Origin of the sequence: Rhodococcus sp. 27YEA6 (genome assembly GCF_044908235.1) — a bacterium.
Taxonomy (GTDB): domain Bacteria; phylum Actinomycetota; class Actinomycetes; order Mycobacteriales; family Mycobacteriaceae; genus Rhodococcus_F; species Rhodococcus_F qingshengii.
The window spans coordinates 230,687-288,357 of sequence record NZ_JBIYCY010000005.1 but is presented as its reverse complement, the minus strand read 5'-3'; the positions used below and the strand labels follow the sequence as shown (position 1 = coordinate 288,357).

General features: G+C 63.5%; 41 protein-coding genes (2 of these 41 running past the window's edge). 18 read left to right on the top strand and 23 right to left on the bottom strand.

Annotated features, from left to right (window positions below; genetic code table 11):
- Positions 1–1,162, top strand: the 3' portion of a protein-coding gene (locus ABH939_RS16160; protein ID WP_003944901.1) for a phosphoglycerate kinase. It extends 50 nt beyond the left edge of the window; 1,162 of the gene's 1,212 nt are visible here — the last part of the coding sequence; the start codon falls outside the window, past its left edge; the stop codon is at positions 1,160–1,162.
- 6 nt (positions 1,163–1,168) lie between these two features.
- A complete protein-coding gene (tpiA, locus tag ABH939_RS16155) occupies positions 1,169–1,954 on the top strand; it encodes a triose-phosphate isomerase (protein ID WP_042919821.1) in 786 nt (261 codons plus the stop codon).
- 89 nt (positions 1,955–2,043) lie between these two features.
- Here the strand turns inward: tpiA and ABH939_RS16150 are convergent, their stop codons facing one another.
- Positions 2,044–2,829: a tyrosine-protein phosphatase gene (locus ABH939_RS16150; protein ID WP_269609242.1), complete on the bottom strand. Its 786-nt coding sequence runs from the start codon at positions 2,827–2,829 to the stop codon at positions 2,044–2,046.
- Between the two features lie 209 nt (positions 2,830–3,038).
- On the opposite strand from ABH939_RS16150, the gene secG reads away from it, so the two are divergent.
- The 3 genes from secG to ABH939_RS16135 all read left to right on the top strand — a co-directional run bounded on the left by secG (position 3,039) and on the right by ABH939_RS16135 (position 7,040).
- Positions 3,039–3,272: a preprotein translocase subunit SecG gene (secG, locus tag ABH939_RS16145; protein ID WP_003944946.1), complete on the top strand. Its 234-nt coding sequence runs from the start codon at positions 3,039–3,041 to the stop codon at positions 3,270–3,272.
- Between the two features lie 103 nt (positions 3,273–3,375).
- Positions 3,376–6,150 carry a phosphoenolpyruvate carboxylase gene (gene ppc, locus ABH939_RS16140; protein WP_404649807.1) on the top strand — a complete coding sequence of 925 codons (2,775 nt, stop codon included), beginning with the start codon at positions 3,376–3,378 and terminating at the stop codon, positions 6,148–6,150.
- A 104-nt stretch (positions 6,151–6,254) separates the two neighbouring features.
- Positions 6,255–7,040, top strand: coding sequence for an oxidoreductase (locus ABH939_RS16135; protein WP_404649806.1), 786 nt, complete (start codon positions 6,255–6,257; stop codon positions 7,038–7,040).
- On the opposite strand, the gene ABH939_RS16130 is transcribed toward ABH939_RS16135, so the two are convergent.
- The 11 genes from ABH939_RS16130 to tkt form a co-directional block, all read right to left on the bottom strand.
- The gene (locus ABH939_RS16130) at positions 7,027–7,539 is read right to left on the bottom strand and encodes a hypothetical protein (RefSeq protein WP_225320373.1); all 513 of its coding nucleotides are present in this window, start codon (positions 7,537–7,539) and stop codon (positions 7,027–7,029) included. The two genes, ABH939_RS16135 and ABH939_RS16130, sit on opposite strands and share 14 nt — an antisense overlap.
- Before the next feature lie 172 nt (positions 7,540–7,711).
- On the bottom strand, positions 7,712–7,960 hold the full coding sequence (locus ABH939_RS16125; protein WP_202426844.1) for a hypothetical protein: 249 nt from the start codon (positions 7,958–7,960) through the stop codon (positions 7,712–7,714).
- 134 nt (positions 7,961–8,094) lie between these two features.
- Positions 8,095–8,415, bottom strand: a complete 321-nt coding sequence (locus tag ABH939_RS16120; RefSeq protein WP_003944891.1) for a TfoX/Sxy family protein — start codon at positions 8,413–8,415, stop codon at positions 8,095–8,097.
- 27 nt (positions 8,416–8,442) lie between these two features.
- Positions 8,443–9,165, bottom strand: coding sequence for an AAA family ATPase (locus tag ABH939_RS16115; protein WP_075833137.1), 723 nt, complete (start codon positions 9,163–9,165; stop codon positions 8,443–8,445).
- Positions 9,166–9,198: 33 nt separating this feature from the next.
- The gene (locus ABH939_RS16110; protein ID WP_075833138.1) at positions 9,199–9,543 is read right to left on the bottom strand and encodes an iron chaperone; all 345 of its coding nucleotides are present in this window, start codon (positions 9,541–9,543) and stop codon (positions 9,199–9,201) included.
- 25 nt (positions 9,544–9,568) lie between these two features.
- Complete coding sequence (locus ABH939_RS16105) at positions 9,569–10,489, bottom strand: SDR family oxidoreductase (RefSeq protein WP_404649805.1); 921 nt, start codon at positions 10,487–10,489, stop codon at positions 9,569–9,571.
- 324 nt (positions 10,490–10,813) lie between these two features.
- Positions 10,814–11,554: a 6-phosphogluconolactonase gene (pgl, locus tag ABH939_RS16100; RefSeq protein WP_030536405.1), complete on the bottom strand. Its 741-nt coding sequence runs from the start codon at positions 11,552–11,554 to the stop codon at positions 10,814–10,816.
- On the bottom strand, positions 11,547–12,455 hold the full coding sequence (opcA, locus tag ABH939_RS16095) for a glucose-6-phosphate dehydrogenase assembly protein OpcA (protein ID WP_003944921.1): 909 nt from the start codon (positions 12,453–12,455) through the stop codon (positions 11,547–11,549). Before opcA ends, pgl begins: the two co-directional genes overlap by 8 nt.
- Entirely contained in the window at positions 12,455–13,999 is a 1,545-nt protein-coding gene (gene zwf, locus ABH939_RS16090) for a glucose-6-phosphate dehydrogenase (RefSeq protein WP_003944956.1), read from the bottom strand. Before zwf ends, opcA begins: the two co-directional genes overlap by 1 nt.
- A 4-nt stretch (positions 14,000–14,003) precedes the next feature.
- Positions 14,004–15,128 (bottom strand): transaldolase, encoded by a 1,125-nt coding sequence (gene tal / locus ABH939_RS16085; protein ID WP_039972890.1) that lies wholly within the window; start codon positions 15,126–15,128, stop codon positions 14,004–14,006.
- Positions 15,129–15,133: 5 nt separating this feature from the next.
- Positions 15,134–17,236, bottom strand: a complete 2,103-nt coding sequence (tkt, locus tag ABH939_RS16080) for a transketolase (RefSeq protein ID WP_003944976.1) — start codon at positions 17,234–17,236, stop codon at positions 15,134–15,136.
- A gap of 201 nt (positions 17,237–17,437) precedes the next feature.
- Between tkt and ABH939_RS16075 the strand changes: the two genes are divergently transcribed.
- Positions 17,438–18,421 carry a heme o synthase gene (locus ABH939_RS16075; RefSeq protein WP_003944994.1) on the top strand — a complete coding sequence of 328 codons (984 nt, stop codon included), beginning with the start codon at positions 17,438–17,440 and terminating at the stop codon, positions 18,419–18,421.
- 56 nt (positions 18,422–18,477) lie between these two features.
- Here ABH939_RS16075 and ABH939_RS16070 read toward each other — a convergent pair whose 3' ends face one another.
- Entirely contained in the window at positions 18,478–19,443 is a 966-nt protein-coding gene (locus ABH939_RS16070) for a quinone oxidoreductase (protein WP_166502278.1), read from the bottom strand.
- 83 nt (positions 19,444–19,526) lie between these two features.
- Here ABH939_RS16070 and ABH939_RS16065 point away from each other — a divergent pair, with 83 nt between their 5' ends.
- On the top strand, positions 19,527–19,889 hold the full coding sequence (locus tag ABH939_RS16065) for a hypothetical protein (RefSeq protein WP_003945032.1): 363 nt from the start codon (positions 19,527–19,529) through the stop codon (positions 19,887–19,889).
- A 63-nt stretch (positions 19,890–19,952) separates the two neighbouring features.
- On the opposite strand, the gene ABH939_RS16060 is transcribed toward ABH939_RS16065, so the two are convergent.
- The 5 genes from ABH939_RS16060 to mptB form a co-directional block, all read right to left on the bottom strand.
- A complete protein-coding gene (locus ABH939_RS16060) occupies positions 19,953–20,927 on the bottom strand; it encodes a heme A synthase (RefSeq protein WP_021332987.1) in 975 nt (324 codons plus the stop codon).
- A gap of 124 nt (positions 20,928–21,051) precedes the next feature.
- On the bottom strand, positions 21,052–22,446 hold the full coding sequence (locus ABH939_RS16055) for a hypothetical protein (RefSeq protein WP_202426869.1): 1,395 nt from the start codon (positions 22,444–22,446) through the stop codon (positions 21,052–21,054).
- 47 nt (positions 22,447–22,493) lie between these two features.
- Positions 22,494–23,330, bottom strand: a complete 837-nt coding sequence (locus tag ABH939_RS16050) for an ABC transporter permease (RefSeq protein WP_390890726.1) — start codon at positions 23,328–23,330, stop codon at positions 22,494–22,496.
- Between the two features lie 14 nt (positions 23,331–23,344).
- On the bottom strand, positions 23,345–24,286 hold the full coding sequence (locus ABH939_RS16045; protein WP_007727917.1) for an ABC transporter ATP-binding protein: 942 nt from the start codon (positions 24,284–24,286) through the stop codon (positions 23,345–23,347).
- Positions 24,283–26,037: a polyprenol phosphomannose-dependent alpha 1,6 mannosyltransferase MptB gene (gene mptB / locus ABH939_RS16040; protein WP_166502279.1), complete on the bottom strand. Its 1,755-nt coding sequence runs from the start codon at positions 26,035–26,037 to the stop codon at positions 24,283–24,285. Before mptB ends, ABH939_RS16045 begins: the two co-directional genes overlap by 4 nt.
- A 130-nt stretch (positions 26,038–26,167) precedes the next feature.
- Here mptB and ABH939_RS16035 point away from each other — a divergent pair, with 130 nt between their 5' ends.
- From ABH939_RS16035 to ABH939_RS16000, 8 genes are all read left to right on the top strand, one after another.
- A complete protein-coding gene (locus ABH939_RS16035) occupies positions 26,168–26,914 on the top strand; it encodes a metalloregulator ArsR/SmtB family transcription factor (RefSeq protein WP_269455348.1) in 747 nt (248 codons plus the stop codon).
- Positions 26,915–27,069: 155 nt separating this feature from the next.
- Positions 27,070–28,530, top strand: a complete 1,461-nt coding sequence (sufB, locus tag ABH939_RS16030; RefSeq protein ID WP_166502280.1) for a Fe-S cluster assembly protein SufB — start codon at positions 27,070–27,072, stop codon at positions 28,528–28,530.
- Positions 28,530–29,750, top strand: a complete 1,221-nt coding sequence (gene sufD / locus ABH939_RS16025) for a Fe-S cluster assembly protein SufD (RefSeq protein ID WP_042919809.1) — start codon at positions 28,530–28,532, stop codon at positions 29,748–29,750. The genes sufB and sufD overlap by 1 nt, the downstream gene beginning before the upstream one ends.
- Before the next feature lie 61 nt (positions 29,751–29,811).
- Complete coding sequence (sufC, locus tag ABH939_RS16020) at positions 29,812–30,618, top strand: Fe-S cluster assembly ATPase SufC (RefSeq protein ID WP_003944795.1); 807 nt, start codon at positions 29,812–29,814, stop codon at positions 30,616–30,618.
- A 5-nt stretch (positions 30,619–30,623) separates the two neighbouring features.
- Positions 30,624–31,889: a cysteine desulfurase gene (locus ABH939_RS16015; protein ID WP_003944865.1), complete on the top strand. Its 1,266-nt coding sequence runs from the start codon at positions 30,624–30,626 to the stop codon at positions 31,887–31,889.
- Between the two features lie 3 nt (positions 31,890–31,892).
- On the top strand, positions 31,893–32,396 hold the full coding sequence (gene sufU / locus ABH939_RS16010) for a Fe-S cluster assembly sulfur transfer protein SufU (RefSeq protein ID WP_003944894.1): 504 nt from the start codon (positions 31,893–31,895) through the stop codon (positions 32,394–32,396).
- Entirely contained in the window at positions 32,393–32,815 is a 423-nt protein-coding gene (locus ABH939_RS16005) for a metal-sulfur cluster assembly factor (RefSeq protein ID WP_003944963.1), read from the top strand. Before sufU ends, ABH939_RS16005 begins: the two co-directional genes overlap by 4 nt.
- A gap of 339 nt (positions 32,816–33,154) precedes the next feature.
- Positions 33,155–47,440, top strand: a complete 14,286-nt coding sequence (locus ABH939_RS16000; protein WP_404649804.1) for an amino acid adenylation domain-containing protein — start codon at positions 33,155–33,157, stop codon at positions 47,438–47,440.
- A gap of 1 nt (position 47,441) precedes the next feature.
- Here ABH939_RS16000 and ABH939_RS15995 read toward each other — a convergent pair whose 3' ends face one another.
- On the bottom strand, positions 47,442–48,290 hold the full coding sequence (locus ABH939_RS15995) for a Ku protein (protein ID WP_020907736.1): 849 nt from the start codon (positions 48,288–48,290) through the stop codon (positions 47,442–47,444).
- Between the two features lie 140 nt (positions 48,291–48,430).
- Between ABH939_RS15995 and ABH939_RS15990 the strand changes: the two genes are divergently transcribed.
- On the top strand, positions 48,431–49,402 hold the full coding sequence (locus ABH939_RS15990; RefSeq protein WP_058038776.1) for an alpha/beta hydrolase family protein: 972 nt from the start codon (positions 48,431–48,433) through the stop codon (positions 49,400–49,402).
- Between the two features lie 14 nt (positions 49,403–49,416).
- Here ABH939_RS15990 and ABH939_RS15985 read toward each other — a convergent pair whose 3' ends face one another.
- Positions 49,417–50,547, bottom strand: a complete 1,131-nt coding sequence (locus tag ABH939_RS15985; RefSeq protein ID WP_404649803.1) for a lycopene cyclase family protein — start codon at positions 50,545–50,547, stop codon at positions 49,417–49,419.
- A gap of 10 nt (positions 50,548–50,557) precedes the next feature.
- Positions 50,558–51,343: an SDR family oxidoreductase gene (locus ABH939_RS15980; RefSeq protein ID WP_007727887.1), complete on the bottom strand. Its 786-nt coding sequence runs from the start codon at positions 51,341–51,343 to the stop codon at positions 50,558–50,560.
- A gap of 129 nt (positions 51,344–51,472) precedes the next feature.
- On the opposite strand from ABH939_RS15980, the gene ABH939_RS15975 reads away from it, so the two are divergent.
- Entirely contained in the window at positions 51,473–53,104 is a 1,632-nt protein-coding gene (locus tag ABH939_RS15975; RefSeq protein WP_003944932.1) for an ABC-F family ATP-binding cassette domain-containing protein, read from the top strand.
- 60 nt (positions 53,105–53,164) lie between these two features.
- Here the strand turns inward: ABH939_RS15975 and ABH939_RS15970 are convergent, their stop codons facing one another.
- Complete coding sequence (locus ABH939_RS15970) at positions 53,165–53,731, bottom strand: TetR/AcrR family transcriptional regulator (protein WP_003944970.1); 567 nt, start codon at positions 53,729–53,731, stop codon at positions 53,165–53,167.
- A 180-nt stretch (positions 53,732–53,911) separates the two neighbouring features.
- Positions 53,912–56,713, bottom strand: a complete 2,802-nt coding sequence (acnA, locus tag ABH939_RS15965; protein ID WP_007727883.1) for an aconitate hydratase AcnA — start codon at positions 56,711–56,713, stop codon at positions 53,912–53,914.
- Positions 56,714–57,169: 456 nt separating this feature from the next.
- On the opposite strand from acnA, the gene ABH939_RS15960 reads away from it, so the two are divergent.
- A protein-coding gene (locus ABH939_RS15960) for a DUF6676 family protein (protein WP_404649802.1) crosses the window boundary here: on the top strand, positions 57,170–57,671 show its 5' portion. It continues 89 nt past the right edge of the window; 502 of the gene's 591 nt are visible here — the first part of the coding sequence; it begins with the start codon at positions 57,170–57,172; its stop codon lies off the right edge, out of view.

The window sequence follows — 57,671 nt, the reverse complement described above, 5'->3', positions numbered from 1 at the left end:
CACCGTACTGGTGCGTTCCGATCTCAACGTCCCGTTGGATGGCGGAGAAATCACGGACCCGGGTCGCATCGTCGCGTCCGCTCCCACCCTGCGGGCACTTGCCGAGGGTGGAGCGAAGGTCATCGTGACCGCGCACCTCGGGCGCCCCGACGGTCAGCCCGATCCCAAGTTCTCCCTCGCACCGGTTGCCGCGAAGTTGGCCGAAATCCTCGGTCGCAACGTGCAACTCGCCGGTGACGTCGTGGGACAGGACGCGCTGGCTCGTTCCGAAGGACTCACCGATGGTGACGTCCTGATGCTCGAGAACATCCGTTTCGACCCTCGCGAGACCAGCAAGGACGAAGCCGAGCGGGTCAAGCTCGCCAAGGCTCTCGTCGAGCTGGTCGGTGACGACGGCGCATTCGTCTCCGACGGATTCGGTGTTGTTCACCGTAAGCAGGCGTCGGTCTTCGACGTCGCGAAGCTGCTCCCGCATTACGCCGGATACCTGGTCGGCGCCGAGGTCGAGGTGCTCGCCAAGCTCACGCAGGACGCAGCGCGTCCGTACGCGGTGGTGCTCGGTGGCTCCAAGGTCTCGGACAAGCTGGCCGTCATCGAGGCACTGGCGCCGAAGGTCGACACTCTGGTGATCGGCGGCGGAATGTTCTACACGTTCCTCGCGGCTCAGGGTGTGTCCGTGGGCAATTCGCTGTGTGAAGAGTCCATGATCGAGACCTGCAAGGATCTCCTCGACCGGTACGCCGACGTCATCCACATCCCTCAGGATGTTGTCGTCGCGGACTCCTTCTCGGCCGATGCCGAGTCGAAGATCGTTCCGTTCGACAAGATTCCCGACGGCTGGATGGGTCTGGACATCGGACCGGAGTCGGTCAAGCGCTTTGCCGCGATCCTGACCGGCGCCAAGACGGTGTTCTGGAACGGCCCGATGGGCGTGTTCGAGTTCCCGAAGTTCGAGGCAGGCACCCGCGGTGTCGCCGAGGCAATTGTGGAGGCAACCGAGAAGGGCGCCTTCAGCGTCGTCGGCGGCGGCGACTCCGCAGCAGCCGTTCGTCAGCTCGGTATCCCGGACGAGGGCTTCTCGCACATTTCCACCGGTGGTGGCGCTTCCCTCGAGTACCTCGAGGGCAAAGAGCTGCCTGGCATCGCAGTACTGGAAGGCTGATCCGACATGGCACGTAAGCCGTTGATCGCCGGCAACTGGAAGATGAATCTGAACCACCTCGAGGCTATCGCCCTGGTGCAGAAGATCGCTTTCTCTTTGCCTGCGAAGTACTTCGACAAAGTGGACGTCACGGTCATCCCGCCGTTCACCGACATCCGAAGCGTCCAGACGCTGATCGAGGGCGACAAGCTCCTCCTCACGTACGGCGCGCAAGATGTCTCGGCTCATGACTCGGGTGCGTTCACGGGCGAGATCAGCGGCTCCATGCTGGCCAAGCTCGGTTGCACCTTCGTCGTGGTCGGTCACTCCGAGCGTCGCACCCTTCACGGTGAGACCAACGAGACCGTCCTCGCGAAGACGAAGGCCGCTCTCAAGAACGGCCTCACGCCGATCGTGTGCATCGGCGAAGGCCTCGAGATCCGCGAAGCGGGCGAGCATGTCGCCTACAACGTCGAACAGCTCAAGGGTTCGTTGGCGGGCCTGAGCGCGGAGGAGATCTCCAAGATCGTCATTGCGTACGAACCTGTCTGGGCCATCGGCACCGGCCGTGTCGCTTCTGCCGCCGATGCACAGGAAGTGTGTGCTGCGGTACGAGCAACAGTGGCCGAACTTGCCGACGCCGAGGTCGCGGCCGGCGTTCGCGTTCTGTACGGCGGTAGCGTCAGCTCGAAGAACGTCGGAGAGATCGTCGGCCAGACCGACGTCGACGGCGCTCTTGTCGGCGGCGCGTCACTCAAGGCTGACGAGTTCGCGACACTGTCTGCGATCGCTGCAGGCGGTCCGCTCCCGTGATGATCGGGTAGTGAGCTGAAACTGCTCGAGACTAAGACTGCGGGTGTGTGACCGAGTAGGCCACACACCCGCAGTTTTTTGTTCGCGAGTCAGCTCACCAGTTTGGTTTCCAGAGCGCCGACGAGTTCGGGAGCAAGCTCCAACCCGGCGGTCAGATAGTTCTCGACGGTCCCGTAGTGGTGCTCGACCTGCTCGAAGGCAGCGCCCAGGTAACTCGCGTCGACGGAAAGCAGCAACCGGATCACCTCGCCCTTGTCTGCATCTGTGGCAGCGGCGATCTTCGCGACTGTTGCATCGATGTACTCGGCCGAGTACGTGTTCGTGAGCAGGTAGTCCGCCGTGATCGTTTCGCGCGGTACACCAGCGAGTGTCTGCAGTAGTGCTGCCGCCCAACCTGTTCGGTCCTTGCCCGCCGTGCAGTGGAAGAGTTGCGGCCCCTCGGTGGTCGCCAGGGCGGCGAACAACTGCGAAAATCCGTTCCGAGTGACGGGGTCTGCGACAAAGCTGCGATTGATGTTCTGCATGAAAGCTGTTGCAGCGTCCGCTGTTCGGAGAGCCATCGCTTCGGCGTGGATGTTTCCGGACAGGATGGGAATGTGGGCGTACATCGCCGGCGCCGGCACGATGTCGGGAGTTTCGTTCGCCTCGGTTTCGGAGCGCACGTCATAGACGGCGGTCAGCCCCAGCGATTCCACGATTGCAAGATCCTCGGGCGAGGGCGTCAGTACGTTTGCACGGTAGAAGACTCCGCGGCTCATCGCCTGTCCGCTGGTCGTGACGTACCCGGGGCCGGCCACGTCGCGGAAGTTGTGAATCGAAGCCAGACGCGGTGTGTCAGGCAGGGCAGTGTTGGGCAGGGCAGTGTCGGAAAGCATGGAGCCGGCCTTTCGGAGGTAGAGTCGCGTCAACTGAAAAACTACTGAATCGGTATCTCGACAGTGTGATCGATGCCACTGACCAAGAGTCGTGCCTGGCCGGGTGCAAAGTCATGTGCGAGGCGGGTATGTGGTCAGGCTATCTGCGCGCGCCTGTATGGTGTTATCGGTTGTAGTTGTCCCTATTGGATTGGTGGACGTAGACAGACATGAAACTGTTCCTGGATATCCTGCTGGTCATCACCAGCTTGCTCCTCATCGCCTTGGTGCTCCTGCATCGCGGTAAGGGCGGCGGTTTGTCGAGTCTGTTCGGTGGCGGTGTCCAGTCCAGCCTGTCCGGATCGACTGTTGTCGAGAAGAACCTCGATCGGTTGACGGTCTTCACCGCGTTGATCTGGCTCATTTCGATCGTCGGCATCGGCCTGGAGATCAAGTTCGCCTGATTCTCGGCTCATGACTTACAGCCGGTAGTTTTTCACACACGAATTTCAGACACGGAACCCCGCCTATCGAGCGGGGTTCTTTGTTTCGGTCGATAATTGTGTGATGACTGAAACCGCGTCGCATCGAGAAACACCGCGAGAGGCCACCGAGCCGCTGCGCGAAGACATCCGGCTTCTCGGCGGAATACTCGGACAAATAGTGCGAGAGCAAGCCGGCGACAATGTGTTCGATCTGGTCGAGCGAGCCCGTGTCGAGTCGTTCCGAGTCCGTCGTTCGGAGATCGATCGCGCCGAACTGGTGTCGCTGTTCGCCGAAATCAGTACGGACGACGCCATTCCCGTCATCCGGGCGTTCAGTCACTTCGCACTGCTCGCCAACCTGGCCGAGGACATCCATCGCGAGCGTCGACGGGCCATCCACGTCAATGCGGGGGAACCGCCCCGCGACAGCACTCTCGCGGCCACGTACACCAAACTTGATGCAGCCGATATCGATTCGGCCACCGTCGAAGAAGCGCTGCGGGGCGCCCTGGTCTCACCCGTCATCACCGCTCACCCGACGGAGACTCGACGCCGTACGGTGTTCGAGACGCAGAGTCGGATCACCGAGTTGATGCGATACCGCGAGCGCACGGCGCTGAGCGTCGCAGAAACCGCTGATGTCGATCTGCAATTGCGCCGTCAGATCCTGACCCTGTGGCAGACGGCACTGATCCGGCTCAGCCGCCTCCGCATCCAGGATGAAATCGAGGTAGGCCTGCGCTACTACGACGCAGCGTTGTTCGAGGTGATTCCGAAGATCAACGCCGAGGTTCGCAAAGCTCTGCGCACTCGTTGGCCGGACGCCGGGCTCCTGCCGGAACCGATCCTGAGGCCGGGTTCGTGGATCGGCGGTGACCGAGACGGCAATCCGTACGTGACCGGCGAAATCGTCCAGCGCGCCACGTCGCGCGCTGCGGCGACTGCTCTCGAGCATCACCTCGAGGAACTCGAACATCTCGAGCGTGAACTGTCGATGTCGGCGCGGCTGGTTTCCGTCACGCCCGAACTCGATCTGCTGGCGTCTACCTCCGGCGACGACTCTGCCTTCAGGGCCGACGAGCCGTACCGTCGCGCGATTCGCGGTATCCGCGGGCGCTTGAGCGCCACAGCACTGACGGTACTGGGGGAGTTGCCCGCCCACGGCTCCGACGACGGACACGAGGCGTACACCGACCCGGCACAGTTGCAGCGGGATCTCGGAATCATCGACACCTCGTTGCGTCGTTTCGGTGACGAGACCATCGCCGACGATCGACTCGATCGGCTCCGAGAAGCGGTGGAGGTGTTCGGCTTTCACCTGTCCGGTCTGGACATGCGGCAGAACTCCGAGGTACACGAAAGCGTCGTCGCAGAACTTCTGGCGTGGGCCGGAGTTCACCCGGACTACGCGTCCTTGCCGGAAGCCGATCGAGTCGAATTGCTGTCGGCCGAGTTGACGACGCGGCGACCACTGACTTCGCCGGACGCCGAGTTCAGCGAATTGACCACCAAGGAACTGGCCATCATGGCGGCCGGTGCCAAGGCAGTGCGGGTTCTCGGAGCGGGTGCGGTACCCAACTACATCATCAGCATGTGTACCTCGGTCAGTGACATGCTCGAGGCTGCAGTGCTGCTCAAAGAGGTCGGGGTGCTCGATCCGGGCGTCGGTAGCGAGCCCTCGTGCCCGATCGGCATCGTGCCGTTGTTCGAGACGATCGAGGATCTGCAGGGCGGCGCCGACACATTGCTGGCGACGCTCGACATCCCGATCTATCGTGCGATCGTCCGTTCCCGTGGTGACAGTCAAGAAGTGATGCTCGGGTACTCCGACTCGAACAAGGACGGCGGGTACCTGGCAGCCAACTGGGCGCTGTACCGTGCCGAACTCGACCTCGTCGATGCCGCGCGTAAGAGCGGAATCAGGTTGAGGCTCTTCCACGGCCGCGGCGGAACCGTCGGACGTGGCGGCGGACCGAGTTACGAAGCGATTCTGGCTCAGCCTCCCGGTGCAGTCGCTGGTTCTCTGCGAATCACCGAGCAGGGTGAGGTGATTGCGGCCAAGTACGCCGAACCGCGTCTGGCACATCGCAACCTCGAAACACTCATCGCCGCGACTATCGAGTCGACGTTGCTCGACGTCGAAGGACTCGGCAGCGATGCCGACGCTGCCTACGCGGTACTGGACGAGCTCGCGGCCCTCGCCCGCACCGCGTACAGCGAATTGGTGCACGACACACCAGGATTCGTGCAGTACTTCGAAGCGTCGACACCGGTCGCGGAGATCGGGGCACTCAACATCGGCTCTCGTCCGGCCTCTCGCAAGCAGACCAAGGCGATCTCCGACCTGCGAGCGATTCCCTGGGTGCTCTCGTGGAGTCAGTCTCGCGTGATGCTTCCGGGTTGGTACGGAACCGGCGCCGCGTTCGAACGATGGATCGACGGAGACGACGCTCGGCTTGCCACGTTGACGGCCCTGTACGAGAAGTGGCCGTTCTTCCGAACCGTGCTCTCGAACATGGCCATGGTGATGTCGAAGTCGGATCTCGGTTTGGCGGCCCGGTACGCGGACCTCGTGCCCGACGCCGAACTGCGCGAGCGAGTCTTCGGAATGATCACCGACGAGCACGAACGCACAATTCGCATGTACAAGGCAATCACGGGCAACGAGAACCTCTTTGCCGACAACTCGGGCCTCGAGCGTTCGGTCCACAACCGGTTCCCGTACCTCGAACCTCTCAACCATCTACAGGTCGAGCTGATCCGTCGGTACCGTTCCGGCGACGAGAGCGATCAGGTGCGTCGGGGTATCCAGCTGACGATGAACGGCCTGGCCACTGCGCTTCGTAACAGTGGCTAGGTAACAGCGGCTGGTTCTGCAGGTTTACCAGGGTGTGCGTGCGGCGACTCTAGAGCTGTCGCACGCACACCCAACGCTGCGCACCGGACCGAACGGGGACCGTAGTGGATCTGCAATTGGACGGACGAACTGCCGTCGTTACCGGCGCGGGAAAAGGTATCGGGTTGGCGATCACTCGGGCCTTGGTGGCCGAGGGAGTCCACGTCGTCGCGGGCTCGCGGACGCTCTCGCCGGAACTCGAATCGCTGCAGTCCGGCGGCGCCGTCACCTTTGTCGGCGTCGACCTCGCGAGTGTCGAAGGATCAACCCGACTGCTCGAGGTTGCAGCAGCGAGGGGCGGCGTCGACATCCTGGTCAACAACGTCGGCGCCGTCACCCCGAGAACGAGCGGTTTCGCGGCCATCACAGACGAAGAGTGGGCGGCGTCGTTCAATCTGACGTTCTTGTCGGCTGTACGCACTGTTCGCGCTGCGCTGCCGGAGTTGATCCGCCGAGGTGGCGGGAACATCGTGACGATCAGTTCGGTCAACGCATTCTTACCTGACCCCACGGTGATCGACTACAGCGCCGCCAAAGCGGCGTTGACCAACTTCTCGAAGTCGTTGTCGAAAGAACTGGGCGGGCAGGGGATCCGCGTCAATACCGTCAGCCCTGGCCCGGTGCAAACGGAGTTGTGGCTCGGCAAGCACGGAGTGGCCTCGACGCTGGCGAAGGCGAGTGGATCAGCCGCCGACGACATCGTCGAAAGCGCCGCGGCCGGAGCCGAGACTGGGCGGTTCACCTTCCCCGAAGAGGTTGCCGACCTGGTGTTGTTCCTCGCCAGCGATCGTGCGGGGAACGTGACAGGCGCGGATTTCGTGATCGACGGCGGTCTGATCAAGACCTTGTGATCATTGCTGCCTGAAACCTGATCATGTGCGCGACGGTCGACGACGTGATGCACAGGATCACTGCGGCCGCGATGACCACCCACAGTCCCCACCCGATGGACGGTCCGGCAGTGTGCCCTGCGAACTCGGTACTACGTCGCACGATGGACGCGGCGTTTCCGACGGCAACGATCAAGACCGCGATTCCGACCAAAGGGCCGGTGCAGTGATTCTTGATCTCGGGCGTGACGTCTCGAACCATGAGGGTGATCAGCGCGGTCACCGCGCAGAGAGCGAGGACGAGAGTGATCACTCCGCATTCGTCGATACCACTGTGGTCCAGTGCGGAGGATGACGTCCACGGGCCGAGGCTTCCGGCGACGATCCCGGCGCACGCCCAGAGCGATCCGATGAGGCTAGGTCCGAAACGGTCGGGCATGAGGGAGGGAATTGCGCGGGTCGACGGCGTCTGAAACCCGAAGGCGCGTTGGTGATCCGGCTGATTGGGTGTGAACGTCACGCGACGGACCACCTTTCCTCCGCGGCGTCGAGCCGCCCAATCCAATGCTTTTCCGGAGTCTAAGGGCCGCCCAGTTCACTTTTGCCGAATCGAGCGAAATTGATCGAACCGGCGCTAGGGCTCGAGCAACTCGGCGTGAGAATATTCGTTGCGGCCCGCACCGACGAGGCGCTTACTGATCAAACGGCGTCGTGAACGACACTGGTTTGCCGGCGGCGCGCGCGTACGCGATCTCTCGGCGCGTGGACTCACCGATGTATCCGCGAGGGTTGACGACCAGAACCCGATCGGCGAGGTCGATCTTGCGCAGATGGAGCGCGTCGAGCAGGTTCTTCTGCTCGTCAGAGACCGCCTCGTCTGCTTCAACCGGCGCGACGACGATCACGCCCGCGAACGTCAGGTCGCGGTTCGCCTCCCGCATCTCTTCAGCGAATCGCGCAGAGCCGCAGATACAGACAATCTCAGGTCGATCGGGCACGGTTCAGTCTCTCATCGACGCGAGAGCCCGCGGCCACACCAGTCTCGTCAGATATCTTCGGCAACGCACCCCAGCTGTCAGTGAACGAAGTCCAAAGCTTCCTTGATCCACGCGTTGAATTCGACGTTCGAACTCGTCCCGGTTCGGTCGACGACGATCCATCCCTTGCTCATCGGCTTACCCCGCATCTCGGGCCAGCTTGCACCCTTGTGCGTCAGAAGCTCGTCGACTCGATCGGGGTCACACCGAACCATGATGTTGCCGTGTGAGTTCGCACTGGCGGCCAGCTTCCCGTTCACCATGAAGCTCAGCCCACCGAACATCTTTACTTCCTCGACGTCGTCCTCGCCCGAGAGCGCATCGCGGATACGCTCAGCCAGCGCTTTGTCGTATGCCATGGAGGCCTCCTGGGGTGGAGTTCCAGGTTAGATCAGATGGCGCAGGTACGTGTGCGGGTCGTGAAGGAACCGCTGCCAGTTCGACACCAGATCGAGGTCCTCCCAGCTCGAGGCTCGGATTCCCCATTCTCCGATCTCGAGCAGGTTGGCGTTCGGCAGCGCCGCGATGATCGGCGAGTGCGTCGCGATCACCGCCTGCGCGCCGGATTCCACCAGCTCGCCGAGCAGCGCGGCCAGTGTCAGGGTCCCTTGGAAGGAGAGTGCGGCATCGGGTTCGTCGATGAGATAGAAGCCGCCGTCGGCGGTCCTCGACGACAGGATCTCGAGCAGCGCCTCACCGTGGGAGAGGTGATGGTAAAGCGGTTCAGGTCGCTTGGGATTGGGGTTGTCCTCCAAGTACGTGTACAAACCGTGCAGGGTTTCGTCTCGGAGGTAGTACGCCCACTTCGATGCTCCGGGACTCCGCTCGACCACAAGGTCGAGGCCGCCCGGTTCACTCGATCGAGTCTGATGCCGCGTATTGGTCGACCCGCCTTCGGCATTGAGACCGAGAACGGCGGCAAGAATTTCGATGACGGTCGACTTTCCCGCTCCGTTTTCGCCGACCAGAATGGTGACACCCGGTGGAAGTTCGAGACCGTCCTGAACGATCTGCGCAACAGCGGGTACCGTCATCGGCCAGCTGCCTACGTCAGCGCCTGACGATGTCCCGGTCTTGATGCGTCGGATGGGTTGTCTCTGCACGGCCATACGCTCTCACAGGGCTCCGACGGGAAACTGGAGCTAGTGGCGCTGCGCGAGCAATTCGACGATTCGGGCCACGAGGTCGAGAGGGATCGGTTTGTTCAGCGGGAACTTCACCGTTGATTTCGCAGCCCGGTACGGGTCGACGGACTTCTCGAACTCTGCATCACTCGCCGGGAGCGGGTACATCGAGATGTGGTGTTTCCAGCCTGCGAAGTGAACCAGATTCTTCCCGTTCACTCTCATGGTGGGCATCTGATAGCTGATGGTTTCATCGAGGCCGGGGACGGTGTTGTGGATCGTCTCGCGGATGCTCTCGAGGACTCGTTGCTCGTCGGCGGGAAACGACGCAATGTATTGGTCGATCGTCGCGAATTCGGCCATGAACGGATCTTAATCACAGTCGGATTCAGTTGGCTCGCCAAAAGTCCGGTCGGCTGCCGTCGGTGTCGGTGAACCCGTATTCCGTTCCGAGTTCGCCTGAACTGACCGATCGCTGATTCCATCGCTTCCGATTCGGATCGGCGGCGATGGCCGCGATCGCACGTCCGATGAATCTTGGTGACTCGGAGCGTGCGAAATCCGCGGGCGCAGTCGGACCATCCCGCTCCGGCAACAAAGCGTCACGCCAATTCGATTCGCCGACACCAAAATTCTCGAGCATCATCTCCGATCGCAGGAACCCGGGAGTGATGGCGACGGCAGTACAGCCGAACGGGGCAAGTTCGTGGCCTTGCGAAAATGCGAGCCTGTTCACGGACACCTTGGCCAAGTCGTAGAACACCGAGATGCGATAGTTCGATGCGTTGTATTCGGTAGTGCCATCGGTTATTTCGGCGACCAGTCCGCCTGGCCGATCAGTCATGAGCGGCAGGAGGTGGTGCGACGTGGTGATGTGGGTGTCGATCGCCAGACGCAAGATGTGAAACCCCTTGTCCAGATCGTGTTCCCATACCGGCGTGTTCCACTCCGCCGGCCCACCCTTGAGTAATTCCGCGCCCCAGATGTCGTTGACCAAGATGTCGATGTGGTGATAGTCGATTCGCAAGCGTTCGGCGAGATCAGCCACTTGTTTGCTCTTGAGATGATCGACGGCAATCGGCACGCCGACGCCGCCCAGTTCGGTGACCAACTCTGCCGTCTCTTCGATGGTCTCTCCGCGCGGATAGTCCGACTGAAGAATTCCGGCAGATGTGCTCCGGCCAGTGCAGATGACGGTTGCACCGGCCTCGCCCAAGGCCGCGGCGATTCCGCGTCCGGCGCCCCTCGTCGCCCCGGCAACTACAGCCACTCGCCCGCGAAGTGCGTCCGGATTCGGTGTCCACGACATTGTTCGATTGTTCTCGCCTGGATTGCTTCGTTCAAGAGTGAACGCGATCTGCGGAACCGAACCTTACTTCGCGGCGTCCAAGGTAGTAATCACTCGGATGAAGGAGGTAGGGGAGAGATGGATCGTTGTGTGGGGCGCAGTGCTGGTTGGAGAAACGGGATCTCGGGATTGAGTTCCGTTCCGTCAAAAGGAAATTCGCATCGGATCCGGACTCGGCGGGTAGTCGAAAGTCGCCACGGTGAGGAAGTCGTCGACGTACCACCAAGCCGGGAATCGCCCGAAGACGATTCCCGACCGGTGTGAAATCAGATCTGTGAAATCAGATCAGGGAAGCTGCGAGGCAGCGTCCGAATCGAGGAACCAACGTGTCGCAACCAAACCGGTGGCGCCGGCGGACGGCCAGTCGTCGGCCGAAGCACCTCCGACGGCTTTGGCAACGGCCTCGGCCTTTGCAGCACCCGAGACGAGCAGCCAGACCTCTTTGGCTCGCCGAACAGCAGGCAACGTGAGGGTGATCCGCACCGGTGGCGGCTTGGGGGAGTCCGTCACCGCGACTACGAAACGCGCTTCTTCGCGAACAGCGTCGGTATGCGGGAACAACGAGTTGACGTGTCCTTCGCCGCCCATACCGAGCAGGTGCACGTCGAACGTCGGAACCTGATTCCCGTGTGCCTGAGCGCCCAGCAGTTGTTCGTACGCCGTCGCCGCCCCGTGTGGATCACCGTCGTAGATACCGTCGGATGCGGCCATCGCATGTACCCTGTCGGGATCGACCGGCACATGATCGAGAAGCGCCTCACGTGCTTGCACTTCGTTCCGCTCGGGATCGCCGGACGGCAGGAACCGTTCGTCGCCCCAGTACAGATCGATCTGCGACCAGTCGATGTCGCCGGGAGCTTCACGCAACTTCTCGAGAAGTGCGATGCCGGTTCCACCGCCAGTCAGCACGATGGACGCAAACCCGCGAGCCTTCTGGGCATCGACGATGGTCGTGACCAGGCGTGCGGCGGCAGCGTCGACAAGTTGGCCGGCGTCGGAAAACTTCTCTACGACAACATCACTCATAGGTCACCTTCTCCAATCCGGCCAGAGCTTCTTCGTAGATCTCGTCCGGATCGAGCCGACGCAATTCCTCGGCGAGGCAATCGCGTGTCTCTCGACGACCCAGAGAAACCAGCGCGTCAGGCTGACCGGTGCGGATCAACGTAGCGGTCGTGCCCTCCTGCGGACGACTGATGGAGATACTGCGGGTCTCGAGCTTCAACTCGACCGTCAGCTCACCCGTACGTCGAATGACCGGACCGTCGATCTTGGCCGCCAACCAACCGGCGAGAATATCCAGTGCCGGTTCGGTTTTGAGACCGGAGACCACCGCTGAGGTGATCTTCTCGTGCGGCGGCTGATCGAGAGCCGACGCGAGGAGCGCGCGCCAGTAGGTGACGCGACTCCAGGCGAGATCGGTATCGCCGGCGGTGTACGACGCGAGTCGCCCCTTGATGGTGGCGGTCGGATCGGGGGCGCCGGTGGCATCGGTGATGCGCCGTATCGCGAGCTTCCCGACGGGATCCTTGGCTGGAATCTCGGGTGCCTCGAGGGGCCACCACGCGACTACCGGGGTGTCGGGGAGCAGGAACGGGATGACGACGCTGCTCTCGTGGTCCGCCAGGGGACCGTAGAGACGCAGCACGACAACCTCCGAGGCGCCGGCGTCCCCGCCGACACGGATCTGAGCATCGAGCCTGGGCTCACTCTGCTCGTCGCCACGCAGAAGCACGATGACGCGGCATGGGTGCTCGCGGCTTGCTTCGTTGGCGGCCTCGATGGCTTCCTCGGCATTCCCGGTGTCCCTGGTGCAGACGACGAGCGTCAACACTCGTCCCAAGGTGACAGCGCCGCCGGTCTTACGTACCTCGACCAGTTTCTTGCTGACCTGGACCGTGGTGGTGGACGGCAAATCGAGAATCACTAGGGTCGCCTCCATTCGCGTCCGGTGCGTTGCATCATTTCGTCCGCAGACGGTGGTCCCCACGTTCCGGCCTCGTAGGGTTCCGGCTTACCGCCGGCAGCCCAGTGCTCGAGGACGGGATCGAGGATCTCCCAAGACAATTCGACTTCGGCATTCACCGGGAACAGAGACGGCTCGCCGAGCAACACGTCGAGAATGAGCCGCTCGTACGCCTCCGGAGACGACTCGGTGAAAGCCTGGCCGTACGAGAAGTCCATGTTGACGTCACGGACTTCCATGCTCGATCCGGGAACCTTCGAGCCGAACCGCATGGTGACGCCCTCGTCGGGCTGCACGCGGATGACCAGAGCGTTCTGGCCGAGGTCTTCGGTCATCGTCTTGTCGAACGGTAGGTGCGGTGCACGTTTGAACACCACCGCGATCTCGGTGACACGGCGTCCGAGTCGTTTGCCCGTGCGCAGGTAGAACGGCACACCCGCCCAGCGGCGGGTGTCGACCTCGAGGGTGATGGCGGCAAAGGTCTCCGTGATGGAGTCCGCTGCGAAGCCGTCTTCTTCGAGTAGCCCGACCACCGGCAGCCCACCCTGCCAGCCGCCCGCGTACTGGCCGCGGGCGGTGGTCTCGTCGAGGGGCTCGGCAAGGCGAGTAGCCGAGAGGACCTTGATCTTCTCCGCCTGCAGATTGAGCGGCTCGAAGCTGATGGGTTCTTCCATCGCCGTGAACGCGAGCAACTGCAGCAGGTGGTTCTGGATCACGTCACGGGCCGCGCCGATGCCGTCGTAGTACCCCGCGCGTCCACCGAGGCCGATGTCCTCGGCCATCGTGATCTGAACGTGGTCGACGTAGTGCGCGTTCCAGATCGGATCGAACAACTGGTTCGCGAAGCGCAGAGCCAGAATGTTCTGGACGGTTTCCTTACCGAGGTAGTGGTCGATACGGAAGACCGTGTCCTCGGGGAACACCTTGTTGACGACGGCGTTCAGTTCGCGAGCGCTCTCGAGGTCGTGGCCGAACGGCTTCTCGATGACGACTCGTCGCCACTGACCGTCCTCGGCCTGCGCGAGGCCCGACGCCGACAGTTGCTCGAGCACCTGAGGAAACGCGTTGGGCGGAATCGCAAGGTAGAAACCGTGATTGCCGCCGATACCACGTTCGTTGTCGAGCGTGGCCAACGTGTCGGACAGGTTCTGGAAGGCCTCGGCCTCGTCGAAACTGCCCTCCACGAACCGGATACCTTCGGCGAGCCTCTCCCAGACGTCCTGACGGAACTTGGTGCGAGCGCCGTCCTTGACTGCCTCGAGGACGACGTTCGCGAAGTCCTCGTCCGTCCAGTCACGCCGGGCGAACCCGACCAGAGCGAATCCGGGCGGCAACAGTCCACGGTTGGCGAGGTCGTAGATGGCGGGCATGAGCTTGCGCCTGGCAAGGTCGCCGGTAACACCGAAAATCACCAGGGCGCAGGGCCCCGCAATGTGCGGAAGCCGTTTGTCGGTGCTGTCCCGAAGGGGATTCACCCAATCTGATGCCGCCGCGGAATCGCTCACAGGCTCAGCTCTTCTGGGTTGCTGCGCGGAGCTGCTCGGCGGTTGCGTCGAGCAACTCGTTCCAGGACACCTCGAACTTGTCGACGCCCTCTGTCTCGAGGACCTTGAACACGTCCGCAAGATCGATGCCGACTGCAGCGAGCTGATCGAAGACCGCCTGTGACTCCTGAGCGGTGCCCGAGATCGTGTCGCCGGTGATCTCGCCGTGGTCGGCGAGAGCGTCGAGCGTCTTCTCCGGCATGGTGTTGACCGTGTTCGGCGCAACCAACTCGGTGACGTAGAGCGTGTCGGGGTAATCCGGGTTCTTCACGCCGGTCGACGCCCACAGCGGACGCTGAGCCTTGGCGCCGTCGGCCAGAAGAGCCTGGAAGCGCGGCTGCACCTCGAAGATCTGCTGGTACGCGTTGTACGCCAGACGTGCGTTTGCGAGTGCAGCCTTGCCACGAAGCTCGAGGGCTTCCGGCGTGCCGATTGCCGTGAGGCGGTTGTCGATCTCGGAATCCACGCGGGAGACGAAGAACGAGGCGACCGACTCGATGGACGAGATGTCGCGGCCGGCAGCCTTGGCGGTGTCCAGACCTTCCAGGTATGCGCCCATGACTGCCTCGTAGCGCTCGACCGAGAAGATCAAGGTGACGTTGACGCTGATGCCCTCACCGATCACCTTGGCGATGGCGGGAATGCCTGCCAGCGTCGCGGGAATCTTGATCAGGACGTTCGGACGATCGACGATCTTGTGCAGCTCGATCGCCTGCGCGACGGTGGCGTCGGTGTCGTGAGCCAGGCGAGGATCGACTTCGATAGACACGCGGCCGTCGACGCCGTTCGACGCCTCGAACTGCGGAGCCAGGATGTCGCACGCAGCACGCACGTCGTCGGTGGTCACCGCGGTGATGGTGGCGTCGACATCGGCGCCGCGCTGTGCGAGCTCACGGACCTGAGCGTCGTACGCCGATCCCTTGGACAGTGCCGCCTGGAAGATCGACGGGTTGGTCGTGACACCCACGATCGACTTCGTGTCGATGAGGTTCTGCAGGTTGCCGGACTGGATGCGATCCCGCGAGAGGTCGTCGAGCCAGATGGAAACGCCTGCAGCGGAGAGCTTTTCGGTATTCACGTTCTGTGTCATCGAGATCATCCCTTCACAGCTGCGAGGGAGCGCTGCGCGGCTTCGACAGTCGCGTCGGCAGTGATGCCGAACTCCCGGAACAAGGTCTTGTAATCGGCGGAAGCGCCGTAGTGCTCGAGCGAGACGGCCTGACCGGCGTCGCCGAGGATGCGCCACCACGGCATCGCGATGCCGGCTTCGACGGACACACGCGCGCGCACGGCGGGCGGAATGACCTCGTCGCGGTACGCCTGATCCTGCTCGAGGAACCAATCGAGGCACGGCACGGAAACGACGCGGGTTGCGACGCCCTGAGCTTCGAGGGTTTCGCGAGCCTCGGTGGCCAGATGCAGTTCGGAACCGGTCGCCAGCAAGATGACCTCGGGCGAACCGTTGGCTGCGTCGACGAGGACGTAAGCGCCGCGCTTGACACCCTCGGCAGCCTTCTCCTTGGTGCCTTCGAGAACCGGGATGTCCTGGCGCGTGAGTGCCAGAGCCGTCGGGCCCGTCTTGTTCTCGAGTGCTGCCTGCCATGCGAACGAGGTCTCGTTGGCGTCACCCGGGCGGACGACGGCGAGGTTCGGGATCGCACGAAGAGCAGCGAGGTGCTCGACCGGCTGGTGGGTCGGGCCGTCTTCGCCGAGACCGATGGAGTCGTGGGTCCAGACGTAGGTGACGGCAGTCTTCATCAGTGCGGCCAGGCGAACCGCCGGACGCATGTAGTCGGAGAAGACCATGAAGGTTCCGCCGTACGGGCGGGTGGGTCCGTGAAGCGCGATGCCGTTGAGGATCGAGCCCATCGCGTGCTCGCGGATGCCGAAGTGGAGCGTGCGGCCGTAAGGCTGCGCATTCCAGTCGTTTGTGGAGATGGAGAACGGGCCGAACGAATCTGCGCCCTTGATGGTGGTGTTGTTGCTGCCGGCGAGGTCGGCGGAGCCGCCCCACAGCTCGGGCAGGATCGGTCCGAGCGCGTTGAGCGCCGAACCGGAGGCCTTGCGAGTCGCAACGCCCTTGGCGTCGGCCTCGTAGGTCGGGAGAGCGTCGGCCCAGCCGGCGGGGAACTCACCGGCGAACAGGCGGTCGAAGAGTTCCTTTCGCTCGGTCTCACGTGCAGCCCACGCGTCGAACTCGACCTGCCATGCCTTGCGTGCGTCGGCGCCGCGGGAGACGACCTCACGGGCGTGAGCCAGAGCGTCGGCGTCGACGTCGAAGGACTTGGCCGGATCGAAGCCGAGGGCTTCCTTGACCGCTGCAACTTCGTCGGCACCGAGAGCGGAGCCGTGGACGTCGCCGGTGTTCATCTTCTTCGGAGCCGGAAAACCGATGATGGTGCGGAGCAAGATGATGGACGGACGATCGACGACGGCCTTGGCCGCGGCAACCGCGTCGAGGATGCCGGAGACGTTCTCGCCACCTTCGACGTGCTGAACGTGCCAGCCGTACGCCTCGTATCGCTTTCCGACGTCTTCGCCGAGAGCGATGGTGGTGTCGTGCTCGATGGAGATCTTGTTGTCGTCGTAGAAGACGATGAGGTTGCCCAGTTCCTGGACACCGGCGAGGGACGAGGCCTCGGACGTGACGCCTTCTTCGATGTCACCGTCGGACGCGATCACGTAGATGTGATGGTCGAAGGGGGAGGAGCCGACCGGGGTCTCCGGATCGAACAGCCCACGCTCACGACGCGCGGCCATCGCCATACCGACTGCGGACGCAAGGCCCTGGCCCAGCGGACCGGTGGTCATCTCGACGCCGACGGTGTGGCCGACCTCGGGGTGGCCGGGGGTCAGTGCGCCCCACGTCCGGAGAGCTTCGAGGTCAGCGAGCTCGAGGCCGTAGCCCGACAGGTAGAGCTGGGTGTACAGCGTCAAGGATGAATGGCCACAGGAGAGAACGAAGCGGTCACGGCCGACCCATTCTGCATCCGAAGGATCGTGGCGCATGACGCGCTGGAAGAGGGTGTATGCCAACGGCGCCAAGCTCATTGCAGTTCCGGGATGGCCGTTGCCGACCTTCTGAACCGCGTCGGCGGCGAGCACGCGGGCGGTATCGACAGCCTTGGTGTCCAGGTCGGTCCAGTCCGAGGGGTGGACGGGTTGCGTGAGGACGTGGATCTCGTCTGTGATCGACACTGGCAGATGTCTCCTGACATGGTGTACGTGGATTGCGAGGGTGGGGTGTCCCTCCACTGCGTAACCCAGCCTAATGGTCCTGGCTGTCCGGGTCGATTCGGTTCCTCAATGGCTGCGGTCTACCATCGTTCGTAGTAGAGAACAGTGTCAGCAGTGTGTCGTGAAGAGTTAGTGCGGTAACGCGTGGTGCAAGGAGAGAACGTGCGGACAGGGCAACAGCCGAGCGGACATGGCTTCGGCAGCCCAGGTGCCGCCCCGCGGGCGACCAATACCGATACGGTGTGGGGTCGCGCAACGGGCAAGGTTCTGGCTTATATCGCGCTCACGAAGCCGCGAGTGATCGAATTGCTGTTGGTGGCAACCATTCCGGCAATGCTGCTGGCCGATCGCGGAACAGTCGACATCGTTCTGATCCTCAGCACCCTCTTCGGTGGCTGGATGGGCGCGGCGAGTGCGAACTCGCTCAACTGCGTCGTCGACGCCGACATCGACAAGGTCATGAAGCGCACGGCGAAGCGGCCGCTGGCCCGCGAGGCGGTGCCGACGCGCAACGCGCTCGTCTTCGGGCTCCTTCTCGGACTCGCGTCGTTCCTGTGGCTGTGGTGGCGAGCCAACCTCTTGGCCGGCATCCTCGTCGTGATCACGATCGCGTTCTACGTCCTCATCTACACGATGGTTCTCAAGCGTCGTACCTGGCAGAACGTCATCTGGGGTGGCGCAGCCGGATGTATGCCCGTCCTCGTGGGCTGGGCCGCTGTCACCGGGTCGCTGAGCTGGCAGCCCGTCGTGCTGTTCCTGATCATCTTCTTCTGGACGCCGCCGCACACCTGGGCGCTGGCGATGCGATACAAAGAGGACTACAAAGCTGCCGGTGTTCCCATGCTTCCGGTGATCGCCACCGAAGAGCACGTCACCAAGCAGATTCTGTTCTACAGCTGGGCAATGGTCGTCACGACGCTTGTCCTCGTGCCCGCATCGGGAGTCATCTACGCCGCCATCACCATCGTTGCCGGTGCGTGGTTCCTGCTCATGGCACATCAGCTGTACCGCAGCGTTCGCGGTGGTGCTCAGGTCAAGCCGCTGCGCCTGTTCCTGCAGTCCAACAACTATCTTGCGATCGTGTTCGTCGGCCTCGCCGTCGACTCGGTTCTCGGACTCCAGACGATCAGCGACATGCTGAGCTGATTCTGCTGTGCGCCTTTATTAACCGCGGGCGGTTAATAAAGGCGCACAGCACTTCGCTAGGGGATCAGAACGATCGACCCGGTCGTTGCTCTACCTTCCAGATCCCGATGGGCTGTTGCCGCGTCGGCGAGGGGATACTCGGCGCCGACACGAATATCGAGCTTCCCGGCCGCAATGGCGTCGAAGACATCGCCGGCCCGCCAGGTCAGTTCCTCTCGAGTGCGAATGTGATGCGCGAGCGTCGGACGCGTCAGGAACAGCGAACCCGACGAATTGAGCCGCTGCGGATCGACAGGCGGGACCGGTCCACTGGCCGCACCGAACAAAGCGACCGTGCCGCGGATGCGCACGGAAGCCAAGCTCGAATCAAAAGTTGTCGCACCGACGCCGTCGTATGCCGCCGCTACTCCTTCGCCGCCGGTCAACTCCCGGACTCGCGCTGCGATGTCCTCGTCGTACCGCAGGACCTCCGCGGCGCCCGCGCCACGCGAGAGTTCTTCCTTTGCATCCGATGACACAGTCGTGATGACCTTCGCCCCGAGGCTGACGGCCATCTGCGTCAGGATCAACCCGACGCCGCCCGCGCCTGCGTGCACGAGCACGGTGTCGCCGCTCTGGATCGGATACGTCGACTTCGCGAGGTAGTGCGCTGTCATCCCCTGCAGGAGCGCCGACGCTGCGGCCGATGCCGGGACACCGTCAGGCACTTTCACGGCGACTGCGGCGGGAACAGCCACCTTCTCGGCATAGCTGCCAGTGGCAGCGGCCCACGCGACCCGGTCGCCCACGGAGAATTCGTTGACGTCGGAGCCGACAGCTTCGACAACACCGCTGCCCTCGTCGCCGGGAATGTAGGGGAGCGGACGCTTGTACTGGCCCATTCGGAAGTACGTGTCGATGAAATTGATGCCGATCGCTTCGGTCTTGACGAGTAGATCGCCTGGGCCGGGTGTCGGTTCGGGTTGTTCGGTCAGAGTCAGAACGTCTGGTCCGCCGGTCTCGGTCACGTAGATGGCTCGCATGGTTTCTGTTCTACACCCGAGGCGGCCGACGCTCAGTCCATGCCTGGTGTCGCTTCCGGGCTACCGACCAGTATTGTCGAGTCATGAGCACCGATACCGAGAAGTCGGACGCCACCCCGTCCGCGCCGGAACTGCCGAAGTCCACGGTGAACGCCATCACCAAGTTCGTCGCCGAGCACGGCGGCTCCGCCAGCGCCGTCATCCAGCCGGTCGGCCTGGCCGGCGTTCGCATCACCCTCGTAGGTGCCGACGGCATCCTCGGTGATCAGGTCGTCGAGGACCTCGCCACGGCAAACGCGGTCGTCGCGTCCTTCGACAACGTCACCGTCGCCGAGTGGGAGCGCGAACTGACGAGCATCGTCACCCCGCAGGAGGGCCATTTCAAGAAGATGGCCGGTTGGGTCGCCAACCAGACTCGGTTCCCGAAAGCTCGCAACGAATCCTGAAATGACGTGTGGGGCGCAGGAACACCTTTTGGTGTTCCTACGCCCCACACGTGTCTTGAAGCGTCAGACAGCTGGTATCGGCGAATTGGTCGGCGTGTACTGGCGGGTCTTACCCGCAGCCCAAACTGCTGCGGTCGCAGCCGTGCACAGTCCTGCACCGGCGACGTGCATGATCACCAGAACTTCCGGCACATCGGTGAAGTACTGCACGACACCGATGAGCGACTGCGCGAGGATCAATCCCAGCAGGACCTTCAGACGGATCTTCACGGCTGCGGATGTCCCGACCGCATACAGGCCGAAGGTCAGACCCACGACCAGCGCGAGATATCCGACCAGAAGCTGTGAGTGCAGATGGACGAGCGTCACGATCTCGATCTCCAGGCGAGGCACCGTCCGGTCCAGTCCCTTGTCGCCGGCGTGCGGGCCTGCGCCCGTTACGAGAGTTCCAGCGACCAAAACGCCGGCGAGCGCGACACCTGACAGCGCGGTAAGCCAGCGCAACGGCTTCGGCATCACGACCAGAGTTGTTGCTTCGTCGGGTTCCGCGATCTTCGCGTACATCACCGTGGCAACCCAGACCATCAGCATCGACGCAACCAGGTGAATGGCGACCGTCCACCACAGCAAGCCTGTGAGGACGGTGATACCGCCGATCACTGCCTGAACGACAGTGCCGAGCGGCATCATCCAGGCGTAGACAAGCACCTCTTTGCGTCGGCGAGCGCGAGTCACCGCAAGCACGATCGCAGCGGCGACGATGACGACCAGGAAGGTCAGCAGGCGGTTGCCGAACTCGACGGCTTGGTGAATCACCGCGACCTGTCCGTGGCCGACCGGGACGAAGCTACCGGGGAAGCACTGCGGCCACGTCGGGCAACCGAGTCCCGAGTCCGTCACGCGCACCACCGCGCCGGTGACAGCGATGCCGCCCTGCGTCAGGATCACGATGAACGCGATGATCTTCTGCGTTTTCAGCGAGGGGAGAGGTAGTCGATCCACCAAGCGTAAAAATCCGGCATACACACGATTCACCACGCCAACGATCGTAGTTCCCCATCAACTACACAGTGTCGTTGGGGCCAGCTCGCTCCGCGCCTGCCCCGCGTCGTTGGGGCCAGCTCGCTCCGCGCCTGCCCCGCGTCGTTGGGGCCAGCTCGCGTCAGTTCGCGCGAACTCGCACGATTCCCGAGATCGTTCCCTGGAAGTACTCGCCCGACTCGGTGATGAGTGCAGACATCTGAAGGGTGTCGTTGAGGATCGTCGACGGCAGCGGAGTCGAACCGATCTGAGACCCGTCCTTCGAGTCGATCACCGCGAAGGAGTAACCGTCCAGCGGAGAGGTGTTCGGAGCACCGTCCCGTGTCACCGTGTAAATCGAGCCGTCAGCCGTCGAGAGGTGAGGTACCGCGGAGCTGCGAATCGTGTTGTCCCACACGACATGGCAGCCGACCGGATCGATGTCGACGCGGGTCATTCCGCCGTTGAAGGGTGCCGTGGCGGGGACCGCTGGACCGGCACCTTCAGGAGTCGTGGGGTACGGGTATCCGTAAGTGCCGGCGACGTAGACGGAATGACCGATGCCGACGGGGGAGTTCTCGCTGCCGCTCGGTGAGCCGTCCTGGCTGGCAGCGGACAACACCGGCTGCGTGCACACCTCGGCGCCCGTGTCAGCGCGATAGACATGCAAGCTCACTGTCGGGTGGGCGTTGTCGACGATGGTCAAGAAATCGCTGCCCGTCGACGGGCCGAAGTATGTCGGCGTCGATCCGGTTCCCCAGCTGAGCTGACCCGGATTACGGGCCGGCCCGCGGTCGTACGGCTGACGCCAGTCGATGACGACCTCGTCGCCATTTCGCTTCAGTTGGTAGAGCGCGTGGGTCGTTGCGACGGCAGTACCCGTCGGGGAGGTGGAGATGCTGTTCTGCACCTGTTCACCTTCGGGGAGTGCAATGCTGTGCGCGATTCGATCCGCGCCGACATACCCGACGGTGCCGTGCCCGGTGGCGAACCAGACATTGCCGTCCCAGTCCGGAGCGAGGCCGGTGACGTTGTCGTCGGCGGCAACCGCACCACTGAGATCGATGACATCCGCGAGTTCCAGCCGCCAACTGCCGTCCGGATTCTGTGCATGGGAAATGCGGACCAGTTGACGGTTTCCGTCGACGGCGACGAGACGGTTCTCGTTGTCGAGATAGGCGTAGACGCCGCCGAGCAGACTGCCCTTCGCGAGCGGCAGTTGTGCTACGGATCTACCCAACGGCGTGGCGTCGGCCTTCGGATCGATCAAATGGATGGTCGGGATCTGGCCGATCATCGTCGTGCAGAGCGAGACGATCATGCCGTCGGAACCCTGGAGGACTGTCGGGCAGGCGGCCATCATCGGGAAAGCTGTCACCTCGTGTGGGCCGGTTCCTGGACCGGGCAGCGGCGTGACGTCGGACGAGCCCGCGTCACCGTGCATGGTGGAAGTACCGACGGGACCGAGGTACGGATTTGCAGGTGCGAGTGGACCGGACACCGAAGGGGTCGCCGTTGCGGGTCCGGCACACAACATGACTGTTGCGGCCACACAGCCGACGATCTGAGCTGTCCGTCGTGTACTCACGTGAACTTGAACCACCTTGCTGCGCAGACTCCGGCCACTGCGGCCCAGATGACAAGTACGAGAATCGAGAACCAGTCCATCGAGGTGTCGAGGGCCGCTTCGAGTGCGTGTGCGAGAGCGCCGGACGGAACAATGCGGACCAGCGTGTGAACAGCGGTCGGAAGTTCGCCGCTGGCGAAGACCACACTGCCGATGCCCACCATGATGAACCACAGGACGTTGGCGAGAGCGAGAACGATCTCTGCGCGCAAAGTACCGCCGAGCAGGAGGCCAAGCGCTGCAAATGTGACAGTACCGATGGCAATGACCACTGCGCCGAGTACAAGTTCGACGAACGACGGACGCCATCCCAACGCCAAACCGATAGCGCCGAGCAAGAGTGACTGCAGAGCCACGACGATGATGACGGCAGCGCTCTTGCCTGCGATGATTCCCCACCGCGGTAGCGGCGTTGCACCGAGTCGCTTGAGCGCGCCGTATCGGCGGTCGAATCCGACGGCGATGGCCTGTCCGGTGAACGCCGTCGACATCACGGCAACCATCATGACACCAGGGAGCACGGTATCGACCCGAGAATCGCCCAAATCGCCGATCGGAAGTAGACACAGTCCGATGAGCAGGGTGATCGGGATGAACATGGTGAGCAGCAATTGCTCACCGTTGCGGAGCAGAAGAGTCAGCTCCAGTTTGGTCTGCGCCGCCAGCATCTTGGCCGCCGAATTGGGGCGGGGATCCGGCGAGAAGGTGCCTGGCTCGAAGCGGTTCTCGGCGAGCCGTCGGTCTCTGGCAACGCTGATGGGACTGCTCTGGCCGTTCGACGCTGTTTCGTTCATGACCTTGATCTCCGTCATCCCCTCAGTTCCCGGCCCGTCAATTCGAGGAAGACGTCTTCCAGACTCCGTTGATCGACGCGAATGTCGTTGATCAGCACGTCCTGATCGGCACACCACGTTGCGACAGTCGCCACGGTTGCAGGATCGATTGCACCTTCGACGACATAGGTGCCGGGGTTGGATTCCTCGATGCGGAACCCGGCGAGTGAACCGGCCAGCGAATCTAGGCTCAAACCGGGAACCGTCGTCAGACGGAGTTGTCCTTCGGCGCCCTTGCTGGTGACCTCCGCCGGCGTTCCCGACGCGACGATCTTGCCGTGGTCGATGATGACCAGTTCGTCGGCGAGCGCTTCGGCCTCGTCCATGAGGTGTGTGGTGAGCAGGACGCTCACGCCGTCGCGTCGCAGAGCGTCGATGAGTTCCCACACGAGTAGACGTGCCTGAGCGTCGAGGCCGGCGGTGGGTTCGTCCAGAAATACCAATTCGGGACGGCCGACCAGCGCGCACGCCAGTGACAGTCGTTGCTGCTGGCCTCCGGAGAGGCGGCGGTACGGGGTCTTGCGCGCATCGGTGAGGCCGAGTTTGGAAAGGAGCCAGGCAGGATCGAGCGGGTCGGCCGAGTATGCGGCCACAAGGTCGAGCATTTCCCCGGCCTTGGACCCGGGGTACGCGCCGCCGCCCTGCAGCATGACGCCGATTCGCGAGCGGACTTCACCGGAGTCGGCGATGGGGTCGAGACCGAGCACTCGAACCGTGCCGGCGTCGGGGGTGACAAAACCTTCGCACATTTCGACGGTGGTCGTCTTACCGGCTCCGTTGGGGCCGAGCAGGGCAACGACCTGGGCCGTCTCGACAGTGAGATCGATACCGTCGACGGCTCGAACACCGTCGAAGGACTTGACGACACCCTGGATCTGTACCGCCGGCGTCGACGATCTGGAGGCTCTCGAGGTCACGGGGAATCAGCGTAAGCCCCCGCCGAGTTGTCTTCGTCTACCGGTCCGCCTTTCGTGATCTCCGCTACTGGCTTGTCGCTACGCCAGGGGAGTGAATTGCGGGTGAAGACGATGAGCGTTCCGGCGGTGAGGATGGTCGCGATGACGGCCTGCACGATCATGAACGGAAGGTATTCGGCGCCGTTGGACATCAACATGACGCTGACGATCGAGGTGAAGACGACGGCAGGGATGCGGAAAATCGGCGCGGTGGCCCACGCCGCCAACGGAAGGATCGCCCACAGCAGGTACCACGGCTGAACGACGGGGAACAGGAGAACGATCGCGCCGAGCGCGATGCCGAGTCCGCCGACCGGATGGATGCGGCCCATGTAGACCGAGATCATCATCCGTGCGGTGACGAGCATGGCGACGAGAGTAGCGATGGGCCGCGTGATCGTGAGGATCGCCGTCGTGTGATCGCCGAGTCCGAGCAGTACGCCTGCCAATCCCGTGCCGACGCCCAGGAGCGTCGGGATGGACATCCAACTCCGGACTGCCGTGGCGGTGTCGAGGGTGTTGATCCAACCCATACCGAGCCCACTGGCCACGCTGATGACAAACGTGACGACAGCGGCAACGATGCCCAGGAGAATCGCGGCTCCCGCCAGGGCTTTCCAGGTTCCACCCCAACGCCGAGCCAAGGCCATGCCGACAAATCCCAGCGCAAGCAAGGACGGAATTTTGACGGTCGACGACAACGCGATCAAACCTGATCCCGCAACGAGATAGAACAGCGCTCGCGCTCGGATGGGCCCGGACCCTTCGACTGCGCGGAGGGCGATCTCGATTCCGGCGAGCATCAACCCGAGCATGAGTGCTTCGTTGTGGATGCCGGCCACCAAGTGGAAGAGCAACAGCGGGTTCGCGGCACCGAGCCAGAGCGAACTGACGGCAGAGACACCGCATCGCTTGGCCAGTCGCGGTATCGCCCACACGATGAGCGCGACGCCGGCCAATGCGAGCAAGCGGTGCAAGAAGATTCCGGCCACGATGTTGTCGCCGGTCAGTGAGCTGATCCCGCGTCCCAGCCACAGGAAGAACGGTCCGTACGGAGCCGGGGTGTCGCGCCAGATCGTCGGAACCGTGCGGGTGAGAACGTGGTCGACGCCCAGTGCCGCCTTGGGGCCGATGGCGTACGGATCGAGTCCACGGGCCGCGATTTCGCTTTGAGCCAGATACGAGTAGACGTCGCGGCTGAACATCGGCGGTGCGACCGAGAGCGGCAGGATCCACAGCAGGAGTGTGCGGTCCAACTGGGAACGGGTCATGCGCCGCGGTGCGCCGGAACGGCTGCGTATGTCCCCGACTGCAAATCGGCCCATCATCAGCCAGGCCAGAACGACGAGCACGGTTCCGGTCATCGTCATTGTGAGTGAGACCGTCGGCATACGTCCGGGAAGGCTGAGGACTCGAAGTCCTGCGGTCGGATTCTGCAGGACGGGTTGTGCGCCGGCGCCGAGCGCTCCGACTGCCATCAAGACCGCGCCGGTTGCGCCGAATCGGCGAATCCCTCGCAGTTGTGCGGTTTCCTTCGCGTTCAGGCCAGGGCGCTCGTCCTCGTCGCCGTGCAGCACCGCGGCCATACTCTGCCGGGGAGCGGATCCGAAAGGTCGAACGCCGATTGTGGAAAGCGCGAGTGCCTTGGGTTTTTCCAGCAGGATCGCGCGCGCCGATCGGGCGGTCGTCGTCTTCTCGGGGGTCTGCGGCACACCAGGCAGCGTAGCGGCTCCATCCAGCCGGACAGACAAGCACAAACAACGTGCGTTGTCCGGATATTCCCGAATGTAATGCAGGTTGCCCTTAGTAGACCTGCGAAAAGAATTCCGTCACACTTGTGTTGTGAAAAGAAATGCGTCAGACCCACGAAGCAAGGAAGTTGCAGGTCAGCCCACTGTAGCGGCCTCGCCGAGTGCTGCCGCAAATCCGGTGACAGTGAGCGTCGAAGGTCAGACGCGGGCGGCAGTGGTCAAGCTGCTACTCGAAGAAGGCCCCATTACCGCCTCCGAAATCGGCACGCGCCTCGGTTTGAGTGCCGCAGGTGTCCGACGTCACTTGGATGCGTTGATCGAGTCCGGCGAAGCCCGAACTGCTTCGGCGTCGTCGCTGCGTCAGCGTGGACGAGGTCGTCCCGCCAAGCAGTTCCAGATCACCGCGACCGGTCGCGGCCGCCTCGGCCACACCTACGACGATCTGGCGGGAGCCGCGATGCGGCAACTCCGTGAAATCGGCGGAGACGCGGCAATCGAGGAGTTCGCCAAGCGTCGGGTTCAGGCGATCGTCGGAGACGTCGAACCGGCTGATCCGACAGATGTCGACAACGTCGAGGCGACAGCGGACGCAATCGCCGAAGCCTTCAACGCGGTGGGGTTCGCGGCGTCGACCCGGCCGGTCGGCAACGGCGTGCAGATCTGCCAACACCATTGCCCGGTTTCCCATGTGGCAGAAGAGTTTCCGGAACTGTGCGAGGCAGAGCAGCAAGCATTCCGGCAATTGCTCGGGACTCATGTTCAGCGTCTGGCGACCATCGCCAACGGTGACTGCGCCTGCACGACGCACGTGCCCCTCGTGTCCACCGGGAGTAGATGACCGGACCAGATTGTTCTACAGAGCGTTGCCACCGTGCAGCGTTCGAATAGAGATTTTTCAGCTAGTTCTTCAAAGTCAGAACTGCTCGACCACAGCGACCAGCCCTCGCTGAACCCGAGCAGCCGTCAAGAAACAAGACTCCGGAAGGAGCTCGCATGACCGTCACATCAGACCAGGCGACTACCACTGCGGCAGCAGACACCGAGCCGCTCACGCAGGAAGAGACCATCGCGTCCCTCGGTCATTACGGCTACGGCTGGTCCGATTCCGACGAAGCCGGAGCCAGCGCGCAGCGCGGGTTGTCCGAGGCTGTCGTGCGGGACATCTCCGCCAAGAAGAGCGAGCCCGAGTGGATGCTCGACATCCGCCTCAAGGCGCTGCGCACCTTCGACAAGAAGCCGATGCCGAACTGGGGCAGCGACCTCGAAGGTATTCACTTCGACAACATCAAGTACTTCGTCCGGTCCAGCGAGAAGCAGGCCGAGTCGTGGGAAGATCTGCCCGAGGACATCAAGAACACGTACGACAAGCTCGGCATCCCCGAGGCGGAGAAGCAGCGCCTCGTGGCCGGCGTCGCAGCTCAGTACGAGTCCGAGGTCGTCTACCACTCGATCCGTGAGGACCTCGAGGAGCAGGGCGTCATCTTCCTCGACACGGACACCGGTCTCAAGCAGCACCCGGAGCTGTTCAAGGAGTACTTCGGATCGGTCATCCCGGCCGGCGACAACAAGTTCTCCGCGCTGAACACCGCCGTGTGGTCCGGTGGCTCGTTCATCTACGTTCCGCCGGGAGTCCACGTGGACATCCCGTTGCAGGCGTACTTCCGCATCAACACCGAGAACATGGGTCAGTTCGAGCGCACCCTGATCATCGTCGACGAAGATGCCTCCGTGCACTATGTCGAGGGTTGCACCGCGCCGATCTACAAGTCCGATTCACTGCACTCGGCCGTCGTCGAGATCATCGTGAAGAAGGGCGGCCACTGCCGCTACACGACCATCCAGAACTGGTCCAACAACGTCTACAACCTGGTGACCAAGCGCACCAAGGTCGAGGCCGGCGGATCCATGGAGTGGGTCGACGGCAACATCGGCTCCAAGGTCACCATGAAGTACCCGGCCGTGTGGCTGATGGGCGAGTACGCCCGCGGTGAGGTTCTCTCCGTTGCGTTCTCCGGCGAGGGCCAGCACCAGGACACCGGCGCCAAGATGCTCCACCTCGCGCCGCACACGTCCTCGACCATCATCAGCAAGTCTGTCGCCCGTGGTGGTGGACGTGCGTCGTACCGCGGTCTGGTGCAGGTCAACAAGGGTGCCCACGGCTCCAAGTCGACCGTCAAGTGTGACGCTCTGCTGGTCGACCAGATCAGCCGAAGCGACACCTACCCGTACGTCGACATCCGCGAGGACGACGTCACCATGGGTCACGAGGCCACCGTTTCGAAGGTCAGTGACGATCAGCTCTTCTACCTGATGAGCCGCGGACTGACCGAGGACGAGGCGATGGCCACCATCGTGCGTGGATTCGTCGAGCCCATCGCGAAGGAACTCCCGATGGAGTACGCGCTCGAGCTCAACCGCCTTATCGAACTTCAGATGGAAGGGGCTGTGGGTTAGTGACCACGCCAGAGACCGGAGTCATCGGAGCTGTTGCCGGGGAGAACCCGACCGCTCCTGTAAAGGGTGCAGCCACAGGCTCACCCATCACGAACAAGGGTGAGCAGTTCTCCTCGTTCGACGTCAATGCTTTCGAGGTTCCCGGCGGACGTGACGAGATCTGGCGGTTCACCCCGCTGCGTCGTCTCCGGGGATTGCACGACGGCAGCGCCGTCGCCAACGGACAGGTCACCGTCGAGGTCGACGGCGGAAGCGACATCACCGTCGAGACCGTCGGCCGTGATGACGCACGTCTGGGCAAAGCCGGCGTTCCCGCTGATCGCATTGCAGCGCAGGCGTATTCGAGCTTCGAGACGGCAACGGTCATCTCGGTTGGCGCCGAGGTCGAGGTCGAGAAGCCCGTCGTGGTCACCATGACCGGCCCCGGAGTCGACAACGTCGCCTACGGACACACCCAGATTCGTCTGGCGCAGTTCGCCAAGGCGACGTTCGTGATCGACCAGCGCGGCAGCGGAACCTTCGCGGAGAACATCGAATTCGTTCTCGGTGACAGTGCGCAGCTGACGGTGGTGGCCATCCAGGACTGGGCGGACGACGCAGTTCACGTGACGTCACACCACGCTCGCCTGAACCGCGACGCAGTGCTTCGATACACCTCGATCAGCCTGGGCGGCGACCTGGTTCGCCTGTCCGCCACAGTCAAGTACGACGGACCGGGCGGCGACGCCGAACTGCTCGGTCTGTACTTCGCCGACGCCGGCCAGCATCTGGAACAGCGTCTGCTGGTGGACCATTCGCAGCCCAACTGCAAGTCCAACGTGGTCTACAAGGGTGCGCTTCAGGGAGATCCCGGATCCGGCAAGCCCGACGCGCACACCGTGTGGATCGGCGACGTTCTCATCCGCGCCGCAGCGGAGGGCACCGACACGTTCGAGCTCAACCGCAACCTGGTGCTGACCGACGGCGCCCGCGCCGACTCGGTTCCGAACCTCGAAATCGAGACCGGTGAGATCGTCGGGGCCGGCCACGCAAGTGCAACGGGACGTTTCGACGACGAGCAGCTGTTCTACCTGCGTGCTCGTGGTATCCCGGAGGATCAGGCTCGTCGTCTGGTCGTACGTGGGTTCTTCCACGAAATCATCAACAAGATCGCTGTTCCCGAGGTGCGCGATCGCCTCGAAGCCGCAGTCGAAGCCGAACTCGCAGCCGTCGGCTCCTGACCGCCCCGCCTGCGACACCACCCCGTCGCTACGCTCGCCCGCCTCATCTTGAAGGAATTTCATGTCTACCAGTGACAACACCACCACCTCGGTCCTCGAGGTTCGTGACCTGCACGTCGAGGTCGCCAACTCCGATGCCAACGCCGAGCCCATCCAGATCCTCAAGGGCGTCGACCTGACGGTCCGCTCCGGGGAGACCCACGCGATCATGGGCCCCAACGGCTCCGGCAAGTCGACTCTGTCGTACGCCATCGCCGGTCACCCCAAGTACCAGGTCACGTCCGGCTCCATCACCCTCAACGGTGAAGACGTCCTCGCAATGAGCGTCGACGAGCGTGCACGTGCCGGGCTCTTCCTGGCCATGCAGTACCCCGTCGAGGTTCCCGGCGTTTCCATGTCCAACTTCCTGCGCACCGCCGCTACGGCCGTGCGAGGCGAGGCTCCCAAGCTGCGCCACTGGGTCAAGGAAGTCAAGGAAGCCCTCAGCGAGCTCGAGATCGATCCCTCGTTCATCGAGCGCTCGGTCAACGAAGGCTTCTCCGGTGGCGAGAAGAAGCGCCACGAGATCCTGCAGTTGGGCATGCTCAAGCCGAAGATCGCGATCCTCGACGAGACCGACTCCGGCCTCGACGTTGACGCTCTGCGCACCGTCTCCGAAGGCGTCAACCGCTACAAGGAGCGCGAGAACGGCGGCGTTCTGCTGATCACGCACTACACGCGCATTCTGCGCTACATCAACCCCGACTTCGTTCACGTGTTCGTCGGTGGCCGCATCGTCGAGTCCGGTGGACCGGAGCTGGCCGACGAGCTCGAGACCAACGGCTACGTTCGTTTCACCGCGGACACCGCAGCTACCCAGGGAGCGTAATCACGATGACCACCTCGGTGCGCGAGCTCGACGTCACAGCGGTTCGGGCCGACTTCCCGATCCTGGCGCGAACCGTGCGCGACGGAAAACCTTTGGTGTACTTGGATTCCGGCGCTACCTCGCAGCGTCCGGTCCAGGTTCTCGATGCCGAACGGGACTTCCTGACCACGTGTAACGCGGCAGTACACCGGGGTGCTCATCAGCTCGCAGAAGAGGCGACGGACGCGTACGAGAATGCTCGCGCCACCATCGCTTCTTTCGTGGGCGCGGATTCGGACGAGTTGGTGTTCACCAAGAACGCCACCGAGGCTCTCAATCTGGTGACCTACGTTCTCGGTGACGATCGCTTCGACCGCCATGTCGGTCCTGGCGACGAAATCGTCATCACCGAACTCGAACACCACGCCAACCTCGTTCCCTGGCAGGAACTTGCGCGCCGAACCGGTGCGACGCTCAAGTGGTACGGCGTCACCGACGACGGCCGGATCGATCTCGATTCGCTGGAGCTGACGGACGCGGTGAAGGTCGTTTCGTTCACCCACCAGTCCAACGTGACCGGCGCGATCGCGCCCGTCGAGGAATTGGTGCGACGAGCACGCGCCGTCGGTGCACTCGTCGTGCTCGACGCGTGCCAGTCGGTGCCTCACATGGCCGTCGACTTCCACGAACTGGGAGTGGACTACGCGGCGTTCTCGGGCCACAAGATGCTCGGCCCTTCGGGGGTCGGAGTTCTCTACGGCCGTCGTGAACTGCTGGCAGCGATGCCTCCGTTCATCACCGGCGGGTCGATGATCGAGACGGTCACCATGGAGGTCAGCACCTACGCGCCACCGCCTCAGCGTTTCGAAGCCGGCGTACCGATGACCTCACAGGTGGTCGGACTGGGCGCTGCCGTGGATTACCTGAACACCTTCGGGATGGACGCCGTCGCTGCGCACGAGCACGTGTTGGTGGAGGCTGCTCTCGAAAAGTTGTCGGCGATCGAAGGTCTGCGCATCATCGGACCACAGACGTCCGAGAACCGCGGCGGAGCGATTTCCTTTGTCGTGGACGGTATTCACGCCCACGACCTCGGACAGATCCTCGACGACGAGGGCGTCGCGATTCGCGTCGGACACCATTGTGCGTGGCCGCTGCATCGTAAGTTCGGTGTCGCTGCGACGGCCCGTGCGTCGTTTGCGCTCTACAACACCACCGCGGAAATCGATGTTCTCGTTGCAGCGATCAAGCGTGCGCAGGAATTTTTCGGTGTCGCAGGGGAGTTGAACTGAATCATGCGCATGGAGCAGATGTATCAGGAAGTGATCCTCGATCACTACAAACATCCGCACGGCCGCGGACTCCGTGAGCCGTTCGGCGCCGAGGTGCACCACGTCAACCCGACGTGTGGCGACGAGGTGACGTTGCGCGTCCAGATCTCCGAGGACGGAACGGTCTCCGACGTCTCGTACGACGGTCAGGGTTGTTCGATCAGCCAGGCGTCGACGTCGGTGCTCAACGACCTCGTCATCGGGATGCAGGTCACCGACGCACTGAAGACGGTGACGGCGTTCAACGAGATGGTGAGCAGTCGGGGCACCGTCGAGGGGGACGAGGACGTTCTCGGCGACGGCATCGCGTTCGTCGGTGTCTCGAAGTACCCGGCACGCGTGAAGTGCGCCTTGCTCGGATGGATGGCATTCAAGGATGCTGTAGTCCAGATTGTCGACGGCAGTGCTGTGACGACGGCGGACAGCAGCAGTGAATTGGTCGACACGACTGAAGGACAGGGATCATGACCGAGACACAACCAGTGCAGGACGCCGAGGTCGGCGCTCCGGTGAATCCGAATCCCGATTCCACTGCGGAATTCGGTGGCGCACAGGGCAGTGGCACTGTCCCGTCGCCTGAGCGACTCGACGAACTCGAAGAAGCGATGCGCGACGTCGTCGATCCCGAACTGGGAATCAACGTCGTCGATCTCGGCTTGGTCTACGGACTCTTCGAAGACGACGGTGTCGTCACGATCGACATGACTTTGACGTCGGCGGCGTGCCCGTTGACCGACGTGATCGAGGACCAGGCACGCGGCGCACTTGTGCGTAGCGATCTGTGTACCGACATGAAGATCAACTGGGTGTGGTTGCCGCCGTGGGGACCGGACAAGATCACCGAAGACGGACGCGAGCAACTGCGCGCACTCGGCTTCACGGTCTGACAAGTAACCTCGGCACGATCAACTGAATACATTTCACCGGAGCGTCGGTGCCCGTTCGTCGGGTACCGGCGCTTCGGTTTGTTATATAGGGCCGTTTTAGCCATGATATTCAGGACAATAGTCCCAAATGGTTGTTTGATGAATATTTGCTGGAAGCTGACTGATCGGTAACATCGCAGCTGATTGTCACGATGTGATCTCCGGCGGGCGATTTGCCAGTTTCCACCCGAGCTTTCCAAAGTATTCGTCTCATTTTCGAAGTGCCCCGATCAGTTCGAAGCGTCCAGCGGACGCATATACCTGTTTGCATCATGAGCAAGTTGTAAGAGGGAGATTCGTGTGGATGGCAGTCCCGACCGAGGAATCGTTTCCGCAGCTCGTCCGGACGACGAACTCACCTTCCCTCTTTCTGCCGCGCAACTTTCCCTGCTTGTCGCACAACAGCTTCGACCCGAGATTCCCGTCAGCATCGCTCAGTACGTGGACGTGGACGGCCCACTCGACATCGAGCTGCTGACCGCTGCCAGCAAACAGACCGGCCGTGAGATCGGCTCCGGATATCTGCGCCTGGTCGAGGTGGACGGGGTTGCGCGTCAGTGGCTCGATCTCGACATGGACGACTCCCTCGACGTGGTCGATCTTCGCGCCGAATCGGATCCGGAATCTGCAGCGCAGGAATGGATGCGCAGAGAGCACACTGCTGCCATCGATCCGTTCACCGATCGCCTGGTCAGGCTGGCAGTCCTGGTGCTTCGCGACGACCATTACTACTGGTACAGCCGTATTCATCATGTGGCGCTCGACGGTTTCGGCGCGATGTCGATGATGAACCGCACAGCCGAGATCTACACCGCTGTGGTGCGCGATCTGCCAGTTCCCCCAGCGGTAACTGCCCCCCTCCAATCGTTGGTGAAGGCAGAGGCCGACTATCTGGGCTCCACGCGGTGGGAGCGCGATCGCGACTACTGGAACACCAAGATGGCCGACAAACCGGGCGGAACCTCGCTCGCGTCCTCGACTGCTCCGTCGCAGGCATGGTCTCGCCTACGGTCGGCGACGGTACCTACGGAACTGCGGAGCTCCCTCGAACGGCTGGCCGCCGCCCACGATGTGACGACGTCGTCAGTGGTGATCGGTGCTCTGGCGGCTTACCTCGCCCGGGCCACCGGGACCCGCGACGTGGTCCTCAGCCTGCCGGTCTCGGGGCGGACGACAAAAGCTGCTCGCAGGTCCGGCGGAATGATGTCGAACGTCGTCCCGATACGTGCGAGCGTCGATCCGCATTTCGCGGTCGGGGACTTGCTGCACGAGGTGAAGATCGAACTCACCGGCGCACTGCGTCATCAGAAATACCGCCACGAGGACCTACGACGCGACCTCAACGCCGGTGATCACAGCATCGCCGACGGACGAGGCTTCCACGGGCCGTTGATCAACCTCATGCTGTTCCATTCCGGAATCACTCTCGGGGACGCGCACGGCGAACTGAACGTGATCTCGACCGGGCCGATCGAAGACCTCTCCGTCAACGTCTATCAGACTTCCGCAGCCGAAGAGATCCAGATCGACTTCGCCGCGAATCCAGACCTGTACACCAACGAGGACATCTCGCGTCACCACCGGCGTTTCCTCGAGTTCCTCGACTTGTTCTGCGCTGCGGAATCGGGAACTCGATTGATGGATATCGACCCCGACGCCGCGGGTAAATGGATCGCCGAAGTTCAACACGCCCGCAACGTCGAGTACTGGTCTGCGACCTTGTCGAACCCCGCCGAGGAACTGGGTTTGCCGGTCGTCGCCGGATCCGGTCGAACGTCCACGCCCCTCGAGATCGAGGCAGGCCTCTGCCGGAGCCTGGAGACGATGGCGACGACGATGAACACGAGTCTGTTCGTGCTGTTCCAGTCTGCGATGGCCGGACTGCTGCGCCGCGTCGGTTCGGCCGACGAGGTGTCGATCGGCGTCTCGGTCCGAGGGTACGGCGCCTCCAATCCGGACGATTTCGTCTCGATGTTCGCCAACCAGTTGGTGCTTCGCTCGACGGTGTCGAACACCATGACGCTCACCGACCTGGTCGGTGCGGTGGACACCGTCGCAATCGAAGCTCTCGAACACGCAGACATTCTTCTGTCTTCGGTGACCGCCGCACTCGGTGACGGCCGCTGGGTCGAGACGGGCCCGTTGTTCCGGGCGATGGTCTGTTTCGAGGAGCCGCTGGATGCTCACCCGAGATTTCCGGGGCTCATGGTCGGTGCGCCTATCGGATCGGATCTGGCCACCGTGCCGGAACTGTTTGTCTCCCTGGCGATTCCGACTGGTGAGCATGCCGATTTCGATCAGCCGATCTCCGGTGTTCTGGATTGGCTCGGCACGAAAGAGCAAGCCGAGGACCTCGCCGACCGTTATCTACGAATCTTGACCGCGATGGTCGGTACTCCGCACTCGGCGCTCGGCTCAGTGGATCTACTGCGCCCGGAGGCGCGCCAGGCGCTGGTGCCGCCCGTTCTGCCGATTACCCCGGTCCGAACGCTCTCCGAGATCCTTTCCGACCGCATTCGGGCGACCCCGGAAGCGATCGCCGTGGTCGCGGGCAGCGAGCGCGTGTCGTACCGCGAACTCGATCGACGATCGAATCAGTTGGCGCGCAAGCTCGTCGATCATGGCGTGCAATCCGAGTCGTTGGTCGGAATCATGCTGCCGAAATCCGTGGACATGATCGTTGCCGCTGTCGCGGTAGTGAAGGCCGGCGGCGGATACCTCCCACTCGATCGTGCACACCCCGCCGAGCGTTTGGCATACGTGGTCGAGGATGCGCAACCGGTGTGCGTCATCTCCGATTCCACTTTCCCGAACTCCGCCTTCCCGAACTCTGACGTGGTGGTCGTCGGCGTCGAATCCGACGAATACTCCGGTGAGAGTCTGGAAACCGATGAGCGCCCGCGCGGACACGGAGCCGACAATCTGGCGTACGTGATCTACACCTCGGGGTCGACGGGCCGACCCAAAGGTGTCTCCGTCACCCACGCCACCGTGGTGCGATTGTTCGAGAACACGCACGTCGAATTCGGATTCGACGGCAACGACGTGTGGACGATGTTCCACTCGTTCGCCTTCGACTTCTCGGTCTGGGAACTGTGGGGCGCGCTGCTCCACGGCGGAACGCTGGTCCTGGTCGATCACGAGGTATCACGCGACCCTGACGCCTTCCGGGCGCTGGTCGCCGCAGAAGGCGTCACCGTGCTCAATCAGACGCCCTCGGCCTTCTACCAGTACATCGAAGCCGACCTTCGGGCCGATTCGGAGACCCGGCTCCGGTACGTGATCTTCGGTGGCGAAGCCTTGGACCTGCGTCGACTCGGGCGCTGGTACGACAATCACCCGGGGTACGAAAGTCACACGGAATCCGCGCCTGCACTCGTCAACATGTACGGCATCACCGAGACGACGGTGCACGTCACCCATCTCGAACTCGACCGGGCGAGCGCGAGTGCGCTGACCGGCAGCCGGATCGGTGACGCGATCGACGGACTTCGTGTGTACCTGCTCGACGAGCATCTCTCCCCGGTCCCGGTGGGGATCGCGGGGGAGATCTATGTCGCGGGCGGTCAACTCGCCCGTGGCTATCTGGGCCGTCCAGACCTCACCGCGGGCCGGTTCGTTGCCGATCCTTTCAATGCCGGCGGACGACGGTTGTACCGGTCCGGCGACCGCGCACGATGGATTGCGCCCGGACAACTCGAGTACCTCGGACGCGGCGACGCGCAGGTCAAGATCCGCGGATTCCGGATCGAACTCGGCGAAATCGACTCCGTCATCCTCAGCGCGCCGGGAATCGACGATGCTGTGACGGTTGTGGCTCCGACGCCGGCGGGCGGCGCTCTCGTGACCTATGTGACCGCTTCCGACGTCGTGGACGCCGACGCCCTCCGAGCTCACGCCGCCGAAGCCCTCCCGACCTACATGGTTCCCGATGCCTTCATGGTCCTCGATTCGATTCCGTTGACCACCAACGGAAAACTGGACCGGCGTGCGCTGCCTTCGCCTATCCTGGCCTCCACCAAGGTCTTCCGACCTCCGACGACCCCGACCGAGGGCAAGGTTGCGGCGGTTCTGGCTGACATCCTGAGTAGTGGACCGCTCGGACTCGACGATAATTTCTTCCATCTGGGCGGAAACTCGCTGGTAGCGACGACGGCGGTAGCGCGCTTGACCGAAGCCACCGGGGTTAAAATGCCGCTGCGTGCACTCTTCGACCATCCCACGGTGTCTGGGATCGCGGCGACGATCGAGCGTGCGGCACAGACCCCGGACGCCGACGGTATTCAGGTCGTGGCCCGGCCGCCTGTACTGCCTCTCGCTCCCGCGCAGCAGCGACTGTGGTTCCTGAACCGCGTGGCACCGGAATCAGGTGCGTACAACATTCCACTGGCGGTGTCGTTGCGCGGCGCCGTCGATCCCGACGCACTCAGTGCCGCGATCGTGGACGTCGTGACACGTCACGAGTCACTACGCACCGTGTTTCCTCAGATCGGGGACAACGCGACGCAGAAGGTTCTGGGCCTGGGCGAGGGGATCGCAGAGCTCGAGTCGATCGACGTGGAACGCGGAAGCCTCGAGAGAGTGATCTTCGAATTCTCTTCGGCCGGTTTCGATCTGGTCCGCGAACGTCCGGTGCGCTACCTGCTGATCACTGTCGCCGCCGAGAAGGAAGGCGATGACGAGGAAGCTGTCCTCGTAGTGGTTCTGCACCACATGGTGGCCGACGGTTGGTCGCTCGCGCCGTTGGCTGCTGATCTCACCGGCGCCTACGCCGCCCGCGTCGGCGGCAACAGCCCGCAGTGGGCACCCCTTCCGGTGCAGTACGCCGACTACACGCTCTGGCACCGAGAACACCTCGGCGACGCGTCATCCACCGATTCACTTGCCCAATCACAGATCGCGTTCTGGAAGCAGCAGCTGGCGGGAGCGCCCGAGCAGCTCCACCTGCCGACGGACCGTCCGCGCGCACTCGACCCGACCATGCGCGGAGCCGGAGTCGACATCAGAATCGGCGCTTCCACGCATCAGAAGCTCGTTGTACTTGCCGCCGATCACGACGCCACGCCGTTCATCGCCCTGCACGCGTGCTTCGCCCTGCTTCTGGCCAGGTACAGCGGCACGAACGACATCGTCATCGGAACACCGGTGGCAGGGCGAGGGGACCGATCTCTCGATCTGCTCGTCGGCATGTTCGTCAACACTCTTGCCCTGCGGACCGTCGTCGATCGGGACGCAACGTTCGCCGCATACCTGTCACAGGTCAGGGCCGTCGACGTGGATGCCTTCGACAATGCGGACGTGCCTTTCGACGTCGTCGTGGACGCGCTCGAACTGGACCGCTCGCCCGCACACCACCCGGTCTTTCAAGCGGCCATCACCTCGCGGATAGCCACCACCCACACAGCCGAACTGGCCGGGGTGTCGATGACGGCGCGGGCAGTCGAGACGGGGCTGACCAAGTTCGACCTCGAGCTCACCGTCACCGAACGTCACGAGGCCGGGGCCGCAGCAGGAATCGATGCCACGTTCACCTATTCCACCGACCTGTTCGACAGCGCGACCGTCGAAGCGTTGGCGCGAAACTTCGTGACCCTCGTGGAATCGGCAGTGTCGGAACCGACTGCATCGGTTGGTGACCTTCGTGTACTCGGATCGCGGGAGAGTGCCGCGACGTTGCCGCGACGCGGTGTGGCTTCGGTGGGCGAATCGACGCTGGCGCAGATCCTCGGGGACACCGCGAGGACGTATCCCGACGCGATCGCCCTCGAAGACTCCGAGCGCTCACTCTCGTACGGGGAGCTGGAGCGTCGATCGAATCGGATCGCTCGATACCTCATGGACCTGGGAGTCGGCCCCGAGACACCGGTCGCACTGGCAGTTGCCCGATCGGTCGACTCCGTGCTCGCAGTCTGGTCGGTCACCAAAGCCGGTGGCGTTTTCGTCCCGGTCGATCCCCGTTATCCCGCAGATCGAGTTGCGCACATGCTCGAGGATTCGGGTGTGCGGATCGGAATTCGGTCCGCCGAGGTTGCGGCTGGTCCGGCAGCCGGTGGGAACGTCGCAGTCTGGATCGACCTCGGCGACGCGGACACGGTTGCAGAATGTGCCGCCTACTCCGACGCTGCCATCGACGACGCTGACAGAACAGCGTCGATCACTGCGGCGTCGGCTGCGTACGTCATCTACACGTCCGGCTCGACCGGAGTGCCGAAGGGCACCGTCGTCACTCACGCGGGTTTGGCCAATCTTGCTCGCGAACAACAGGATCGGTACCGGATCACCGCCGGGTCGCGAACTCTGCATTTTGCGTCACCGAGCTTCGACGGCGCCGTACTCGAGCTACTGCTCGCCGGTTCGACCGGCGCGACGATGGTGATCGCCCCTCCCGACATCTACGGAGGGGAGGCGTTGAGCGAGTTCCTCCGAAGCCACGAGGTCACTCATGCCTTCATCACTCCGGCTGCGCTGGCGACCGTCGATCCGGCGGGCGTGACGGCACTGGAATGCGTAGTCGTCGGCGGCGACGTGTGCACGCCGGAATTGGTCTCGAGCTGGGGCAACGGGCGCAGACTGCACAACGGATACGGTCCGACCGAAACCACTGTCATGGTTGCCATCAGTGACCCACTCTCACCGGGGGAGCCGATCACCATCGGCGGTCCCATCCGCGGAATCGACGCCGTGGTGCTCGACTCTCGGCTGCAACCGGTCCCGATCGGCGGCGTCGGCGAGCTGTACATCGGTGGGCCGGGGCTTGCACGTGGTTACCACCTTCGTCCCGCGCTGACGTCGGATCGTTTTGTCGCGCATCCGTACTCGACGTCCGGTGCCCGGATGTACCGAACCGGTGACCTGGTCCGCTGGACCAAGGACCTGACCCTCCGCTACGTGGGCCGCAGCGATCATCAGCTCAAGATCCGCGGGTTCCGCATCGAACTCGGCGAGATCGACGCTGCTCTGATGGATTCCCCTCTCGTTCACTTCGCCACGACGATTCCCGTCGAATCCGCCGCAGGCACCACTCTGGCGTCGTACGTGTTGCTCAGCGGCGACGCTGATATCGAGTCGCTCTTTGCGGCACTCGCCGACACGCTGCCGCGGTACATGATTCCGTCGTCGATCACCCCGATCGACGCCATTCCGTTGACTCCGGTCGGCAAACTCGATCGCAGAGCGTTGCCGACGCCGATACCGCGCGAAATCCTCGGAACGGGCCGTGAACCCGAGGCCGGACTCGAACGAACCGTTGCCGACGTGTTCGCTTCACTGCTCGACGTACCCGAGGTCCGGGCCGGAGACAGCTTCTTCGATCTCGGGGGCAACTCGCTCGTCGCGACGCAGGTGTCCGCGCGGTTGAGCGCAGCGACGGGACTCACCGTGGACGTGCGCTCGATCTTCGAAGCACCGACCGTCGAAGCGCTCGCTGCACGTCTGGCGGCGAGCGCCGAAGCATCAGACGATCGACCTGCCCTGAGCGCCGGTGCTCGGCCGGACCGCCTACCGCTCTCCGCCGCCCAACAGCGCCTGTGGTTCGTCAATCGCTTCGACCCCCAGTCCGCGGTCTACAACATTCCGTTCGCGATCCGGATCACCGGAGACATCCACGGCGATGCACTCGAGGAGGCGCTTGCGGACGTCATTGCACGCCATGAGGTGCTTCGAACGATCTACGCCGACAGCGCCGACGGCCCGAGTCAGGTCATCCGAGCGCTCTCCGACGTGCAGTTCTCCGTCGAGCGCTACCGCGGATCCGAAGGTGTGGACGCGGCGACGACGGAGTTCGCGGCGCGTGGGTTCGATCTCGGTTCGGATCTGCCGATTCGGGCCATGCTGGTGCGCGAGGACGCCGGCGCTCACGTACTGGTCGTCGTCATCCACCACATCGCCTTCGACGGCTGGTCCCTGACTCCCTTTGCGACAGATTTCGTCGCGGCGTACTCCGCACGCGTCGTCGGAGACGCCCCGGTTTTCACACCGCTCGACGTGCAGTACGCCGACTACGCGGTGTGGCAGCAAGACTCGCTCGGACAGGTCGGCGACCAGGAGTCTCTAGTTGCCCGCGAACTGACCTTCTGGACCACTGCCATGGCTGGTGCCCCGGACGAGGTACTGCTACCGGTCGATCGCCCACGCGGATCTGTCTCCACGACCGCCGTGGGATCGGTGCCGATCGTCATCGACGCGGCGACCGGGGAGCGTCTCGCCGCCTTGGCGAGGTGCAGTGGCTCGACGCAGTTCATGGTCGTACACGCGATCCTGGCGGTTGTTCTCGCGCGTCTCGGTGCAACTGACGACGTGGTGGTCGGCACCCCGGTGGCAGGCCGCGGGCGACCCGAGCTGGATTCCCTGATCGGGATGTTCGTCAATTCGGTACCGCTTCGCACGCCGGTCGATCACCGAGCGCCGTTCACCTCTCTGCTCGAGGTCGTCCGTGAACGCGACCTTGCCGCCTTTGCGCACCCCGAGCTGCCCTTCGAGGTGCTGGTCGACGCCCTCGATCTCGACCGGTCGACTACGCGACACCCCCTGTTCCAGGTCATGCTGTCGTATCACCAGAACGTGGTTTCGCCGCAGGTCACGGTCCACGACGCGCATCTCGAAGCGCAAGCACTCGAACCGTCCGTCGCGAAGTTCGACCTCGAGTTCACCCTGCTGGCAGGCGATTCCGAGAAGACCGAGATCACCGGGTCGCTCAGGTTCGCCGAGGCGCTCTTCGACATTGCCACCGCGGAAACGATCGCCGCGCGTGTGCAGTCGGTGGCCCGCGCCGTCGCCGCAGATCCGGACGCCGCGATCGACGACCTAGATTTCCTCAGCACCCTCGAGCGGGCGTCGCTGATGCCGGTACGAGGTCCGGCGTGGACCAGTTCGCGCACCTTGGCCGAAATATTGACGCGGACCGCCACCCGTTCAGGCGATTCGGTGGCCCTTCGATCCGGTGACACCACCGTGCTCTACCGAGATCTCTTCGCCCGTGCATCGGCGCTTGCCCGCCGTCTGACCACGGAAGGGATCGGTGCCGAAGACATTGTGGCGATCGCGATTCCGCGCTCGATCGACTCGATCGTCGCCTTGTGGGGCGTTTCCTTGACCGGCGCCGCGTTTGTTCCGGTCGATCCGCGATACCCCGCCGATCGCATTCTGCACATGCTCACCGACTCCGGAGCCACTCGCGGAGTGACGACGGAAGCGGTGATCGAATCACTGCCCCGCCCGGTTCCGTGGATGACAATGGACGACATCCACGGCGACGGTGTCGGGCAGCCGGTTCCGGCCGCGCCGATCCGAATCGACAACCTCGCCTACATCATCTACACCTCCGGATCGACGGGAAAGCCCAAGGGCGTCAGCGTCACTCATCGTGGCCTGAGCGCGTTGGCGGCCGAGCAGACGGCGCGTTACGGCATCTCGGCGCAGTCGCGGACGCTGCACTTCTCCTCACCGAGCTTCGACGCATCCATCCTCGAACTGCTGCTCGCAGTCGGTGAAGGCGCGACGATGGTGATCGCCTCTCCCGACGTTTACGGCGGCCAGGACCTAGCCGAATTGGTCACCGATCACCAGGTGACCCACGCGTTCATCACACCGGCAGCGCTGGCCTCGGTCGATCCCACCGGGCTGGACGTCTTGCAGTCGATCGTTGTCGGTGGCGAGGCATGCCCACCCGAACTGGTCCGTAAGTGGGCACCGGGTCGCCGATTGTTCAACGGCTACGGGCCGACGGAAACCACCGTCATGGTCTGCATCAGTGATGCCTTGAGCGTGGGGGAGACCGTGACCATCGGCGGGCCCGTCCGCGGCGTGTCCGCGGTAATTCTCGACGGCTCGGCTCAGCCGGTACCTGTCGGGGTCACCGGTGAGCTCTACATCGCCGGCCTGGGACTTGCCCGCGGCTACCTCGACCAACCCGCCTTGACGGCGACGCGATTCGTGGCAGCGCCGTTCGGCCCGGCCGGCACCCGCATGTACCGGACCGGTGACTTGGTTCGGTGGACGCCGCTCGGGACGATCGAATACGTCGGACGCTCCGATCACCAGGTGAAAGTGCGCGGATTCCGCATCGAACTGGGCGAGATCGACTCCGTCCTCAGCACTTACCCCGGCGTCGAGTTCGCGGTCACCGTGGGCGTCGACGCAGCTTCCGGTGAGACGATGTTGGCGTCGTACGTAGTGCTCGGCGCCGATGCGGTCGAGATGGACGAGTTGCTGAGCCATGCGCGCCGCTCACTGCCCGCCTTCATGGTGCCGTCGGCGATCACCCCGATCGATCACGTACCGCTGACCCCCGTCGGGAAGCTCGACCGATCGGCGCTGCCGGCGCCGACACTGCGTTCGTCCGAGCGAAGTGTCGAGCCGCTGACGACCGCGACCGAACTCCAGGTTGCCGGCGTCGTGGCGGAACTGCTGGGTATCGAACAGATCAGTGCGTCGGACAGTTTCTTCGAACTCGGCGGCAACTCACTGCTCGCCACCAGACTGGCCCAGCGACTCGGCGAGTCGTTGGGCAGGCAGGTGCCTGTCCGAATGCTGTTCGAGCACCCCGAAATTCGGGAACTTGCCACCGCGCTCGACACATCCGCCGGGGCGAAGGCGCTTCCACCGATCACCGCCGTAGACCGCCCCGAGCGAATTCCGCTGTCCTACGCGCAAGCACGCATCTGGTTCCTCAACCAGATGGATCCCGGCTCACCCGCGTACAACGTCCCTGCTGCGATCTCCCTCGACGGTGCACTCGACGTGCCGGCCCTCGAAGCTGCGGTCCTCGACGTGATCGAAAGGCACGAAATCCTGCGCACGGTGTTCCCCGACTCCGGCACCGGTCCACACCAGGTGATCCAGGATGCATTCACCTCGCTCGAGTACGGAAATGCGGACACCCGTGAACCGGCAGTGCTCGCCAGAGAATTCGCGTCGCGTGGATTCGACATCACGACCCAAGCTCCCGTTCGCGCGCTCCTGCTCGAATCGACGCCGCAGCACCACACACTTGTCATCGTGATCCACCACATCGCGGCGGACGGATGGTCGATCGCGCCGTTGATGAAGGACGTGCTCACCGCCTACGTCGCGAGAAGTTCGGGACACGCTCCCGAGTTCACCCCGCTCGAAGTGCACTACGCGGACTTCGCCATCTGGCAGCGGGAAGCGCTGGGCTCGGTGGACGAATCCGAGAGCGTGCTAGGGGCACAGGCGTCGTACTGGCGGGAGACGTTGCGGGGCGCACCTGAATTGATCGACCTTCCGAGCGATCGAGCGCGTCCGCTCACCCAGTCGTTGAGCGGTGCCCACACCGCGGTCTCGCTTCCGGCGCACACCCGGATCGCGGTCGAGGCGGTTGCCGGAGCCAATGCGGCGACGCCGTTCATGGTGTTGCACGCTGCCTATGCCGTCCTGCTGTCCAGGCTGAGTCGAAGCACGGACATCGTGATCGGATCTCCGGTCGCCGGGCGAGGACACCGCGTTCTCGACGACCTCGTGGGAATGTTCGTGGGCACGGTCGGAATGCGCACGACGGTCGACCCCGGGTCGACGTTCGTCGACGTTCTGCGTACTGTCCGCTCCGTCGATCTCGACGCCTTCGCCCACGCGGATATTCCGTTCGAGCAGGTCGTGGACGTGGTGGCGCCGACCCGGACCACCGACCGTCATCCGGTGTTCCAGACGATGATCTCGTTCCACGGCGCCCACCCGACGACGTGGGACCTGCCTGGACTTGCCGTTCGTGCCCACGAGATCACACCGGACATCGCCAAGTACGACCTGCAGTTCACCGTTGTCGAACAGACCGCGGAGGAAGGCGGCGGCTACGAGGCCTCCCTCACCTACGCGAAGGATCTCTTCGACACCGATACGGCGGAGTCGTTTGCAGTGATGCTGGAAACGATCGTCGAGACACTGACTGCCCAGCCCTCCGCCGTCGTCGGTGACGTGGATCTTGCGGGACGTCGCCTGCGTGCGTTGCCCGGACGTCCGGCCGGCGATGCTTTGACCCTGCCGGAGTTGCTGCTTCGCGGCGCTGCCGATCCGCACGCCCCGGCAATCGTCGACGTCGCCACATCCGTCACGCTCACGTACGGCGAACTCGACCGACGCTCCGACGCTATGGCGTTTGCGTTGATCGCTCGCGGAATAGCGCCGGAAATGATTGTGGCACTGGCGCTTCCGAGGTCGGCCGACTATGTGATCGCGCTCTGGGCCGTAGCGAAAGTCGGCGGAGTGTTTCTTCCCGTGGATCCGGCGTACCCCGCCGAGCGGATCGAGCACATGCTCACCGACAGTGGAGCGGTACTCGGTATCACCAGGGGCGAGTATGCGGCCGACCTTCCGGGCGTCACATCGTGGATCGAGTTGGATGCGATCGAATTCACCACCGAAATCGAGGCAGTCCATTCCGAGACACTGCCGGACGCGCCACTCGAGTTCGACAACCCGGCCTACTTGATCTACACCTCGGGCTCGACAGGAAAACCCAAGGGCGTGTTGGTCACTCACGCGGGACTGGCAGCGTTTGCCGACGAACAGCGGGAGCGTTTCGGCGTCACCGCGCACTCTCGCGCTCTGAGCTTCGCCTCGACGAGCTTCGACGCGTCGGTTCTCGAGCTCCTTCTGGCTTTCGGCGCCGGCGCAACGATGGTGATAGCGCCGCCGACAGTTCTCGGCGGTGTCGAATTGCACGAACTGCTCGACGAGCAGACGATCACCCATGCTTTCGTGACTCCAGCCGCCTTGGCGACTGTCGATCCCGCCGGGCTCGACCATCTCGAAGCCGTCGTCGTCGGCGGCGACGACTGTTCCGCCGACCTCGTATCTCGGTGGGCACCGGGGCGCCGAATGTTCAACGCGTACGGCCCGACCGAGGCCACCGTCGCAGTCACCATCAGTGATTCGCTGGTCGCGGGGGAGCCCGTGACGATCGGCGGCCCGATCCGCGGCGTGGACGCGATGATTCTCGATTCCCGACTGCACTCGGTTCCCGGCCAGGTCGTCGGTGAGCTCTACGTCAGCGGCGACGGTCTCGCCCGCGGGTACCTCGGCAACCCCGCACTCACAGCCGCGCGCTTCGTCGCCGACCCGCATGGACCCGAAGGCGCTCGGATGTACCGCACCGGGGATCTTGTGCGCGAAGCTCGCTCAGGGGCACTGATCTACCTCGGACGCGCAGACCACCAGGTCAAGATCCGAGGGTTCCGAATCGAACTCGGAGAAATCGACGCGGTGCTGGCAGCGGAAGCGTCCGTGCATTCGGCTGTCAGCGTCGTCGTCGGGGAGGGCGTCGACGCTCGGATCGTCGCGTACGTCGTCCCGGCACATGCGGACTTCGACGCCGCCGCGCTACGCCGTCACGCAGGTATATCGCTGCCTGCGCACATGATCCCGTCCGCTGTTGTCGTGATCGGCGCAGTCCCGACCACACCGGCGGGCAAGCTCGATCGCAGCGCTCTGCCTGCTCCCAACTGGGAGTCGCCGAGTGGACGCAGTCCGGAAGGCAGCGACGAGATCGCGATCTGCGCTGCTTTCGCAGAGGTACTCGATCTGGCCGACGTAGACACGTACGCCGATTCGAGTTTCTTCGAACTCGGCGGCAACTCACTCATGGCAACGCGTTTGGTCGCTGCCATCAAAGAACGCACCAGCATGACCGTCCCCGTCGCGTGGATATTCTCCGACCCGACTCCGGAGGCATTGGCGCGCAGACTCTTCGAACTCGAGGCAACAGTTGTGACAAGTGACGCGGATACCTCCGCACTTGCGGTAGTCCTGCCACTACGTCCGGAAGGCCGCGCCGAGCCACTGTTCTGCATCCATCCGGCCATCGGATTGGCCTGGTGCTACGGAGCGCTCGATCGCTACGTCGACTCCAGCCGGCCGCTCTACGGCCTGCAGTCGCCGGTCCTGACGGACTCCGAATTTCGGGCGGAGCTGATCGAGGACTTCGCGGCGCGGTACGTCGAGGAAATTCGCGGAGTTCAGCCGCACGGTCCGTATCACCTGCTGGGGTGGTCGATCGGCGGATTGATCGCTCACGCGGCGGCGGTGCAGTTGCAAGCCGCGGGTGAGAGCGTCGCCGACCTGATTCTGCTCGACAGCTTCGTTCTCGAAGACCCGACGATGGCGGGCGCGCAGCCTTCTCTCGCCGAACTGATCGGCGGGTTGGGGATCTCGGTCCCGGACACCGGCGAGCGTGATCTGACACCCGAGGACGCCGAAGCACTCTTGCGCGAAGCCATCGGCGATCACCCCTTGGTCTCGAGCGATCGGATCGAGCGACTGTTCGAGGAATACTCCGCAGGCGCCGAACTGGCTCACCGATACCGCCCGGGCAAGTTCGTGGGCGATCTGCTGTTCTTCTCGGCACACGCCGACACCTTCGACCCGCTGCGAACCGCGTCGGCGTGGCGACCGTTCGTCTCCGGGGTGATCATCGACCGTCCGGTGCCCACGTCACACGCCGAAATGTTCACCGAGGCAGGTCTGGAGGCGATCGGACCCGTGATCAACCTTGCGGTCGGAACGGGTCGTCACGCGGCCCCGGACGTCGACGCAGAGTTGGACGCTCTGATCGAGGTCCAAGACGTGCGCGGCTGACTCAGGCTCGTTTCTTCCTCGGTGTGGTCGACTTCGACGAGCCGGCCTTGGAGGCGTTCGACTTCGCTTCGTCCACACTGCGCTGCAGTGCGGCAACCAGGTCCACCACCTCCGCATCGGTGCCCTCTTGGTCGACCTCGGCGGCCGGGATGACCTTCTTGCCGCCGTTCTCGATCATCTCGTCGAGCAACTGCCTCAGTTGGAGCTGATAGTCGTCGGTGAACTCGGTCGGATCGAAATCGCCCGCCATGCTCTCGACGAGCGTCTGCGCCATCTTCAGTTCCTTCGCCTTCGGCTTCTCCACGTCGTCGAGGGAAGGGAACTCTGCTGCACGAACTTCGTCGGGCCACAGCAAGGTCTGGATCACCAGAACACCATCGCGAGCGCGCATCGCGGCCAGGCGCGTCTTCTGTCGCAGCGTGAAATGCACCAGTGCCGTTCGATCACTCTCGGTGAGCACAGTCGAAAGCAGGACGTACGCCTTCGGCGACGCCGAATCGGGCTCGAGGAAGTAACTCTTCTCGAACAAGATCGGATCGATCTGATCGTTCGGCACGAATTCCAGCACCGGAATCTCGTGCTTCTCCGCAGCCGGGAGTTTGTTGAAGTCCTCGTCGCTCAAGATGACGCGCGATCCGTCTTCCGAGTCGTACGCCTTGTCGATGTCCGCGAACTGAACCGTGTTTCCGCACTCGGAACACACACGGTTGTACTTGATGCGGCCACCGTCTTTTGCATGGACCTGGTGAAATCGGATGTCGTGGTCCTCGGTCGCCGAGTACACCTTGACCGGGACGTTGACCAGACCGAAGGCTATCGAGCCTTTCCAAATCGAGCGCATGCCTCCCATGATGGTCGCCGCCGGCCGTTTGCGCGAGGCAAACGATCACGGTTGATCCCGAACCGTTGCGTGTGGATGGGTCGGTTCGGGGCGTATCGAGCGGGTATCCGCTTCGAGAACCCGACTCGCACACCTGGGGAGACGCTCCGATGAGAATCCGAACCTACCGTCGACGCGTCACCGCGGCGCTGGCGATTTCACTGGTTCCACTGCTGTTTGCGCCTTGGCCCGCGAACGCAGATCCGGCACGCACCGTAACCATCAGCGTCCACTCCGACGCGATGGGCCGCGACATTCCACTCGAGGTGGTCCTCCCCGCCGACACGAGCGCCCCACGGCCCACGTTGTATCTGCTCAACGGCGCCGGTGGTGGCGAGGACAGTGCAACGTGGGAAGGACGGACCGATGTCCTGGACTTCTTCGCCGACAAGAACGTCAACGTCGTGACGCCGCTGGAAGGTGCGTTCAGCTACTACACCGACTGGCAGAAAGACGATCCCGTACTCGGGCGCAACAAGTGGCAGACGTTCCTCACTCGCGAACTGCCGCCCGTCATCGATGCGCAGTTCGGTACCAACGGGGTCAACTCCATCGCGGCGATTTCGATGACGGCGACGTCGGTACTCAATCTCGCGATCTCGGCACCAGGGCTTTATCGGAGTGTCGGGGCCTACAGCGGGTGCGCGGAGACTTCCACCCAGCCGGGTCAGGACTATGTGCGGTTGGTGGTCGGCGCGCGGGGTGGCGCTGATCCGACAAACATGTGGGGACCGTTCGACGGTCCGGGGTGGCGCGAGAACGATCCGGTCGTGAACGCGGAGAAGTTGCGGGGGACCGCACTGTACGTTTCCACCGGATCCGGGCTGCCAGGTCCGCACGACAACCTTCAGGCACCCGATGTGAACGGAAATCCCGGAGCCCTCCTTAATCAGATCGTCGTCGGCGGCATCATCGAATCCGCGGTCAACGGGTGCACGCACGGCTTGGCGGACCGACTGAACGCACTGGGCATCCCCGCGACCTTCGACTTCAAGCCGACTGGAACCCACTCGTGGGGCTACTGGCAGGACGACCTACACAATTCCTGGCCGATGATCGCCGGCTCGATGGGAGCGCAGTAGTCGGTCCGGAGTGCTCACCTCAGAAACGGCGCGCGCATCAACGTCTTTCGGACGTGCCACGGTGACGATCGGAACAGGGTTGCCATCACCTTCGCCGTCGCGGACGCGTCCCGCCGATCGGACAGGTAGGACCGCTGAGCCTCGACCGGTAGATCGAAGAACGTGTCGAAGAATGTCGCGACCTCTCCCGAGCCGAGGGTGAGAAGTGCGTTCAGGCCAACGCGGCGAAGGGCAGACACCGCCTTGGCCGACCGCGGCCAGAGCGCCGCGTTGGGATCTCCACCGTCGGCGATTGCTTTGGCGACAGCGTCTGCCTCGGCGAGTGACGAGGCAACGCTGTATCCGGTTCCCGGATGCATCAGACCGCCTCGCCCGCCGAACCGGAGGACACCGTCGGGGAACGACTCCTTCGGGCCTTCGACTGCAAAACGGACTCGCTCGACCGGTGCGTCGTCGGGGACTTCGCAGCCCCGATTGCGAAGCCGGGTGCGCAGACGCGCTTCGAGTTCGCGGAGCCCCAACGCCGGCCGGCCGACGAGGCAGGTCTCCTCGAGGAGAACTCGCTCGTCATCGAGTGGGACCGAATAGAGAAACGACGGAGTGTCGGCGTCGGAGGCGCCGTTGTCTGTTCGCCAGTCCATGAACCAGGCTTCGCCACCACCCAGAATCGGATCGGCCAGAGCGCGGTCGACGATCACTCCGAAGGCGGTCTGTTGGGCGGTTGTCACCGTCAGATCGGTGCCTCGGGCGTCGATGACGACTGATCCCCTCAGCTGCGATCCGTCCACGCACAGGACGGCGGTGGGTGACAGTGTTTGAGCACGCAAGGCTCTGAACTGTACGGATGTGCCCGAGAGAAATGATTGCAGTAAAGATGTATTCAATACGCAATATGTGCGATCAAGCGTTTTCTGTCTGCGGGTCCACACGCTCGGGCGTTCGATCCGGCTTGCGATCACATCGACGGGCAGCCACGACGGCAGCTCGTCAGCCCACGCCGAATAGGTCGGCGTCCACACCCGATGGGGATGCGGATCGACAACGACGACGGTGAGTTGCCGGGCGATACAGCGGGTGGCGAGTGCCCGCCCGGCCGGGCCGCCACCGACGATCACCACGTCGGCGGAGGAGTTGTCTGTGCTCACGACCGGCGCACTACATCGATCCCGTTGCGAGCAGACCGCCGTCGACCCGGACCGTTTCGCCCGTGATCCACGCCGCCGCGTCGGAGACGAGGAAGCCGACCAGGCCGGCAACGTCCTCGGGGGTGCCGAGCCGCTTCATCGGGTAGCCCGCCGACGCCTTGTCCTCGCCGGCAGCGACCAGGGCCGCCGCGAACTGCGTCTTGACGATCCCGGGAGCTACGGCGTTGACACGAATCCTCGGTCCCAGTTGCCAGGCCAGTTCTTCCGTCAGGCGGATGAGCGCAGCCTTCGACGCGCCGTACGCCGCGATGACGCCCGTCGACCGGATCCCGGCCACACTTGCCAGGTTCACGACGGCTCCACCGTGTTCGCCCATCCATGCCCGATGTGCTTGCTGGACGTAACCGAGGGCGGCAACCACATTCACGTCGAAGATCTTGCGCACGGCGTCGAGGTCCGCTTCCATGAGCGAACCGAAGACGGGGTTGATTCCGGTGTTGTTGACCAGAATGTCGAGTGAACCGAATTCGGACACGGCGCGGTCGACGGCACCGGAGCGGGCTTCGGCATCGGCTGCGTTGCCCGCGAATGCGACGACCTTTCCGCCGTGCCCCAGAGCGGACAGCTCGGATGCGGCGGCCTCGAGAGGCTCCGGCTTGCGGGCTGTGATCAAAACGTCGGCACCGCGAGCGAGGAGTTCGGCGGCGACAGCTTTGCCGATTCCGCGACTTGCGCCGGTGACGATGGCGGCACGGCCTTCGAGGTCGCGAGGACGAGTGCTGTTTTCGCTAGTCATGTCCCGAACGTTAGCGGACTCACACGCTGCTGGTCGGAACGACCGTCAGGTCACGGTAAAATCGATAGTTCTTGTGTCTGTAGTCAGGCATTGTTTACCCGTATTCGTCGTTTTTCCTGAGGAGTTTGCTTGATTACCGCCACTGACCTCGAAGTTCGTGCCGGTGTCCGCACCCTTCTCACGGCTCCCGGGCCTTCGTTGCGCATCCAGCCGGGCGACCGGATCGGACTCGTCGGACGTAACGGAGCCGGAAAGACGACCACACTGCGCATCCTCGCCGGCGAAGGTGAGGCATATGCGGGAAGCGTCGTACGTACCGGTGAACTCGGATACCTCCCGCAGGACCCCAAAGAGGGCGACCTGAGCGTCCTCGCCAAGGACCGGGTTCTCTCCGCACGTGGCCTCGACACGATGCTCCGCGAGATGGAGAAGCAGCAGATTCTGATGGGCGAGGTGCTCGATCAGGAATCGCAGGACCGCGCGGTCAAGAAGTACGGTCAGCTCGAGGATCGGTTCTCGGCCCTCGGCGGATACGAAGCCGAGAGTGAAGCTGCACGCATCACCAGCAGCCTCGGTCTCGAAGACCGCATTCTCGGGCAGCCGCTCAGCACGCTGTCCGGCGGTCAGCGTCGTCGCGTCGAATTGGCGCGCATCCTCTTCGCCGCCTCCGACGGCAGCGGTGCCCGCTCGGACACGACTCTGCTGCTCGACGAGCCCACCAACCACCTCGACGCCGACTCCATCACCTGGCTGCGTGGCTTCCTCCAGAACCACGAGGGTGGACTGGTGGTCATCAGCCACGACGTCGACCTGCTCAACGACGTCGTCAACCGCGTGTGGTTCCTCGACGCCGTCCGCGGTGAGGCCGACGTCTACAACATGAACTGGAAGAAGTACCTCGACGCTCGTGCCACGGACGAGCAGCGTCGTCGCCGCGAGCGCGCCAATGCCGAGAAGAAGGCCGGTGCGCTGCGGATTCAGGCCGCCAAGATGGGCGCAAAGGCAACCAAGGCCGTCGCGGCTCAGAACATGGCCAAGCGAGCCGACAAATTGATGGCGAACCTCGATGCCGAACGTGTCTCGGACAAGGTTGCGCGGATTCGTTTCCCCGAACCCGCCGCTTGTGGCAAGACTCCGCTGATGGGCAAGAACCTCACCAAGGTGTACGGCTCGCTCGAGATCTTCACCGGTGTCGATCTCGCGATCGATCGTGGGTCTCGTGTGGTGATCCTCGGACTCAACGGTGCAGGTAAGACCACACTGCTCCGCATCCTCGCGGGCGCGGAGAAAGCGGACGCTGGTGAGCTGATCGCCGGTCACGGACTCAAGGTCGGCTACTTCGCTCAGGAGCACGACACCCTCGACGACGACGCGTCCGTGTGGGAGAACATCCGCCACGCCGCGCCGGACACAGGGGAGCAGGAACTGCGTTCGCTGCTCGGTGCCTTCATGTTCACCGGCCCGCAGCTCGAACAGCCGGCCGGAACGCTCTCGGGTGGTGAAAAGACGCGTCTGGCTCTGGCCGGTCTGGTGTCGTCCGCTGCCAACGTTCTGCTTCTCGACGAGCCCACCAACAACCTGGACCCGATCTCACGCGAGCAGGTGCTCGACGCGCTCCGCAGCTACACCGGTGCCGTCGTCCTGGTCACCCACGATCCGGGCGCTGCCGAGGCCCTCAACCCCGAGCGGGTCATCCTCCTGCCCGACGGCAACGAGGACCACTGGTCGCAGGAATACCTCGAGCTGATCCAGCTCGCCTAACCCCCTGTGCGCCTTTTTGGTAGTGGGAACTACCAAAAAGGCGCACAGGGGCGAAGCCCCTCAATCTCTCCGCCGCACCGATTCCTCGACCAGATCGAGAACCGCTGACAGGTTGTCGACGCCGTGGCCGGAGGCGATTCTCGCGACCAGGCCGTCCATCACCAGATCCAGGTATCCGATCAGAATTTCGGTGGGGACGTCGTCACGGAGTCTGCCTGCCGATTTCTGTCTGGCGAGACGCGCACTGGTCGCTTCCGTCAGTTCTACGGAGCGCTGTGACCACTTCTCGCGGAAATCGGCGTCGTTGCGCAGTCGACGCGCTATCTCCAGTCGCGTTCCCAGCCAATCGAATTGGTCGGGCTGCGCGAGCATGTCCCGCATGACCTGGACGAGGCCCTCTTCGGCGACGACATCTGCCATCCGGCTCGCATCCTCGCTTGCGAGAGCGAGGAACAGGCCGTCCTTGTCCTTGAAGTGATGGAAGATCGCTCCGCGGGACAAACCGGTGACTTCTTCGAGACGGCGAACTGTGGCGCCGTCGTAGCCGTATTCCGCAAAGCAGCGGCGGGCGCCGTCAAGGATCTGACTGCGCCGTGCCGCGAGATGGTCTTCACTGACCTTGGGCACGGGCATCCCTCCTTTGTCGGGTTGCCTGTGAGCACTTTCGGCCGTAGGCGCTGAATGTCGACTCAGTGCACAAAGCGCTCACGACCACCGATGAAACCTGGTTCGCCTTCCGGCGAAAGTGGTCGTGAGCGCTTTGTGACCCGTCAGGGGCCGAAAGTGCTCACAGGCACGTAGTGCCTACTAGCCGCGGATCATGTTGCGAAGCACGTACTGCAGGATGCCGCCGTTGCGGTAGTAATCCGCTTCGCCGGGGGTATCGATGCGTACGACTGCGTCGAACACGACCTTCTCGCCGTTCTCGCGCGTCGCCGTGACCTTCATGGTCTTCGGGGTGACGCCCTCGTTGAGCTTCTCGACACCTTCGATGTCGAAGGTCTCGGTGCCGTCGAGCTTGAGCGAACCTGCGGACTCGCCGACCGGGAACTGCAGCGGGACAACGCCCATGCCGATCAGGTTGGAGCGGTGGATGCGCTCGAACGACTCGGTGATGACGGCCTTGACGCCGAGCAGGCTCGTGCCCTTGGCTGCCCAGTCACGCGAGGATCCGGAGCCGTACTCCTTGCCGCCCAGGACGACCAGCGGGATGCCGGCTGCCTGGTAGTTCTGCGACGCGTCGTAGATGAATGCCTGCGGTGCGCCTTCCTGCGTGAAGTCGCGGGTGTAACCACCCGAGACGTCGTCGAGGAGCTGGTTGCGCAGACGGATGTTCGCGAACGTTCCGCGAATCATGACCTCGTGGTTACCGCGACGCGAGCCGAGCGAGTTGTAATCCGCACGCTCGACGCCATGGGAGTCGAGGTACTGCGCAGCGGGGGTACCGACCTTGATCGGACCTGCCGGGCTGATGTGGTCGGTGGTGACCGAGTCGCCGAGCAGTGCGAGGACGCGAGCGCCCTTGATGTCCTTGACCGGAGCCGGATCCATCGTCATGCCGTCGAAGTAAGGTGGCTTCCGCACGTAGGTGGAGTTCTCGTCCCACTCGAAGGTGTCACCCTTCGGGGTTTCGAGGTTCTGCCAGCGGCTGTCGCCCGCAAAGATGGTTGCGTACGACTTGCGGAACATGTCCTGGTCGATCGAGGACTTGATGGTCTCTTCGATTTCCTGCGTGGACGGCCAGATGTCCTTGAGGTAGACGGGGTTTCCGTCGGTGTCGTTACCGAGCGAATCGGTCTCGAAGTCGAAGTCCATGGTTCCGGCGAGGCCGTAGGCAATCACGAGCGGCGGGGAAGCCAGGTAGTTCATCTTGACGTCGGGGGAGATACGTCCCTCGAAGTTACGGTTACCCGAGAGCACCGCGGTGACCGAGAGGTCGTTGTCGTTGATGGCCTTCGAGACTGCCTCGGGCAGCGGTCCGGTGTTACCGATGCACGTGGTGCAGCCGTAACCGCCGAGGTAGTAACCGAGCTTCTCGAGGTACGGCCACAGGCCGGCCTTCTCGTAGTAATCGGTGACGACCTGCGAACCGGGAGCCATGTTGGTCTTGACCCACGGCTTGGTGGCGAGGCCCTTCTCGACGGCGTTGCGTGCGAGCAGTGCAGCACCGAGCATGACCGACGGGTTGGACGTGTTGGTGCAGGAGGTGATACCTGCAACGACGACGGCGCCGTGGTCGAGAACGAACTCACCGGCGTCGGACTTGACGACGACCGGCTTGCTCGGACGGCCTTCTGCACCGTTGGCAGCAGAGAGAACGTCGACCGCTCCGTCGTCGGCAAACGACAGAACCGCGGGATCGGAAGCCGGGAAGGACTCTTCGACGGCCTCGTCGAGCTGGGTGTGCTCGGTCGGGTGGTTCTCTTCCACGTAGTTGTGGATGTCCTTGCGGAACGCAGTCTTGGACTCCGACAACAGGATTCGGTCCTGCGGGCGCTTCGGGCCGGCGATCGAGGGAACAACGGTTCCCAGATCCAGCTCGATGTACTCCGAGAAGACGGGTTCCTTGTCGGGGTTGTGCCACAGGCCCTGTTCCTTGGCGTACGCCTCGACGAGAGCGAGCTGCTCGTCGCTGCGGCCGGTGAGGCGCAGGTATTCGATGGTCTCGGCATCGATCGGGAAGATCGCTGCGGTGGAACCGAATTCGGGGCTCATGTTGCCCAGCGTCGCGCGGTTCGCGAGCGGAACCTCGGCAACACCGTTGCCGTAGAACTCGACGAACTTGCCGACGACGCCGTGCTTACGGAGCATCTCGGTGGCGGTGAGCACGACGTCGGTTGCGGTGACGCCGGGCTTGATCTCACCGGAGAGCTTGAATCCGACGACGCGGGGGATCAGCATGGAGACGGGCTGGCCGAGCATTGCTGCCTCGGCCTCGATGCCGCCGACGCCCCAGCCGAGCACGCCGAGGCCGTTGACCATCGTGGTGTGCGAGTCGGTGCCGACACAGGTGTCGGGGTATGCCTGTCCGTTACGCGACATGACGGTGGGTGCCAGGTACTCGATGTTGACCTGGTGAACGATGCCCATTCCCGGGGGGACGACCTTGAAGTCGTCGAATGCGCCCTGGCCCCAACGGAGGAACTGGTAACGCTCGCCGTTGCGCTCGTATTCGAGGTCGACGTTGCGCTCGAGTGCGTCGGCCTGGCCGAAGACGTCGAGGATGACCGAGTGGTCGATGACCATGTCGGCGGGGGAGAGCGGGTTGACCTTGTTCGGGTCGCCACCGAGGGTGGTGACGGCCTCACGCATGGTGGCGAGGTCGACGATGCAAGGAACGCCGGTGAAGTCCTGCATGATCACGCGGGCAGGCGTGAACTGGATTTCGATGCTCGGCTCGGCTGAGGGATCCCAGCTTGCGATTGCGCGGATGTGATCCGCGGTGATGTTGGCGCCGTCTTCGGTGCGGAGAAGGTTCTCGGCGAGAACCTTCAAGGAATAGGGCAATTTCTCGGTGCCGGGGACGGCCGAGAGGCGGAAGATCTCGTAAGAGTTCTCACCGACCTCGAGGGTTCCCTTGGCTCCGAATGAATCGATACTGGTGCTCACGTCTGCTCCACTCGTCTATGAGGGTCGCTACCGACGGGGCTGTGTCGGCAGCTGAAGCGAGGTACTTCGGCCGGGAAGATCCTCCGTAGCTCACGCCAATCGCACAGTTCGCGTGAGAACTGTCCGAACATCGGAGCTGCAGTAGAACCTGTCCTGACCGGTGGTACCTCTTGGTCCAAGTCTAACAGTACGCTTGTCCTGTGAGAATTCAGGGCAAGTTGACCGAAACAATCTTCATGCAGACTGCGGGCCTGCGCAACGCAGGCTTGGCTGGGTGACCGCACCCACAGCTACCGCTCGGGCGGCACGCGCGGCGGTTGTGTGTGACGCCTGGTGGCAGTCGACCTGAAGTAGGGTGCATGCAGGCCCGTCGCGGGTCGGCCGCCGAAAAACGACCTCGGAAGAACTCCCCGCATCTCAGCGGTGGACGGAATCCGAACAGCACCCGGATGAGAGATGTCTGCTCCTACAAATCACGCTTTTGCGCCTGTGCACGTGAAGTCCCCGTTGCACGTCGCTGTTCCGTCGGACGTCGATCTCGACGACGTGCTCGCGGACATTTCGACGGACGGCGTCTCCGCCCCCGCGGATGATGTTGCGGGGCTGACCGCGGTGGTGACCGACGCTCGTGAACGTGGTGTCGACTTGAGCGTCGTAGTAGTCGACGCAAATCCGGGCCGGCCGTCCGATCTTAGAGACCTGGCCACGACGGTCGGCAAAACAGAAGGCGGAACGGTTCTCGTTCTGAGCCCTGACTGGATGGGTAGCTACAGCGATTCGATCAGTCGAGTGCAGCTCGAAACTGCACAGGACCGATCTTTCGGCGAAAGCGCAAGCGTGACCGCGGACCGCTTCTCGCACGAGATCGTGGCGCCAGGTCCGCCGTGGACGCTTTACACGGTCCTTGTCATCGCAGTGGTGGCGGTTATTGCCGGAATTACCTTTGCCGTCAAGTGGC

Bases quoted from the DNA above. Each gene is read 5' to 3' on its own strand.
- tpiA (WP_042919821.1), top strand. From the start codon at position 1,169: ATGGCACGTAAGCCGTTGATCGCCGGCAACTGGAAGATGAATCTGAAC.
- ABH939_RS16150 (WP_269609242.1), bottom strand. From the start codon at position 2,829: ATGCTTTCCGACACTGCCCTGCCCAACACTGCCCTGCCTGACACACCG.
- secG (WP_003944946.1), top strand. From the start codon at position 3,039: ATGAAACTGTTCCTGGATATCCTGCTGGTCATCACCAGCTTGCTCCTC.
- ppc (WP_404649807.1), top strand. From the start codon at position 3,376: ATGACTGAAACCGCGTCGCATCGAGAAACACCGCGAGAGGCCACCGAG.
- ABH939_RS16125 (WP_202426844.1), bottom strand. From the start codon at position 7,960: ATGCGGGAGGCGAACCGCGACCTGACGTTCGCGGGCGTGATCGTCGTC.
- ABH939_RS16120 (WP_003944891.1), bottom strand. From the start codon at position 8,415: ATGGCATACGACAAAGCGCTGGCTGAGCGTATCCGCGATGCGCTCTCG.
- ABH939_RS16115 (WP_075833137.1), bottom strand. From the start codon at position 9,165: ATGGCCGTGCAGAGACAACCCATCCGACGCATCAAGACCGGGACATCG.
- ABH939_RS16110 (WP_075833138.1), bottom strand. From the start codon at position 9,543: ATGGCCGAATTCGCGACGATCGACCAATACATTGCGTCGTTTCCCGCC.
- ABH939_RS16105 (WP_404649805.1), bottom strand. From the start codon at position 10,489: ATGTCGTGGACACCGAATCCGGACGCACTTCGCGGGCGAGTGGCTGTA.
- pgl (WP_030536405.1), bottom strand. From the start codon at position 11,554: ATGAGTGATGTTGTCGTAGAGAAGTTTTCCGACGCCGGCCAACTTGTC.
- tal (WP_039972890.1), bottom strand. From the start codon at position 15,128: ATGACACAGAACGTGAATACCGAAAAGCTCTCCGCTGCAGGCGTTTCC.
- ABH939_RS16070 (WP_166502278.1), bottom strand. From the start codon at position 19,443: ATGCGAGCCATCTACGTGACCGAGACCGGCGGACCAGACGTTCTGACT.
- ABH939_RS16065 (WP_003945032.1), top strand. From the start codon at position 19,527: ATGAGCACCGATACCGAGAAGTCGGACGCCACCCCGTCCGCGCCGGAA.
- ABH939_RS16055 (WP_202426869.1), bottom strand. From the start codon at position 22,446: ATGTTGTGTGCCGGACCCGCAACGGCGACCCCTTCGGTGTCCGGTCCA.
- ABH939_RS16050 (WP_390890726.1), bottom strand. From the start codon at position 23,330: ATGAACGAAACAGCGTCGAACGGCCAGAGCAGTCCCATCAGCGTTGCC.
- sufB (WP_166502280.1), top strand. From the start codon at position 27,070: ATGACCGTCACATCAGACCAGGCGACTACCACTGCGGCAGCAGACACC.
- sufC (WP_003944795.1), top strand. From the start codon at position 29,812: ATGTCTACCAGTGACAACACCACCACCTCGGTCCTCGAGGTTCGTGAC.
- ABH939_RS16015 (WP_003944865.1), top strand. From the start codon at position 30,624: ATGACCACCTCGGTGCGCGAGCTCGACGTCACAGCGGTTCGGGCCGAC.
- sufU (WP_003944894.1), top strand. From the start codon at position 31,893: ATGCGCATGGAGCAGATGTATCAGGAAGTGATCCTCGATCACTACAAA.
- ABH939_RS16005 (WP_003944963.1), top strand. From the start codon at position 32,393: ATGACCGAGACACAACCAGTGCAGGACGCCGAGGTCGGCGCTCCGGTG.
- ABH939_RS15995 (WP_020907736.1), bottom strand. From the start codon at position 48,290: ATGGGAGGCATGCGCTCGATTTGGAAAGGCTCGATAGCCTTCGGTCTG.
- ABH939_RS15990 (WP_058038776.1), top strand. From the start codon at position 48,431: ATGAGAATCCGAACCTACCGTCGACGCGTCACCGCGGCGCTGGCGATT.
- ABH939_RS15980 (WP_007727887.1), bottom strand. From the start codon at position 51,343: ATGACTAGCGAAAACAGCACTCGTCCTCGCGACCTCGAAGGCCGTGCC.